The organism is Agromyces sp. GXS1127, assembly GCF_050565425.1.
Classification (GTDB): Bacteria; Actinomycetota; Actinomycetes; order Actinomycetales; family Microbacteriaceae; genus Agromyces.
In genome coordinates this window covers 1-42,281 of the sequence record NZ_JBOCIG010000011.1, presented here as the reverse complement: position 1 = coordinate 42,281, position 42,281 = coordinate 1, and the positions used below count along the sequence as shown (strand labels likewise).

Genomic DNA, 42,281 nt, shown 5'->3' with positions numbered 1-42,281 from the left:
TAACTCGCCGAACGCCCGACCACGTTCTTCACATGACCGGGGGCCACACAAGGATACCCGCGGTCGGCCGATGGGAGAAATCGAGGCGGATGGCGCGGCCGCGCGCCTCAGAGTCGCTGGATCGGGACGGTGTCGTTGGGCCCGAGGCCGTCGGGCCGGTCGCTGCTCGCGGAGCCGCCGGAACCGCCGGAACCGACGCGCGGCGCCGAACCGGACGCCGCGCCGGCGGCCGAGGCGCCAGCCGAGGCGCCCGGCGAGCCACCCATGGGCGCGCCCGTCGCCCGGTTCAACGGACCGCGGAGGCCCGCCCGCGCGATGACGCGCTGGATCGTCAGGTCGCGCTCGTTCGGTGCGCCGACGTACCGGATCTCGTTCAGGCCCTGGTTCTGCGCGGCCGACTCGAACACGAAGTGCCCGAAGCCGAAGATGCGCCCCACGACCGGCCGGTGCACCGAGATGTCGAGGATTCGCGCGAGCGGCATCGTCGCGATGTTCTGCGTCAGGATGCCGTGCACCCGGAACACGCGCATGTTCGTGATGACGAACCGGTCCATCTGCGCCTGCAGGATGCGCCACAGGCACCAGCAGGCGAGTCCGATGGCGAGCACCGCGGGCAGCCACCACGCCTGCGACGGCACGACGAACATGAGCAGCAGCAGGGGCACGGATGCCACGAGCCCGAGCACCGGCTTGACGATCGCCGCCCAGTGCTTGGCGACCTCGTCCACCACGACCTCGCCCTCGTCGGCGATGAGGAACCGCTCGACGTGGGGGTCGAAGATGCTGCGGGCGTCGGTGCTCACGGGTGCTCCGTCAGGAAGCGAGCGACGTGAAGAAGGTGCCGACGGCCTCGACGGCGCCCCAGACGGCGGCGAACGCGCCCTGGACGGCGTTCGCGGCATCCTCGGGCCTGGTGATCGTGTAGAACAGGGCGAATCCGACGACCAGCCCGATGGCGATGCGCTTGACCCACTTCACGGCGGTGATCCCTTCGGGTAACGGTGGGTGTGGGCAAGCCGGCCCCCAGAAGGCCCGCCCCGGACCCGCCCCTTTCTACCGCACGCCGAGGGGTTCGCGCATTCGCCACTCCGCGCGGCGATAGGATCGGCAGGCCCGCTCCGCGCCCAGGCGGACGGCGTCGAACGAGGGTTCCATGGTCGGCATCGATGAGGTGGCCAAGCTCGCGGGGGTCTCCACCGCGACGGTCTCGCGCGCCCTGAGCGGCCGCGGCCACGTCTCCCCCGCCTCCAAGGCCAAGGTCGTGGATGCCGCGGCTCAGCTGGGCTACGTGGTGTCGTCGAACGCGTCGAGCCTGGCGTCCGGTCGCACGCGCAACGTCGGCGTCGTGATCCCGTTCCTCAACCGCTGGTTCTTCTCCTCGGTGCTCGAGGGCGCGCAGCAGGCGCTGCTCCGGCACGGCTACGACGTCACGTTGTACAACCTGTCGGGCGACGGCCGCGAACGGTCGAGCGTGTTCGAGCACTTCCTGCTGCGGCAGCGGGTCGACGCCGTCGTCGCCGTGTCGCTCGAGCTGACCGAGCACGAGGTGCAACGCCTGCACGACCTGCGCAAGCCGCTCGTCGGCGTCGGCGGTCCGATCCCGGGCGTCCGCACGCTCACGATCGACGACGCCGCGGTCGCCCGGCTCGCGACCGAGCACCTCATCGCGCTCGGGCACCGGCGCATCGCCCACATCGGCGGCGACCTCGAGTTCGACCTCGACTTCCACCTGCCCACGAACCGCCGCCTCGGCTACGAGGCCGCGCTGCGCGACGCGGGCGTCGAGCCCGATCCGCGCATCTTCGCGCCCGCCGACTTCACGATCCAGGGCGGCTACCACGCCGCGAAGCAGCTGCTCGGCGTGCCGCACGACCGCCCGACGGCGATCTTCGCGGCGTCCGACGAGATGGCGATCGGCTCGATCCTCGCCGCGCGCGACCTCGGCATGGTCGTGCCGCGCGACGTCTCGATCATCGGCATCGACGACTACGACCTGTCCGACTTCTTCGGCCTCTCGACGGTGGCGCAGTTCCCGCGCGGCCAGGGCGAGCAGGCGGTCGAGATCCTCATGGAACAGCTCGAACCCGGTCCGGATGCCGCGCCGCCGGCCGCGACTCCCCTGCCGTTCGAGCTGCGCGTCCGCTCCTCCACGGCGGTCCCGCCGGAGCGCTGACGCACCGCCGCGCGCGGCGCCGAGCTGGGCGCGACTGGCGACGCCGGCGCGAGCCGTGGCATCCGCTCACCCCCTCGCTAGACTGGCCCGCATGGCTGATTCGACGTTCGACATCGTGAGCAAGGTCGACAAGATGGAGGCGGAGAACGCCGTCAACCAGGCCCGGAAGGAGGTCGAGCAGCGCTACGACTTCAAGGGCGTGGGGGCGTCGGTCGAGTGGTCGGGCGAGAAGATCCTGCTGAAGGCCTCGACCGACGAGCGCGTCAAGGCGGTGCTCGACGTGGTGCAGTCGAAGTTCATCAAGCGCGGCATCTCGCTGAAATCGCTCGACTCGGGCGAGCCCTACCCGTCGGGCAAGGAGTTCCGCATCGAGATCGCCCTGAAGAACGGCATCGACCAGGAGCACGCGAAGAAGATCGGCAAGCTCATCCGCGACGAGGCGCCGAAGACGGTCAAGTCGCAGATCCAGGGCGACGAGCTCCGCGTCTCGTCGAAGAGCCGCGACGACCTGCAGGAGACCATCCGCCTGCTGAAGGCCGCCGACCTCGACGTCGACCTCCAGTTCGTCAACTTCCGCTGACGCGCGCTTCCCGGTTCGAGGGCGAGCGGATGTCGCGCTACGGCGTCTTCACGCGCTGGCGACGAGCGGCGTGATCGCGTCCAGTTCGCTCTGATGCGCCGCTCGCTCGACGTCGAGGTCGTATCGATTCTGAAGGTTGAGCCAGAACCGTTCGCTCGTCCCGAGCGCGCGCGAGAGCCTCAGCGCTGTGTCGGGCGTGATGGCCCGCTTGCCGTGGACGATCTCGTTGATCCGACGCGGCGGAACTCCGACGGTGAGCGCGAGACGGTACTGGCTGATCCCGAGCGGCTCGAGGAACTCCTCGAGCAGGATCTCTCCTGGGTGGATGGGGTCGTGTGCGGTCGTCATCACATCACCTCCTCAGTGGTAGTCGACGATCTCGACGTCCTCGGCTCCCGTCGAGGTCCAACGGAAGCAGATCCGGTATTGGTCGTTCACTCGTATGCTGTGTTGTCCGGCACGATCTCCGCGGAGCGCCTCAAGGCGATTTCCCGGTGGCACGCGGAGGTCATTCAGTTCATCGGCTGCCTCGATCAGGAGGAGTTTCCGATGTGCCATCCGCTGCAGATCGTGGCCGAACCTCGCCACTCGCTCGCGGTCGAACACCTTCCGGGTCGCGTCATCTGCGAACGAACGGATCACACCACCAATAGTAACGCGCCGCGCTAATATCGCCAAGCGTTATTACTCCGTCAGCGTGACAGCGGGTCTGCCTCATTCATGACCGAGGCCCGTACCCCTCCAGCCACCGCGTCACCGCCGCGTACGCGGCCGCCCGCGCCGGCTCCCGCGACAGGAACACGTCGTGCAGCGCCCCGTCGATGCGCGCGACCGTGACGTTCGGCCCGAGCTTCAGCGACTGGCGCGCGATCTCGTCGACGACGAGCACGATGTCCGACGTGAGCATCGCGTCATCCCACGTCGCCTGCAGCACCGACCGCCCGGAGATGAGGGTCAGCACGGGCGCTCCCACGTCGATGCCGGCGGCGACGGTCGCGTGCCCGGCGAGGATCGCGGTCAGCCAGGCCGGATGCGTGCGGAACCCGCGGTCGGGCCGCCACGCGTGGTCGTACTCCCACTCCCCGTCGAGCTCCTTCGCGACCGACCGCGTGTAGAACCCGAGGTCGACGTTCGGCAGCGGCCCCATGGGGTCGAGCCGCGCGCGGAACCCGATGACCGGCTGGATCGCCTGCCGCCCGATCCCGCTCAGCTGGAACTCCAGCCACGGACTGTTCAGCACGAGCGCCGCGGCCCGCCCGGGGTTGCGCGCCGCCCACAGGCTGAGCGTCAGCCCGCCCGTCGAGTGCCCGACGAGAATCAACGGCCGAGCGGATGCCTCCGGCCCGCCCTCGCGCGCGATGACGCCGAGCGCGGCCTCGATGTCCTCGTCGTACACGGCAAGGTCGGTCATGTACCCGGGCGTCTGCCACTCCCGCAGGCTCCGCCCGTACTTCCGCAGGTCGAGCGCGTAGAACCGCGCCCCCGCATCGCTCCAGAACCGCGCCAGCTCCCGATTGAAGAAGTAGTCGCTCCACCCGTGCACGAACAGCACATCGCACCCGGATGCCGCCGGCCGCCGCGGCAGCTCGGTGTCGCGTTCCCACGGCCAGCGCCACCGGCGCCGAGCGGATGCCGCGCGCTCGCCGCTCGTGTCGACGGCGTGCCGCACGAGCGTCGCGACAACCTCGCCTTCGTCGTCAGCCTCGAGCGGCAGGTCGAGCTGCTCGAACCCGGGCCCGAGCACGTCGGGCCGCCACTCGGCTGCATCCCCCATGCGGACCCCCTCGGGGCCAGCCTACGGAACGAAGTGGACTGGTCAGGAGAAGGCCTTGATGAGACCTAGGACCGCCGGGAACAGCAGAACGATGAACAGGACCGGGAGGATCGCGAACACGAGGGGGAAGACGACCTTGATCGGCACCTTCATGGCTGATTCTTCGGCGCGCTGGCGTCGCCGGATCCGCATCTCGCCAGCCTGCACGCGAAGGACGTCCGCGATCGCAATACCGTAGCGATCGGCCTGCTGTACCGCACGGATGAACCGCTTGAGGTCGTCGCAATCCGTGCGCGCCAGGAGAGCGGAATATGCGTCCGTGCGTGAACGCCCGATCGACATGTCTTGGAGAGTCCGGATGAGTTCCTCCGCGAGCGGACCGCGGCCACCCTGAGCCGCTCTGGCCATCGCTCCCTCGAATCCCAAACCGGCCTCGACCGCGATAGTCATCTGGTCGAGCGTGTCAGGGAGCGCAAGCAGGATGGCCTTCTGTCGGTCGTCGGCGCGGCTCGTCAGGATGACTTCCGGCAGCAAGAAGAACAGCACCGCGAAAAGCAGCCCGATGATCTTTCCGACCATGTTGGGTGCTGCGAGAAAGCTCATCAACCCGATGAGAAACGCGAGAGCGGTGACAACCACGCGGATCACCAGAAAGCCTCCGACAGACCATCGGCCGGCCATCCCGGCGTGGATGATCTTCCGCTGGACCCAGCCGACATAACCGGCAGGCATGACTGCCCGCAGCGTCTCGGCGAACGTCCTGCGTTCGACGCGCTGGAGCTCGGCCTCGGTTGTGGGTGCCACCACCGCTACAACATCTGACTTGACGGGTATCGCGCGAACAATGAGGTAGACGAGTACGCCGATGCCGAGCGAGACCGCAGTGATGGCGAGGATGGGAAGTAGTGTCATCGCGTTGCCTCAGAACTTCACGCGGACGGCGAAGACCATCCATACGGTGCCGACGATCATGAGCAGTACGGCGACTGCCAATGCAAGCCACCCGAGCAACGTCTCGAAGAATGGCGCAAGATACTCAGGGCGCACCACAACCACGAACGCGAAGACAACGATCGGCAGCGCGATGAGGATGATCGCCGAGAGCCGGCCCTCTGCACTTAGAGCCTTGACCTGTCGTCGAATCTGATTGCGTTCCCGGATGGTCGCGGCGGTTCGCTGGAGCGTCTCGGCGAGATTTCCACCGGTCTCACGGTTCACGGCTATCGCCTGCGCCGCCCAATCGAAGTCCGCTGATTCCATGCGCGCGGCCGTGTTCGCGAGCGCGACATCAAGATCACGTCCGATTCGCACCTCATTCACGATCCGTGAGAACTCCTCGGACGTAGGCGGGTCGGCGTACCGTGCAACCGAGTCGATCGCTTGAGTGAGGCCATGGCCGGCCCGGAGGTTACCGGACACCAGTGTCAGTGTGTCATCGAGTTGATCCGCAAACTTCGCGCGGCGGCCCGCCGTTCGAACGGTCAGGTACAAGTGCGCGATGAGCGGAGCGAGCAGAGCGAAAACGACACCCCAGAACACCGCAGCCCAACTGCCGAACCCAACAATGACACCCAGCAGGGCGAGGACCGATGCCATGGAAAAGACGACGAGGACAAACGCAGAGGGCGTCATCCGGATGCCGGCGAGTTCGAGACGCTCTTCTCCGAAAAGGGTTCGGTCACGTCGCGACATGACGGCCTCGATCGTCTCAACCGTCTTGTCCGTCGCCTTGGTCAGCGGAGACACATACTCCTCGCCGGGCGCAAGCCTGCGCTGGACCGCAACGCGCCGCGCCGGTGGCACGATGACGAGGAACACCAACGCGAGTAGCGCAATCAGGCCGAGCAGAACGCCCGCGATCAGCAGGGCGTTCATCCAACCTCTCCCAATATGGCGCGGTCGCGAGGTTCGTAGCGGAAGATGCTCGCGGGCACCTCGATCCCAAGATCATTGAAGTGGTCGACGAATCGCGGCCTCACGCCTGTAGAGACCGCGTGGCCCCTGAATCGACCCTCCTCATCGACACCAGCGGCATAGTCGAACGCGAAGGCATCCTGGAGGGTAATGACATCGCCCTCCATTCCCTGAACCTCGGTGATGCTCGTCACACGTCGGGTTCCATCGCGGAGCCGTGTGATTTGAACGATGATGTCGATCGCCGAGGAGATCTGCTCACGGATAGCCCGGAGAGGCAGATCCATTCCTGCCATGAGAACAAGCGTCTCAAGCCGCGCAAGGGCGTCGCGCGGCGAGTTGGCGTGAATCGTCGAGATCGAACCCTCATGACCGGTGTTCATCGCCTGGAGCATGTCGAGGCTCTCACCACCACGAACCTCACCGATGACGATCCGGTCGGGTCGCATGCGAAGCGAGTTGCGGACGAGGTCGCGGATAGTTATCTCGCCCCGGCCCTCGATGTTCGCCGGGCGAGACTCGAGTCGGACCACATGCTCTTGTTGCAGTTGGAGCTCGACGGCGTCCTCGATGGTGATAATGCGCTCGTCCCCAGGGATGAAGGCAGAGAGCACGTTCAGCAGCGTCGTCTTGCCGGTGCCCGTTCCGCCGGAGACGAGGATATTGAGCTTGGCACGCACGGACGCGTCGAGAAGGGTCGCCATTTCGCGAGTCAGCGTGTCGAACCCGACGAGGTCATCGACGCCGAAGGGTGTGCGCGAGAACTTCCTGATCGTCAGCGACGAACCGTCGACCGCCAATGGCGGGATGATCGCGTTGACGCGGGAGCCATCCGCGAGCCGCGCGTCGACCAGAGGCGAGGACTCGTCGATGCGGCGGCCGACACGCGACACGATACGCTCAATGACGCGCCGGAGTTGAGCCTCGCTCGTGAATCGGCTTCGCGATTCGTACAGGCGACCCGCCCGCTCGACGAAGATCTGGTTGAAGCGATTGACCATGATCTCTGTCACGGCAGCGTCGTCGAGAAGCGGCTCCAGAGGACCGAACCCGAGCACGTCCGCACCGATTTCGGTGATGAGACGGTTGCGTTCGCCGCTGGTCAGTGCGACCTGCTCGGACTCGACAATCCGACCGAGCTCCTCGCGCGCGAGCGCATGAAGCCGTTCCTCGGTCAGCGACGGATCATTCAATCGGGCGCCGATCCGGCGGAAGAGCTCCTCCGCCGCTCGCTCCTTCAGCTCGACCAGCGCGTCCGTCGGCCCGTCTGGCTCGACCGGGCCGGCGAGAGCGTTCCAGGTACTGGTGTGCTCCTCAGCATGCACATCGGCTGGCATGTCGGAAATCTCTTCGGCACCATCGGACGTGGGGACCACATCGCTTGCGGCAGACTCAGAGATCGAACCGTCATCGAGGGTGAGGGGATTGGCAGATATGCCTGCGGCTGCTCGATGTGCACCGCGTGCACGCTCGAGGCGATCACTCAGACTCATTGGGTCCTCGCTTTCCTGTGGATGCGTCGGCGAGTGGGGACAGCTGAGGGATCGATGCGTTGCACGACCGCGCGGAACGCCTTGGCGGCCGGGTCGCGAACGTCGTGGTGAATGAGCGGAGCGCCCTCGTTGGACGCCAGCACGACCGCAGTGGAGCGCGGCACCAGCACGTCGATCGGTGTGCCGATGATTGCCTGGACGTCCTTGGTGACAAGCCCCGTGTTCTTCTCCACGAAGTTGACTACGACATGCCGGTTGTTCGGCACGAGGCTGAGCGCGAGGAGCAACTCGAATTCCTTACGCAGTGCACGAAGGCTCGGAACGGTCATGTTCGAGACGAATACGCCGTCGGTGGCGTGCTCGAGCGCCGTCAGCGTGTGGTCTGGTAGGCCGGGTGTTGTGTCGACGATCACATACCGGAACATTCTCGCCAGGCGATCGAGAAGTGCACCAAGGGCGTCAGTGGCGATCGCGTCGGCGAGCTCGGGCGAGGGCGGCGCGGCGATGACGAAGAAGTCATCATCGTGGTGAGTCAGAAGCGCCTTGAGTCCGACTTCGTCAGCTCCCGTTCGCACGACGTCCGCGAGGGAGTACTGCGGATGCAAATCGAGCGCGTTTGCGATGTCGCCGAACTGCACATCGGCGTCGACGAGTACGACAGAGTTCGGCTCAACTTCGGCGAGCCCCGCAGCGAGGTTGATCGCCGTCGTGGTTTTCCCCTGACCGCCCTTTGGCGCCGCAACGACGATGACCTCGCTTCGCACGTTCTCGGCCATCGGAGGCAGGACCCACTCCGACTCAGCGGGCTCGGGCTCGGGCTCAGGCGCGGCCGCCAACTCTGATTCGACATCGATCGCGGCCACGCCGTGCGCTGCATCCAGATCCTCGTTACCACTAGATGTGTTGGCGTAGGGCGTGCTCGGCTCGAAGTCGGCTCGACGAATCTCCGGGCCGAGCAGCGCGAACACCCCGGCGATGTCAGCCTGCTCGGCTTCGACTGCCTGCTCCGCCTCGGTTACCGGCTGCAGTCGCCCCGAGGACACGAGCCAGCCGTCGAGCCGCGCGAGCAGGGCCTCGGTCGTCGCATCGGACGCCTCCGGGCTGAGGACCGCGTGAATCTCCATGCCGTCGACCCAATCTTCGAGGTCGGAGCGTTGCTCGCGCACCACGATGACCCCGATGCCCGGCCACCGTGCGGCGAGCTTCTCGCTCAGGTGCTTGGTCTCTTCGAAGCTCAGGAGCGGCCCGAGCAGCGCGATTCGTGGTGCCGAGGCGAGCCGGCGCATCGCTGACTCGACGCCAAAGGTCAGGTACTCGCCGGGCACGGTCTGGAGGCGGCCGCGAAGAAGCCGGCGGAGTCGAGTCTCATACTCCGCGCTGCGACTGACCAGCAGATACCGCGTCACTGGAATGCGGCGTTTCCATCGACCGGGGAGGTGCCACTGTTGTCGGTCGCCTCGTTCTCCAATGTGAGCCACATCTGGGCATAGTCGGCGGCCTCACCTTCGGTGAACCACACCCAGCGTTCGATGTCGTGCGCAGAGAGTGCAATCGTCAGCATGATCGCCGAGTCCGAACTCTGGTCTGTCTCCTCGCCTGTCTCCGGGTCAACGCCTACCACGCCCTGCACTCTCGTAACGAGGACGCCGTGGAACGCGAAGCTCGAGATCGGGTTGACTACGTCTTCCTGATCTCCAACCTCGTCAGGGTCGATCGTGCCGACGAGGCCAATCTTGTCACCGGGAGCGACTTGGCCACCTACGACCCGGTCGGCGGGGAGCGTGAACGACATGAGCTGCATGCCCTCAGGAACAGCAACGCCGCCGGCAACCGCATCGGCGGGATCGACGAATCGCGCCTGCCGCAGCACATCGCCCGGCAGCAAGTCGGCCGATGTGACGAGCCCGTCCAGGTCGCCCAGGTCGGTCACTGCATCTTCCGGCACCGCATTTCGTGGCAGTTCATCGACCGCGAGCGACTCTCGCACTGTCTCACTCGGCGTCCCCTGCGGGACTGGCTCAGTCACGACGTAGGCCTCGACAAGCTCCGCTCCGCGGGACGCCCGCGCATCTGCGCCAGCGACGTACAGGTAGATCGCGACACCTCCCGCGACGGCGAGCACGATGGCAAGGATCGCACCGATGATTCGGGTCTTCATGTGCTGCTTTCTGTAGGGTGCTTGGCGTTCAGCCGATCAGGGCAGTTCGCTCGTTGTCGGTCAGGATCATTCGCACGACGCTGAGGCTGCTGGAGTCGCCGTCCCCGAGCTCGAAACTGTCGTCAATGGCCACATACTTCACAAACTCGCCCTGCAGGCATCCGGCCTTGCACGCCGGCGCAGACTTGTCGATATGCGTGAATGATGTGAGCTTGCCTCCGGTCAGGCGAAAGGCCGCGAACTTGGCAATGCGGTAGCACTCCTTCGTGGGCGTGGCGATCGGAGCCTCAGTGCAGCTCTTCTTGACGTACTTGAACGAATCGAAGATTGGGATCAGGATGACGCTGTCGAGGAGCGGCGTGAAGTCGTCCTTCGGATTGCATCCTGACGAACCGCCACCCATTCCGCTCTCGCCCAGATGCCAGAGTTCCCCATCACTGAGGTCGAAGTGGACGAAGCAGTCCGCGGCATCCAACCACCCGAATCCGCCGGGATTGTCCGTGACGTTCGGACAATCGGCGCGTGCCTTAACCCCGAGCTCGATTGCGAGCATCTCGCCGGGCTCAGCGCCCTCAAACTCGCAGCTACCGAACCCGACAGGGAGCACCCCGCCGGCAATCGGGGTGCCCCACTCCGCGGAGCCAGAAGCGAATACGTTGCTGGCGTCGTCGCCGACGATCAGCTGAGCGAGCATGTGGTCGACCCCGGTATTCGCGGTCACGGTGACCGTGTTGTCCGACGTGCTGATGCTCGGAGCATCAGCAGCTGGCTCGCGGAAGATCGCCGCGTTGTCGTCAACGTACTGCTGGGCGAGCACTGTGGACCCAGCCCCGCAGGCGGACTCATCTCGAGCGCAGGAGGCAGCAACGGCCAGTGCCGCAGCGTCGACGCCGTTCTGCAACTGAGCACGCTCGGCATAAAGCGCTCCGACGTCGATCGCGATCGCGCCAGCACCGAGGAGCGGGATTATTGCAAAGGCGACGACGGTCGCGGTCGCGCCCCGCTCGGCGCGCAGTCCACGAATCAACCTCCGCATGGTGTCACTCCTCTTCCAGTGAGGCTGATGGCCTCGAGGCCGGGCACCCAAGTCTCGAGGCCGGTGATCGTGTCGAGCGCAAGCGTAACCACGACGGTGGCGTCGCCGGGCCCAGTCTCCGGGCAGACGGTGGGTGTTGTGATAACGGGCGTACCAACCAGGGTCGATGCGGCATTCGTCGCGGCGCTCACTGCGTCGCCGGTGTCGCGTGTGATCGCCAGCACCCGTGAACCTTCGCGGGCAGCATTTGTGACGGTGAGTTGCTGATTGAAGATGTAACCGAACTCGATGATTCCGAGCAGGATCAAGATAAGCGGGAGGAGCACCAGCGCGAACTCGACCGCCGAAGCACCCCGCTCGTTGCGTCCATCGGACCTGCGCCTGTCACGCATCCGCACTCGCTCTCCCATCGATACTTGGGTGCGCGACCGCGGTAGCGGTCGCGCACCCAGAGCACTTCAGCAGCTGCTATCCAGTCGCGCCGCCGAGCCCGGTCGTCACGTCGTCGAAGACGCCCGCAATCGCAGCGCCAAGGAACCCGAGAGCCGTAATGATACCGAGGGCGACGAGCGCGAGGATAAGACCGTACTCGGCCGCGTTGCCATCCTCGTCGGTGCGGAGCTGCGCGAGGCGAGCCTGAGCCTTCGTGTAGAGCTTGAGCATGAGTGACACCCTTCGGGTCGATCAGAATCTTTGGGGGTGCCGCCCACGGTCGCAAGCGGCCCGACGAAGGTATCGATACAAACGAATCGGCCGCTATGCCCCACTTCGGGGCACCCTCTGATTGGGGACAGGCAGGGGTACAAACGTGACCTTCGCGTAACGCAATGTCTGCCATCCGAGTGCTACAGTCCGCTTTTCGGGGGACACGGCGCGTCACGTCAGGGGACAGAGGGAAACCGTCCGCGATCGAGCGATCCTCAGCGCACGAGAATCAGCAGCGCCAGCACGGCTCCGGCCAGCATCGACGGTCCGAATGGAATCGATCCGCGCAACGTCACCCGCCGCAGCGCCAGCGCCACGATCGCCACGATTCCGCCGACGAGGAACGCGCCCATCAGCCCCGCGGCCCACATCACCCAACCGAACCATCCGAGCGCCAACCCGAGCGGCAGCGCGAACTTCACGTCGCCCATGCCCATCGCCTTCGGCGAGATCAACGCGAGCACGAAGTAGAAGAGGAACATGCCGGCGGAGCCGGCGGCCGCCCAAGCGAGCGCGAGCCACTCCCCCGTGAGGGCGGATGCGGGGACGAGCAGCACCGCGACCGCGAGCAGGGTCGGGAAGACCATAGCGTTCGGGAGGCGCTTCTCGGTGAGGTCGACGATCGAGAGGGCGACGCCGGCGGCGGCGAGCGCGAGGAGGGCCGGCAGCACGGGGTCGAGGCCGTAGCGCCAGGCGAGCAGTCCGAACAGCAGGGCGGTCGTGCCCGCCGACCAGGCGCGCAGGGCGCGCAGCGGCATCCGCTCGGTTGGATCGCGACGGATGTTGCGGTCGGCCCAGGCGGCGAGCGGCCACCAGCCGAGCACGGCGCCGAGGAGGGCGGCCCCGACGACGAGGGCGACGGGGGCGAGGGGCATGGAGTGCAGCGTAGCGCGGCGCGCGCCGCGCGCGCGGCGTAGGCTCCCTCGCGAAGGCAGCGACCGCGCCGACAGGGGGATGACATGGATGACGTGCAGGCGACCTACGACGCCGTGGCGAACGAACTGCTCCAAGACGCCGACTACGACGTGGATGCCACGCCCGACGGGCTGCTCGTGAAGGGCAGGCTGTTCGCGTTCCTCGACGGCGGGCAGCTCGTGGTCGACCTGCCGGCGGCGCGGTCGTCCGACTTGCAGCAGCGCGGCATCGCGGAGCCGTTCCACTCAACGCGGGGCGGCGACAGCCGAACCTGGGTGCGCGTCAGCGACCGCGAACTCTGGTCGGAGCTGGCGCGCGAGGCGCACGAGTTCGTCGGTGAGCCGCCGGTCGGGCGGCAGTCGTAGGCCTGCTGCCCGAACCCCTCAGCGATCGATCGGGTCAGCCGCCGAACTCGACCACGTCGGGCAGCGTGTACTCACGGGCGAGCACGCTCTCCGCCGGCCGGTAGATGCGGAACAGGAAGTTCCAGCCCTCGGTGATGTCGAGCCGGTTCGGCTTGTCGCCGACGATCTCCTCCGAACTGAAGTAGACGGTGAACGTGCCATCGTCGTTGAGCTGCGTCGTCGCCGGGCTGAGCGTCGCGTTGTCCGAGTGGAAGAACGCGTCGTCACCGTAGACGGCGATCGACCAGAACGCGTCGCACGGCGGCACCGAGTAGGTGGCGGTGTAGGCCTTCGTCGCGTCGACCGGACCGGTGTAGTTGATGTAGACGGCCTCGTTCTCGGGGAACAGGCCCCACGCGCCGGCGACGGCGAGGTGGCGGGTCGCCTCGTCGACCTCGCCGCGGCGGCCCATCCATCCCGACGGGTACTGGGTGTAGGTGCGGAACTCCTGCTCGTATTGGGCCCGGAGCGCGAACATCGAGTCGTAGTCCCAGTCGGCCGGCACGAAGTCCTCCGCACTCGCCGCGTCGATCTCGAAGCGGTGCAGCACCTCGACGACGTGCGCGATCTCCTCCTCATCGCGCATGTCGTGCAGTTCGACGCGCGGCACGGCGACGCAGTACCTGGTGGGCGAGTCGATCTCGTGCCACCCCGGCTCGTGGAAGACATCGACGGTGTAGTGATCGTTGTCGATCACCATCAGCGAGACGTAGCGTCCGTCGGTGACCTCGGGCACGAAGACCCTGGCTCCCTCGGCGGTGTCGATCACGCCGCCGCCGTAGAGCGTGTCGCGGTTCATCCGCACGACTGGCTGCTCGTCGGTCGGCACCGGCCGCGAGATCAGGTAGAACTCGTTCACCTTCCCGCCGGCGCGCTGCTGGAACACCGCGAAGCGGCCGTCCACCTCCGCGCGGATGTAGGTCTCGGGCGTCACGGTCGTTGCCATCGGATCTCCCCCTCGTCGGCGATGCTCCCCCATCGTAGAACGGAGAGGTGTCTACGAATCGAGCGGGTCCGGCCGTCGGTTGGGACGAGTTCCGGCCCGATGTCGATTTCCGCCCGTGCCGTTCGACGTACGAGATGAAGGCGACATCCGTCTCGACACGAAAGGCAGATCATGAGCACCTCGACCTCCGACACCCCGACCACCTTCGACCGGTCGGCCGCGATCACCCGCAGCATGCTCGGCTGGGGCGTGGTCGCGGGCCCGTTCTACCTCGTCGTCGGCCTCGCGCTCGCGCTCACGCGGCCCGGGTTCGACCTCGGCCGGCACGCGCTCTCGCTCCTGATGCTCGGCGAGTGGGGATGGCTGCAGCGCGCGAACCTCGCAATCGCGGGCGTCATGACGATCGTCGCCGCGCTCGGGATGATCCGAGCCATCCGAAATGGGCGCGGCCTCGCGCTCGGCGTGCTCACGTCGGTGTACGGCGGGGCGCTCGTGCTCAGCGCGGTCTTCGCACCCGACCCGATGGGCGGCTTCCCCGCGGGCGAAGCGGATGGCACGGCCAGCCTCAGCGGCATCCTGCACCTGGTGTTCGGGGCCGTCGGGTTCGCGGCCGTCGCAGCGGCGGCGTTCGCGTATGCCGGGTGGAGCCGGCGCGTCCGGGCCCCGAAGCGCGCGGCGCTCGGGATCGTGCTCGGCGTCGTCGTCCTCGCCGGGTTCTTCGGCGGAGCGGCGCTGTCGACGAGCGCGGCCGGCGTGGGGCTGCTGTGGCTGGCGGTCGTCGCGGCGTGGACGTGGCTCGCGGTCGCGTCGGCGCACGTGTACACGAAGGCGCCGCATCCGCTCGGGTCGTCACGTGCAGCGCGGTGAGCGTTCAGGCATCCAGTTGGTGGCGTCACGCAGCGATCCCGTCGGCGACATCGCCGACGGGGTCGTCCCTCTCGATCCCTCCTGCAGGCGGTTCTCCCTGAAGCGAGTGGGCTCGCCCCGCCGATCCGACCTCACGCATACGTCGCTTCGGCGACCCAGCCGGCGGGTGCGAGGCGCAGGTCGAAGACGAGCACGTCGTGCGACTCGGTTCGACCCGTGACACGCCAACCCGGTGGGAGCATCCCTACCGGCGGATGACTGATACCCGACGGCCATTCGGGGTTCCGGGCGAGCGCTGTCGGCGTGTCGATCACCCGATATCGCACGCCTCGGAAGACGAGCCTGGCCGGCCGGTCGGCATCGTCGAGCCAGACCGTGACGGGTTCGGCGTCACTCAGCGCGAGCATGACGACCTCCTCGACTCGAACTGATGTTCGAGAGTCTAGGCACGGATGTCGCGACACGCCAAGACGCGCTGCGTCTGGATGCACGGGGCTGAATCCGTAGTGATTCTCCGTTTCTGGCTGTGATCTGCATCGCGACGGAATCGTACATAACTTCGATTCTCAATGTCGGTGGGTGCTGCAAGGATCGACCCATGACCGATGGACGAGCGAACAGCCGGGCGGATGCCGCGGCCACGCGCGACTCGGTCGTCAACGAGTCATCACTGACCCGTGTGCGCGCCGCGGCCACGCGTGGCTCGGTCGTGCCCGCGTCGGCTCGGGCCGTCTTGTCGGGCGACGGTCCGCTCGCGTCGATCGGCGATGCGATTCGTTCGCTCGCCGTCGCGTGGGCGTGTACGGGCGGGCCTTCCGCGGGGTCGGGCGGTGAGGGCGGTGCTGGCGCAGGCGATGGTTCTGGCGCGGGCTCCGATTCCGGCGCAGGCTCCGACTCCGGCGCGAGCCCTGGCTCCGACGCGATCCCTGGCTCCGACTCCGACGCGAGGCACGTCGCCGCCGAGGCGCTCGACGACGATCGGCTCGTCGCCGTGCTGAAGGCGCTCTCGCAGGTCGAGCGCGCCGTCGAGGTCCTCAAACTGCAGTGCTCTTCGGTGGTCGCCCGACGCTCGGCCGGCGACTCCCGACACGATGGGCTCGCCGGTCGCCACGGGTTCTCGACGCCAGAACGCTTCATCGCCGCGACCACGGGATCGACCACGTCCGAAGCGGCGAAACTCGTCGCCGTCGCGTCGGCGACGACCGCGCCCGCCACGTTCGGCGACCGGGTGCGTGCGCCGCGCTACGCGCACGTCGCGTCGGCGATCGCCGACGGTCGCATCACCGTCGAGGCCGCGAACCGCATCATCGGGTTCCTCGACTCGGTGCGGATCGGAGCCGACCCCGACGCACTCGCCGATGCCGAGCTCACGCTGCTCGACCGCGTCGCCGCCGCCGGCATCGACCAGCTCGGCCGGTACACGAAGCTGCTGCGCGCCCGATTCGATCCCCACGGAGTGCAGGCGAGAGAAGAGGCACAGTGGCGCGGGCGATCGCTGCGCATCTGGCAGGACCGGCACGGCTTCACCAATCTCCACGCCCGCTTCGACGCGGCGACGGGCTCGCCGATCAGAACCGCGATCGACGCGCTCGTCTCCGCCGACCTCCACGCCGCCCGCGATGCGAAGAGCCGCCTTGCGGCACGCGAGACCGCGGCGCGGTCCGCGGCGCGCATCGCAGGCGCCGGCACCGTCGCCGCATCTGTGGCCGTCGGCGCCCCGGCGTCCGACGAACTGCCCGATGCGGCCGACCGAGCCATGATCGACGACCGCACCGTCGAGCAGATGGCGGCAGACGCGCTCGCCGACCTCGTACGCCTGGCGGGCTCAGCGGTCGACGCGCCGCCCGCGCTCGTGAACGCGTCGATCGTCGCGCGGATCGACCTCGAGTTCCTCGAATCCGAGATCGGTTACGCGACGATCGACGGGATCGACCAGCCCATCTCCCCCGCGACCGTGCGCGGGTGGGCAGCGAGCGCCGGCATCATCCCGATGGTGCTCGGCGGCGCGAGCGAAGTCCTCGACCTCGGGCGCAGCCGACGGCTCTTCACCAAGGCGCAACGCATCGCCCTCGCCGAACGCGACGCCGGGTGCGCGCACCCCGATTGCTCGAGACCACCCGCCCACACCCAGGCCCACCACCTCGCCTGGTGGGACGCCGACGACGGCCCGACCGACCTCGCCAACGGAGTACTGCTCTGCGCGTTCCATCACTGGTGCGTCCACCACGACGGGTGGCGGGTGTTCGTCGACGGCGACGGACTCGTCTGGTTCACACCACCGCCGCATCTCGACCCCGGGCAACGCCCGCGGCCCGGGCGACGCGCCGCCCGGCTCGAGCTCGACCAGGCGGCATGACGCGCGGTCGCGCGGGCGAGTCGCGCGGTCCATCTCCCGCGGCGCCTCACCGCGTCTCGATAGCGGTCTTCGCGCCCGACCCGATGGGCGGCTCGTAACGCACGCCTGGCCCCGCCGAGCTCGACTACACCTCGCCGCGGGAGATGCCCACCATCTCGTCGCGCGGCACGACCTTGATGCGCGGGCGCTCCTCGGCGGAGCCGAGGGCTTGCTCGTGCTCGTCGAGGCGGTGCCATCCGTCGAGGTCGGTCCACTGGATGCCGCGGGCCTCGAGCATCTCGACGACGGACTCCTCCGACGGCGACTCGGGCCGCCACCAGTTGCCGAGGTCGTTGATGAGGTGCTTGATGGTCTCCATGGCGTCGGACTTCGTGTGGCCGATGAGGCCGACCGGGCCGCGCTTGATCCAGCCGGTCGCGTACACGCCGTACATCTGGCGCGACTGTCCGGTCTCCTTGTCGCGGATCAGCACCTGGCCCTCGTGGTTGGGGATGACGCCGAACTTCTTGTCGAACGGAATGTGGGGCAGCGGCGAGCCGAAGTAGCCGACGGCCCGGTACAGCGCCTGGATCGGGATCTCGCGGATCTCGCCGGTGCCGACGACGCCGCCCTCGCCGTCGGGCGCGGTGCGCTCGTAGCGCAGCGCGCCCACCCGCCCGCTGCCGTCGTCGACGACCTCGAGCGGCTTGGCGAAGAAGTGCAGGTGCAGGCGACGTGAGGCCTGTCCGGTTTCGCGCTGGCGCCACTGCTGGAGCACCTTGTCGATCACGAAGACCTGCTTGTTGCCGGCGACGGCCGCGCGCGCGGCGTCGTCGTAGTCGAAGTCCTCGTCGTAGACGATCATGTCGACGTCGCGCAGCTCGCCGAGCTCGCGCAGCTCGAGCGGCGTGAACTTCACCGAAGTCGGGCCGCGCCGGCCGAACACGTGCACGTCGGTCACGGGCGACGACTTCAGCCCCTCGTAGACGTTCGCCGGGATCTCGGTCGGCAGCAGGTCCTCCGCGTGCTTCGCGAGCATGCGGGCCGCGTCGAGCGCGACGTTGCCGTTGCCGATCACGCCGACCGACTCCGCCTCGAGCGGCCACTCGCGCGGGTAGTCGGGGTGCCCGTCGTACCAGCTCACGAAGTCGGCCGCGCCGTACGAGCCCTCGAGGTCGATGCCCGGGATGTTGAGGTCGGCGTCCTTCACGGCACCCGTGGCGAAGATCACCGCGTTGTAGTGCTTCTTCAGGTCGGCGAGCGTGACGTCCTCGCCGAAGCGCACGTTGCCGAAGATGCGGATGTCGCCGCGGTCGAGCACCTCGCGGAGCGCCGTGATGATGCCCTTGATGCGCGGATGGTCGGGGGCGACGCCGTAGCGGACGAGCCCGTACGGCGCAGGGAGATGATCGAACAGGTCGATCGAGACGTCGAAGTTCCGCTCCGACTTCAGCAGGATGTCGGCGGCGTAGATGCCGGCGGGGCCGGCGCCGACGATGGCCAGTCGCAACTTGTTCCTCGTCACCGGCGGTGACCTCCTGTCGTCGATGAAGGAGCCGGGCTCAACTCGAGCGCTCCACGATGGTGTCGGCGAAGCGCGTCAGCGCCTTCTTCACGCTGCCCTCGGGCACCGGCGCGAGCGCCGCGACGGCCTCGCGCGCCCAGCGGTGCGCCTCGGCGAGCGTCGCGCGCGTCGCCTCGTGCTCGCGCAGCTCGTCGACGATCGCGTCGACGGTGGCCCGCGACGGCACGATGCGGGCCGCGAGCGTGTTGGTGTCGAACGGGTCGCCCGCCTCGTCGGCCGGTGCGGGGAGCACGTCGCGACGGATCCGGTCGAGCAGGTCGGCCGACGAGGCATCCGTCTTCGCCAGCTCTTCGAGCCGCAGCAGCGGCAGCGTCACGACGCCCGCGCGCAGGTCGGTGCCCGGAACCTTGCCGGTCTCCTCCGGCTGCGGCGACAGGTCGATCACGTCGTCGATGAGCTGGAACGCGACGCCGATCTTCTCGCCGAACTCGATGATGGGCGCCTCGAGCGCCGGGTCGGCGTTGCCGAAGATGATGCCCGACTGCGCGGCCGCCGCGATGAGCGAACCGGTCTTGTCGGCGAGCACCTGGATGTAGTGCTCGATCGGATCCTCGTCGGGGTCGGGCCCGACGGTCTCGTTCAGCTGGCCGAGCACGAGGCGCTCGAACGTGTCGGCCTGCATGCGGATGGCGCGCTCCCCGAGCTTCGCCATGAGCTGGCTCGCCCGGGCGAACAGCAGGTCGCCGGTGAGGATCGCGACCGAGTTGCCCCACACCGTCTGCGCGCTCGGCACGCCCCGACGGCGCTCGGATTCGTCCATGACGTCGTCGTGGTACAGCGAGCCCAGGTGCGTGATCTCGATCGCCATCGCCGCCGTGATCACGTCGTCGACGGTGCCGTCGCCGAGCTGCGCGGTGAGCAGCGTCAGCATGGGTCGCACGCGCTTGCCGCCCGCCTCGAGCAGGTAGCGGCTCGTGACATCCGCCACCGTGTCCGCGAAGCGGACCTGCTCGGCGAGCCCCGACTCGACGCGCTCGAGCCCGTCGTCGATGGCCCGGGCCATGGCGCGATCGGCCGCGGAGGCGAACACCCGCTCGCTGAGGCCGAGGTTGGCCGCGAGCGAGGAGGCGCGACGGACCGTGTGGCTCGGATTCACGAGCCCCAGCCTACCGAGAGGCAGCCGAGCGGATGCTGCGAGCTCGTCGAACGCGCCGGGCCCGAGTGTCCATGGCGTCGAGTGCGGCTCCGGGGCGCTCCGGCGCGCAGCGACGCCGTCGTCGACCCTTGACGAGGTGGTGAACGCGTGTTTACCATAGTGAACATGCGTTCACCGCTGTCGCAGGACACCGCCGACCTCACCTCCCGGGCGAGGGTGCGGGACGCGGCGATCCTCCGCTTCGCGAGCGACGGATTCGACGTCGGCCTTCGCGCCATCGCGAACGACGCCGGCGTCAGCGCGGCCATGATCGTGAAGCTCTTCGGCTCGAAGGGCGGGCTGCGCGAGGCGTGCGACGAGCACGTGTTCGCCGTCGTCCGCGAGAGCAAGACCGAGGTGCTCGGCGGCCAGGGCGCACCCGGTGCGTTCATCGGCCAGCTCGCCCGCATGGAGGCCTACCGGCCGATGATCGCGTACACCCTGCGCAGCATCCAGGCCGGGGGCGAGCACGCGCGCGAGTTCATCGAGCACATGGTGGCCGACGCACTGGCGTACGTCGCCGCGGGCGTCGAGGCCGGCAGCATCGTGCCGAGTCGCGACGAGGAGGCGCGCGTGCGGTTCCTGCTGGGCGCGACGCTCGGCACCCTGCTCATCGAGCTGTCGATGAACCCCGACCCGAAGGCGATCGAGACCGGCGAGTTCTGGGACCGGGCGCTGAGCCGGCTCACCCTGCCCGCGCTCGAGATCTACACCGAGGGCTTCCTCATGGACCGCACGCTCCTCGAGACCTACCTCCTCTACATCCCCGACCCCCCGGAGCGGGCAGCGGGCACCGTCGCCTGACACGACCCGGTCCATCGCGACCGTTCGCCTCGCGCCCATCACGCACCCCCGCATCCGTGCGCCTCGCGCGACGCCGTTCGCACCGCACCCGCGCGTGTCGCACCGCAGTCGCGCACCGCGCACTCGTGCACCGCGCACCGGCTCCATCCACCGCACCGCGCCATCCATCGATCGGAAAGCAGACCATCATGTCCACCCTCATCCAGCACATCGACCGCGCCGACCAGGCCGGTCCCGCCATCCGCACCGCCGGGCTGCGCAAGCGCTTCGGCTCGGTCACCGCGCTCGACGGCCTCGACCTCGAGGTCGCCCGCGGCGAGGTGCACGGCTTCCTCGGGCCGAACGGCGCGGGCAAGTCGACCACCATCCGCATCCTCCTCGGGCTCCTCCGCTCCGACGGCGGCGAGGCCGAACTGCTCGGCGGCGACCCCTGGGCCGACGCCGTCGAACTGCACCGTCGCCTCGCGTACGTGCCCGGCGACGTCGAGCTCTGGCCGAACCTCACCGGCGGCGAGGCCATCGACCTCCTCGGCCGCCTGCGCGGCGGCGTCGACCGGAAGCGGCGCGACGAGCTCTGCGACCGGTTCGACCTCGACCCGCGCAAGAAGGGCCGCACCTACTCCAAGGGCAACCGCCAGAAGGTCGCCCTCATCGCGGCGCTCGCGAGCGACGTCGAGCTGCTGCTCCTCGACGAGCCCACGTCGGGGCTCGACCCGCTCATGGAGGCGGTGTTCCAGGCCTGCATCCGAGAGGCGAAGGATGCCGGTCGGACCGTGCTGCTCTCGAGCCACATCCTCGCCCAGGTCGAGGTCCTCGCGGACCGCATCTCGATCGTCCGGCAGGGACGCATCGTCGAGACCGGCAGCCTCCGCGACCTCCGGCACCTGACCCGCACGAGCGTGTCGGCGATCGTCGACCGGCCGGCCGATGCGATCGCCGCGCTGCCCGGCGTGCACGAGCTGCGGAGCGAGGGCGGGCAGGTCGTGTTCGAGGTCGACGGCGAGGCGATGCCCGCGGTCGTCCGAGAGCTCGCCGCGCTCGGCGTGACCGGCCTCACGGCCACGCCGCCGACGCTCGAGCAGCTCCTGCTGCGGCACTACGGCGACCGGATCGACGACGACGCCGCCGGCGCGGCCGGCACGGATGCCGCGGGCACGGCCGGCACGGCCGCCGGCGGCGCGGCCGCGGCATCCTCGATGGAGGTGGCACGATGACCACCGACCGACTCGCGACCGTGACCGACGGCGCGACCACGACGGGCCGGCTCGGCAGCGGCGACACCGGGGCGCCGAGCACACGGCGAGCGCGAGGCATCCGTCCCACGGCCCGGGAGCCGCGACCGGTCGCCGACCGCGGCACGCTCACCGGCACCGGCCGACTGCTCCGCTTCATGCTGCGGCGCGACCGGATCCGGCTCCCGTCCTGGACGCTGGGCCTCACCGCTCTGCTCGCCTACTTCGCCAACGCGCTGCAGCTCGTCTTCCCGACGGCCGCCGACCTCGAGGCGTTCAGCGCGTTCTCGTCGAACCCGGCCGCGGCCCTGCTCATGGGCCCGGGATTCGGCGACGCCGAGCCGACGCTCGCCGTGTTCCTCACCAGCACGTACGGGCTGTACCTCATCATCGGCGCGGCGCTCATGAGCATCCTCACCGTGGTGCGGCACACCCGGCTCGAGGAGCAGTCGGGGCGCGCCGAGCTCGTGCGCGCGAACGTGATCGGGCGCCACGCGCCGCTCACGGCCGCCCTCGTCATGGCCGCGCTCATGAACGTGGTCGTCGCGATGCTCATGACGCTGCTGCTCATCGGACTCGGGTTCGACCCGGCCGGGTCGGCGGTGTTCGGCGCGAGCGTCGGTGCCGCGGGCCTCGCGTTCGCGGGCATCACGGCCACGACCGTGCAGCTGACCTCGTTCCCGCGCACCGCCTCGGGGATCGCGGGCGCCGTCCTCGGCGCGGCGTTCCTCGTCCGCGGGCTCGGCGACATGTCGACCGCGCAGGGGGGCGACCTGGGCTGGCTGACCTGGCTCAGCCCGATCGGCTGGTCGCAGCAGGCAGCGCCGTTCATCGACGACGCCTGGTGGGCGCTCGCGATCTCGATCGGATGCTTCGCGCTCTTCGCCGCACTCGGATACGCGCTCGCCGCGCGCCGCGACCTCGCCGCCGGGCTCGTCGCCCCGCGCCGCGGGCACGCCTCGGCACCCGCGTGGCTCTCGAGCCCGTTCGCTCTTGCCGTGCGGCTGCAGCGGGCGAGCCTCATCGGATGGACGGCGTCGCTGTTCGCGGGCGGCATCGTCTACGGCGCCTTCACGCAGGCGATGCTCGAGGGCTTCGCCGACGCGCCGCCCGAGCTGCTCGTGCTGTTCGGCGGCGAGGAGGACCTCCTCACCGGCTACCTCGGCATGATGGGGCTGCTGTTCGCGCTGACGTCGACGATCTACGCCATCCTCGCGATGCAGTCGGTCAAGTCGGAGGAGACCGACGGTCGCACGGAGGCCGTGCTCGCGGCATCCGTCGGCCGACCCGGCTGGCTCGGGTCGTGGCTCGCGGCGACCGCGCTCGGCGTGGTGCTGCTGCTCGTCTCGGCCGGACTCGGCACCGCGATCGGCGCGGCCGTCAGCACGGGCGAGGGCGAGCTCTTCGGCGACGTGTTCCTCGGGCACGTCGCCCACGCCCCCGCCGTGTGGGTGACGCTCGCGATCGCGGCCGCGCTCTACGGCGCGGTGCCGCGACTCGTGGCGCTCACGTGGTTCGTGTTCGGGTACGCGTTCCTGCTCGGCTTCTTCGGCCCGCTGCTCGACGCGCCCGACTGGGCGGTCGACCTCTCGCCGTTCGAGCACATCGGCGAGTACCCGGGCGAGGAGCTGTCTGGCGTGGCGATCATGGTCCTCACGGGGATCGCGGCGGCGCTGGGCGCGGCGTCCCTCGCGCTCTTCCGGCGGCGGGACCTGATCACGGCGTGACGCCGCTGCGCGCGGCCGGGCGGCTTCGGCCGGCCGGCCGCGTCGGCGCGCGGCGCGCGGCGCGCGGCGCGGGCCCCGAGCGCTCAGGCGTCGACGGCCTCGAGCGGCTTCCGCGCGCGGTGCAACGCGACGATGCCCGCCGTGAGGTTGCGCCACGCGACATCCGCCCACCCGGCCTCGCGGATCCAGCCGGCGAGCGTCGGCTGGTCGGGCCACGCGTTGATCGACTCGTTGAGGTAGTCGTAGGCGTCGTCGTTCGAGCTCGACAGCTTCACGAGCGGCGGCATGACGACCTTCTGGTAGAGGTCGTAGCCCGCGCGCACGACGCCCGCCGGAGGGTGCGAGAACTCGCACACCACGAGGCGCCCGCCGGGCTTCGTCACCCGCAGGAACTCGGCCAGCGCGACCCTCGGCTCCTTCACGTTGCGCAGGCCGAACGAGATCGTCACGGCGTCGAACTCGGCGTCGCCGAACGGCAGCCGCATCGCGTCGGCCTCGACGAACACGAGGTTCGCCACGTGCGCCTGGCGGCGGCGCCCGACCTCGATCATGCCCGGCGAGAAGTCGGCGGCGACGACGCTCGCACCCGACTTCGCGAGGCTCGCGCTGGAGGTGCCGGTGCCCGCCGCGACATCCAGGATGCGCTCGCCCGGCTTCGGCGCGACCGCCTTCGTCGTGGCGACGCGCCACAGCGCGGCGTTGCCGACCGAGAGCACCGCATTGGTGCGGTCGTAGCGCGCCGCGACCCGGTCGAACATCGCCGAGACGTCACGGGGGTCCTTGCCGAGGTCTGCGCGCGTCATGCCCCGAGTCTACGGTCGGGCGGCTGGGCGGCCCCGGTGAGGTGTGGCCGGCGGCCGCGCCACCGGCGGACCGGGAACCTGAGAGTTTCCATGCATCGGGATGGAACTGCCGCCGGACGGCGTTGAATCGTGGTGGACGGCGCGGATGCGCCATCCGCTCGGAGCTGAAGCTCGAGACGCTCGTAGGAAGGAACAGCTGGGCATGAAGGCGATCTGGAACGGCACGGTCATCGCGGAGTCCGACGACACGGTCGTGGTGGAGGGCAACCACTACTTCCCGCGTGAGGCGATCCGCCCCGAGTTCTTCGTCGCGAGCGACAACCGCACCGTGTGCCACTGGAAGGGCACCGCGAACTACTTCCACGTCGAGGTCGACGGCCAGCGCAACCCGAACGCCGCCTGGACCTACAACACCCCGTCCGACGCCGCCGCGGAGATCCGCGAGCACGTCGCCTTCTGGCACGGCGTCGACGTGGTCCCGGCCTGAGGCCGCGAACCTGGCCGTCCGCGTCCGACCGCGAGGCGCGGCCCGCGGGCGGCCGCCCCGACACACGTGCGTGAATCGCCCCGGCACCCTCCGGCGTAGGCTGGTCCGGTGACGCGAACGGATGCCGCGGCGCCTCCCGCCGCCGACACGAGCTTGCGCGTCCGCACCGTCGCGGTCGACGAGACCGCGCCACTCGTGCCCCGGCTCGACCCGCGGCATCCGCTGCTGTGGATGCGCCGAGCGGAGGGCATCATCGGCCTCGGCGAAGTGCTGCGCATCGAGACGCACGGGCCCGATCGGGTCGCCGATGCGGCGCGCGAGTGGCGACGGGTGACGGCCGCCGCGGACGTCGACGATCGCGTCGGCCTCCCCGGCAGCGGGCTCGTCGCCTTCGGCGCGATCGCCTTCGCGGACGAGTCGGCGGCGACGAGCGTGCTCGTCGTGCCCGAGATCGTGCTCGGCCGCCGCGACGGACGGGCATGGGTCACCCGGATCGAACTCGTCGACGAGGCATCCGCTGCGCCGCCCGCCCCGGTCGAGCTGCCCGCGCCCGCGCCGAAGCGCGACGTGCCGCGCGTGCGGTTCACGCCCGGCGCCATGCCTCCCGAGGCATACACCGAAGCCGTCGCCGAGGCGGTCCGCCGCATCGACCGCGGGCGCTTCGAGAAGGTCGTCCTCGCACGCGAGGTCGTCGGCACCCTCCATGAGGACGCCGGCCTGCGCGCCGCGCTCGCGAAGCTCGCCGACGACTACCCCGACACGTGGGTGTTCGCCGTCGACGGGCTCATCGGCGCCAGCCCGGAGACGCTCGTGCGCGTCGACCACGGAACGGTCTCGGCACGCGTGCTCGCCGGCACCGCCTCGCGCGGAGCGGACGCGGCATCCGATCGGGACCAGGCCGCGCGCCTCGCGGCCTCGCCCAAGGACCTCGCCGAGCACGCGCTCGCGGTCGAGAGCGCGGTCGCGACGCTCGCGCCGCACACCGCGCGGCTCGACGCGAGCCCGGAGCCGTTCACGCTGCAGCTGCCGAACCTCTGGCACCTCGCGACCGACCTCAAGGGCACGCTCGGCGACGGCTCGAGTGCGCTCGACCTCGTGCGCGCGGTACATCCGACCGCCGCGGTCGCGGGCACGCCGCGCGGCGTCGCGCTCGCGGCGATCGCCGAGCTCGAGGGCTTCGACCGGGGCCGGTACGCCGGGCCGGTCGGCTGGGTCGACGCCGACGGCGACGGCGAGTGGGCGATCGCGCTGCGCTGCGCGCAGGTGTCGACGGATGGAACGGTGCGCGCGTATGCCGGCTGCGGCATCGTCCACGATTCGGTACCGGCCGACGAACTCGCCGAGACCGACATGAAGTTCCGGCCGATCGTCGAGGCGTTCGGCGCCCCGCCGCCGTCGCCTCCGGTGCCGTAGGCGCGGGTCGCGGCGACGTCCGCCCGCCGCCGCGCGCCCGCCGGCCCGCCGCCGCGGGCCCGCCGGCCCGCCGCCGCGCGCCCGCTCAGCCCGCCGCGAGCCGCGCCTTCTGCTGCTCGATGTCGTAGTCGGCGACCGGCCAGTCGAGCTTCATCCCTTCGAGCGCGTCGATCAGCAGGTGCTGCACCGCGAGCCGCGCGTACCACTTGTGGTCGGCGGGCACGACGTACCAGGGCGCGTGGGGCGTCGTCGTCCGGTCGAACACCGTCTGGTACGCCTCGCGGTACTTCGGCGCGAGCATCCGCTCGTCGATGTCGCCCGGGTTGAACTTCCAGTGCTTGTCGCGCCGCTCGAGCCGCTTGAGGAGGCGGTCCCGCTGCTCGTCCATCGAGATGTGCAGCATGACCTTGATGATGACGGTGCCGGATGCCGCGAGCTCGGCCTCGAACTCGTTGATCGCGTCGTACCGCCGCTCGATCTCCTCCGGCGGGGCGAGCTCGCGGACGCGTGCGATGAGCACGTCCTCGTAGTGCGACCGGTCGAACACGCCGACCATTCCGGCCTCCGGAACCTCCTTGCGGATGCGCCACAGGAAGTCGTGCGCCAGCTCCTCCTCGGTGGGCTTCTTGAAGGTCGCCAGCTGCACGCCCTGCGGGTCGACCGCGCTCATCACGTGCTTGACGATGCCGCCCTTGCCCGCGGTGTCCATCGCCTGCAGCACCAGCAGGATGCGGCGCGGGTCGTCGCCCATCTGATGGCCGGCGAACAGCTGCTCCTGCAGTTCGGCGAAGATGCCGGCGCCGACGTCGAGCGACTTCTCCGCCTCCTTCTTCTTCCCCTCGAACCCCGGCGTACTGCCCGTGTCGACGTCGGCGAGCACGAAGTCCTGCCGCACGCGCAGCACGTCCATCGGGTCGCTCGCCCAGTACTTCTCCAGCCCCACGGCGCTCCCTTCGCGGCCGCGTCCGCCGCGGCGCTCCCCCATCATCGGGGCCGAGCGGATGCCACGGCAAGGGGTCGCCGTCCCTCCTGCTCCCAGGCACCCTTACCTTTCTCAGGAACGACACGCCGCGGGCCGCGGTTCGCGGTTCGCCCGGCGTGTATTCCTGAGAAACGAGCGGAACGGCCGATCCGTTCCCGAGGACAGTACTGGGCCGGGTCAGCGTGGGAGGCGGACCTCGAGGAGCGTCGGGCCCGTGACCGCCGTGCCGAGGGCCTCGTCGAGCTCGCCGCGCGTCGCGGCGCGACGGTACTCCCAGCCGTACGCGGTCGCGAGCGCCGCGAAGTCGACCGACTGCGGCGTGTACTGCACGCGGTCGAAGGCATCGGCCGGGGCGGATGTCGCGACCTCGAGCGCATCGAAGATCGTGCCGCCGCCGTCGTTGCCGACGATCACCAGCACGCGCGGGCGGGTCTCGCCGGCGCCGATGAGCAGCGAGCCGGCGTCGTGCAGGAGCGTGAGGTCGCCGATCAGCGCGCGCGTGGTGCCACTCGCGGAGCGATGGACCGATGGCGCCGTGCCAACCGATGCGGTCGCCTCGTCCTCCCTCGCCACGGAGCCCGGCTCCGCCGCGCCCGCCGCGGTCGTGCCCGGCGGCGGGGACTGGCTCGCGACCGCGATGCCGATCGCGGTCGCCACCGTCCCGTCGATGCCCGCGAGCCCGCGATTGGCGTGCACGGGGATGCGCCGCCCCGGCACGTTGCGGTCGGCATCGCGGATCAACCGCGAGGCGCCGAGCACGAGCCGGTCGTGCGGCCAGGTCGCCGCCCACAGCGACTCGACGAGCATGCGCCGATCGATCGGCTGCCGGATGCGCGCGAGCTGATCCTTCAGGTACGCCCGCTGCGCGGCGTAGTCGCTCACGTGCCCGGTCTCGTCCACGCCGTCGCGCAGCCCGCCGGCGCGGCCGACGCCTCCGTCGCCGACGCCGGCGCCGTCGCCGACCGCGCCCGCGCCCGCCGCCTCGTCCCGCCGATCGAGCAGGATCCGGCTGGCCCGCACCCACCGCCCGGTCCACGCGCGCTCGTCGGCCGTCGGCTCGTGCGGCTCGACGGTCACGGCGCGCTCGAACCGGTCGACCGCGTGTCCCGGGTCGAACCACTCGATGCCCCAGGGCGCCACCGCGATCGTCTCGACGCCGTCGCGCTGCACGAGCCCCGGCACCTCGCGCGACAGCGTCGGATGCCCGAACACGATCGCCCGCTCGACCTGATCGCCGAACCCCGGCTCGCGCAGCAGCTCGCGATACGCGACCACGAGGTTCGGCCCGAACCGCGCCCCGCTCGTCACCTCGGCGAGCAGCGGCCACCCGCCCGCACGGGCGACCCCCTCGGCCTCCGGTCCCGCGCCGGCGCCCGCGATCACCACGGTGCGCGGTCCGTGCGCGACGCGCGCGGCGCCGAACTCAGACCTGCCCGACCGGCCCGCGCCCCGCGCGGCCGCGGCGATCGAGACCACGGATGCCGCGGCCTCCGCTCGCACCGACGGCGCCGCGTCGAGCGACTCGGCCGACGAGAGCGGCTCCCGGTACTGCAGGTTCAGGTGCACCGGGCCGGGCCCGGGATGCGGCACGAGCACGCCGTCGCCGTCGACGCCGAGCGCGGCGCGGACGGCCTCGCGTGCGAGGTGCGCCGCGGCATCCGCCTCACCCGCCCGCCCCGCGGGCGGCGCGACGTCGCGCTCGAGGCGCACCGCCCCGGCGAAGATGCCGGGCTGCACCGTGGTCTGGTTCGAGCGGATGCCGCGGAGCTCGGCCGGGCGGTCGGCGGTCGCGACGATGAGCGGCACGCCCGCGTGGTGCGCCTCGAGCACCGCGGGGTGCAGGTTGGCGACGGCGGTGCCCGAGGTCGTGACGACGACGGCCGGCCGGCCGGTCTCGACGGCCAGCCCGAGTGCCAGGAACCCGGCACCGCGCTCGTCGATGCGCACGTGCAGGCGGATGCCGCCGACGCGTTCGAGCTCCGCCGCGGCGAGCGCGAGCGCCTGCGACCGCGACCCGGGCGCGACGACCACGTCGGTCACGCCCGCGCGCACGAATTCGGAGAGCAGCGCGAGGGCGGCTGCGGTGGCGGGACTCGCGACCGTGCGGGCGGCCTCAGCCATTCGGCAGACCCGAGGGTCCGGCATCGCCGGGGCCGTCGGTGCCGTCCTTGCGACGGCGGTCGGTGCCGAGCGCGTCGTCGGGACGCGGACCCGACTCGTCGCCGCCGAGCTCCTGGTCGAGCTGCTCGAGCTCCTGCTCGAGGCGGCGGATGCGCTCCTCGTGCTCGGCATCGGCGCGCAGCCGTCGGAGGAAGTCGGGGTCGTCGTCGGGCGCGTTGCTGTGCGGGTTCGTCCGGCCGACGCGGATGGCGCGGCCGCGACCCACGATGAACCACAGCGCCGCACCGATGACGGGCACGAGCAGGATCACCACGATCCACCAGCCGCGCGGAAGACCACGGATGCGGGTGCGATCGAAGAGCGCGCAGTCCACCGCCGCGTAGATCGTGAAGACCACGGCGGCGACACCGGCGATCAACCAGAGGCGGACCATGCACCGATTCTAGGCGTGTCGCATCACGTTCGGCTGGGAGCGAGCACCCAGACGGCGCCGCCTACACTGATCGGGTGAACGCCCTCCCCGTCTGGCTCCGCTACACGCTGCTGCGCGTGCTCCTCTTCGCCGCACCGCTCGTCGTGCTCCTGGTCGCGGGCGTCACGCCGTGGATCGCCGTGCTCGTCGCCGCGCTCTTCGGGTTCAGCGCGTCGCTCATCTTCCTCCGCAAGCAGCGCGAGGCGCTCGCGCAGGACCTCTACGCCGCGCGCCACCGCGAGCAGCCGGTCGTCATGGCCGACGACGAGGCCGAGGACGCCGCGGTCGACGAGGCGGAGCAGCGCCGGGCCGAGTAGGCGCGCCGGCGGCGTCGATCGCCGAGGGGGCGACGTGCAGCCCCGCGGCATCCGTCACCGGTTCGAGCGCACGCCGCCCCGCGGCATCCGTCACCGGTTCGAGCGCACGCCGCCCCGCGGCATCCGTCACCGGTTCGAGCGCACGCCGCCCCGCGGCATCCGTCACCGGTTCGAGCGCACGCCGCCCCGCGGCATCCGTCACCGGTTCGAGCGCACGCCGCCCCGCGGCATCCGTCACCGGTTCGAGCGCACGCCGCCCCGCGGCATCCGTCACTAGTACGCGAACGCGAGCCCCATGCCGATGCCGTAGGCGAGGGCCGTCAGGCTCGCGAGCTGCAGGCCGATGATGAGCTCGCGCGGCGTGCGCGCCCAGCCGACGATGACGCACGCCGGGATCGCGGCGAGCAGCGCGAACAGCACGAGCCAGGCCGGCGGGTAGAGCAGCGCCCAGACGACGGTGATGCCGAACGGCACGAGCATGAAGACCGCGAACAGGATGCGTCCGACGAGCGGGCCGACGAGTACGGCGAGGGTGCGCTTGCGCGCGAGGCGGTCCTGCTCGACGTCGCGGAGGTTGTTCGCCATGAGCACGGCGCACGCGATGAGGCCGACGCCGACGCCGCCCGTCCACGACTCGAGGTTGACGTCGAGCGCCTGCACGTAGGTCGATCCGGCCGTCGCGACGAGCCCGAAGAACACGAAGACGAACAGCTCGCCGAGACCGAAGTACCCGTAGGGCCGCCTGCCGCCCGTGTAGAACCAGGCCGCGACGATCGCGGCGGCGCCGACCGCGAGCAGCCACCACTGCTGCGTGATCACGACGAGCGCGAGGCCGGCGACCGCCGCGACGCCGAAGAACGCGAGCGCGACCGCGAGCACCCGCTTCGGTGACGCGGCGCCCGAGCCGACCAGCCGCGCCGGGCCGACCCGGTGCTCGTCGGTACCGCGCACGCCGTCGGAGTAGTCGTTCGCGAAGTTCACGCCGACCTGCAGCGCGAGCGCGACGACGAGCGCGAGGACCGCGCGCCACGGATGGAACGGCTCGTCGAGGTAGCCGAGCAGCACGACCGCGGCGCCCGTGCCGAGCGCGACCGGCGCGATCGCGAGCGGAAGGGTGCGCAGGCGCGCGCCGCCCACCCAGTCGCGGAACGTCGCCGGCCCGCGCTGCGCGCGGGGGGCTCCCGCGGCGACCTTCGCCGGGTTGCCGGAGCGCCCGTTCGTGCGGGACTTCGACGGCTTGGCGGCCTGGTCGGGTCGAGCGGACTCGGCTGACTGCGTGCGCTGGGTCTTCGGGCGTGCCACCCCGACATGCTATTCCGCGCGCCTATGCACCGGCTCCGCCGGCCGCGCCGCCGACGGCGGCTCGGGCGAGGGCGGATGCCGCGACCCGGTCGGGCTTGCCCGAGGCGAGTCGCGGCAGCTCGTCGACCACCACGACGCGCACGGGTCGGCCGGCGGGCGGCAGCCCCGCGGCATCCGTCGCCGCACGCAGCGCGTCGAGCGCGCCCGGCGCAGGCGCGCCCGCACCGGCGCCGACGACCGCGGCCCGCTCGCCCCACTCGGCATCGGGTACCGCCACCACGACGGCGTCGGCGAATCCGTCGACGCCGTGCACCGCGCGCTCGACCTCTCCGAGCACGACCTTGACGCCCCCCGAGTTCATCACGTCGTCGGCGCGACCGGTGATGCGCAGCCGGCCGTCGTCGCGGATCGAGCCGAGGTCGCCGGTGCGGTACCAGCGACGCCCGTCGGCGTCGAGGGCGAAGGCGCGCGCCGTGCGTTCGGGGTCGTCGAGGTAGCCCTCGGCGAGCATCCGTCCGGCCAGCTGAACCTCGCCGTCGACGATGCGCACGTCGACGCCGGGCAGCGGGGTGCCGTCGTAGACGCATCCGCCCGCGGTCTCGCTGGCCCCGTAGGTGCGATGCACGCACGCGCCGAGGGCGGCGGAACGCTCGACGAGACCCGTCGGGGCGGCCTGGCCGCCGAGCAGGATCGCCTCGAACGAGCCCAGCGCCGCGCGAACCGAGCGGTCGGCATCTGCCGCCTCGACGAGGCGCGCGAGCTGCACGGGCACGAGCGAGGTGAACCACGGCCGGTCCGGGTCGAGGGTGCGGGCCGCCGCGACGAACGCCTCCGGCGTGAACCCGCCCGCGGGCATGACCGCCGGTTCGGTGCCGGCGACGAGCGAGCGCACGAGCACCTGGATCCCCGCGATGTACGTCCCCGGGAGCGCGAGCAACCACTGTCCGTGCACGCCGCCGAACCACGCCGAGGTCGCCCCTGCGCTCGCGCGGAGCGCGGCACCCGAGAGCGCCACGCGCTTCGGCCGGTCGGTCGATCCGCTGGTCTCGACGACCACGGCGACCTCGTCGTCGACGAGCGTCTCGATCGGATCCGTCGGTTCGACCTCCCCGTGGATCGGCAGCACGGCGAGCCCATCGAGGAGCACCGCCTCGCGCAGCTGCGCCACCAACCGCGGCACATCACCGGCCGGAACCCGGATGAGGGGTTTCATCGCGACCCGTGTAACCGGGAGATGCGGTTGCGCACCGCCGAGGCACCGGGGCCGCCCGGCCAGTGCAGGTCGCCCGACCCCCCGCTCAGTAGTGCCACGGGAACGCACCCCAGTCGGCGTCGCGCTTCTCGAGGAACGAGTCGCGTCCCTCGACCGCCTCGTCGGTGCCGTACGCGAGCCGGGTCGCCTCCCCCGCGAACACCTGCTGGCCGACGAGCCCGTCATCGACCGCGTTGAACGCGAACTTCAGCATGCGGATCGCCGTCGGCGACTTCGTGAGGATCGTGCGCGCCATCGCGATCGCCTCGCGCTCGAGGTCGGCGTGCGGCACGACCCGGTTCACGGCGCCCATCTCGTACGCACGGTCGGCCGAGTACTCCTCGGCGAGGAAGAACACCTCGCGCGCGAACTTCTGCCCGACCTGGCGGGCCATGTACGCCGACCCGTATCCGGCGTCGAAGCTGCCGACGTCGGCATCCGTCTGTTTGAACCGCCCGTGCTCGCGGCTGGCGATCGTGAGGTCGCAGACGACGTGCAGCGAGTGGCCGCCGCCGGCCGCCCAGCCCGGCACGACCGCGATGACGACCTTCGGCATGAACCGGATGAGCCGCTGCACCTCGAGGATGTGCAGGCGCCCGGTGGATGCCGCGGCCGCGGGATCGCGGACGACCTCGCCCTCGGCGGCCGAGTACTGGTAGCCGTCACGGCCGCGGATGCGCTGGTCGCCGCCGGAGCAGAACGCCCAGCCGCCGTCCTTCGGGCTCGGCCCGTTGCCGGTGAGCAGCACCACGCCGATGCGCGGGTTCGTGCGGGCGTCCTCGAGCGCGCGGTACAGCTCATCGACCGAGTGCGGGCGGAACGCGTTGCGCACCTCCGGCCGGTCGAACGCGATGCGCGCGATGCGGCCGTCGATCGAGTGGTGATAGGTGAGGTCGGTGAAACCGGCTCCGCCGGTGACGGATGCCGCGGCATCCGTCCACTCGCTCGGATCGAACAGCTCCGACACCTCGACTGCCATGGCGTCCAGCCTACTTCCGGCCGACCGGGTGGCAGACTCGTCGCATGAGCGCCGTCGCCCTGCCGCCCCTGCACGACCTGCTCGCGACCGCACGCGTCGTCGCGCTCCCGCTCGTCACTCGATTCCGGGGCATCGACGTTCGCGAGGCGCTGCTGCTCGAGGGCCCGGAAGGATGGACCGAGTTCTCGCCCTTCGCGGAGTACGACGACGACGAGGCCGCCACCTGGCTCGCCGCCGCGATCGACTTCGGCTGGAATCCGACCCCGGCCGCGCACCGCGACCGTATCCCGGTGAACGCGACCGTGCCCGCCGTCGACGCCGACGAGGTGCCGGCCGTGCTCGAGCGGTTCCCGGGGTGCCGCACCGCGAAGGTCAAGGTCGCGGCATCCGACCGGCCCCTCGAGCAGGATGTCGCGCGCGTGCGCGCCGTGCGGGCGGCGATGGGCCCCGAGGGGCGCATCCGCGTCGACGCGAACGGCGGGTGGAACATCGACGAGGCCGAGCACGCGATCCACGCGCTCGCGCCCTTCGACCTCGAGTACGTCGAGCAGCCGTGCGCGAGTGTCGGCGAGCTCGCCGAGATCCGCACGCGCACGAAGTACATGGGCATCCCGATCGCGGCCGACGAGAGCGTGCGCCGCGCCGGCGACCCGCTCGCGGTCGCCGCGGCCGGCGCCGCCGACCTCCTCGTCGTGAAGGCCGCGCCGCTCGGCGGCATCCGTCGCGCCCTGGACATCGTCGAGCGTGCCGGCCTGCCCATCGTCGTCTCCAGCGCGCTCGACACGAGCGTCGGGCTCGCGATGGGGGCGCACCTGGCCGCCGCCGTTCCCGTGCTCGTGTACGACTGCGGCCTCGGCACGGCCTCGCTGCTCGCGGCGGATGTCGCGGGGGAACCGCTGCGGCCGAGCGGCGGCGCGATCGAGGTCCGGCGCGTCGAGCCCCACTCCGAGCTGCTCGACCGGTACGCCGCCGACGGCGACCGCACGGCGTGGTGGATCGCACGGCTCGAGCGCTGCCACGGCGTGCTCGCCGGCGAAACCGCCTGATCAACAGTCGGATCGGATGAACCAGGGAAGCTGAGGAATGCCCCCGATTCTGGGGGTGTCGGGCCGGCGAACTCGGGGAGGACCCTGAGTCCATCAGCGTCGATCGGGTGCATCCTCGGATGCGGCGGACGGTCGACGGCCGTTCCAACCCGAATCGAAGTGGAGTGACCATGATCTCGAGGACCATGACCAACATCGGCGCCGGCATCGGCCTGGCCGCCGCGATCACGCTCGGCAGCGGCATGGCCGCGTACGCGCACGACTGCTACATCCCCAACCGTTCGGCCCAGGGCAATGCCGGCGTCTCGCACTCGAAGGCCTGGTTCACGCTGTACATTCCGGACGCCCTCGCGGGAGACGTCGAGAACGGCGTGATCACGTCCGAGCAGGCGGAGTGCATCTTCGAGCTGTACACCGCGGGCGGCGGGCCCGAGGTCGTCTCGATCATGGGCAAGGGGGCCGTGGGCCAGGACGGCCTCATCGGCGCGAGCAACCCGAACGAGTGGCTGATGTCGAACGGCAAGGGCGTCGACCACTTCTTCGACACCTTCGGCGGCCTGATCTTCGGCAGCTACGAGGAGTGCGGCGCGTCCTTCCCGGCGTGACCGCCTCCGCAGGTGTGAGGCGGTGTCCGGCGGCGGGGGAACCCGCCGGACACCGCGCACGGCCCGCAGTCCCGATTTCGGGGCTGCGGGCCGCGGAGTTCGAGCGGAGCAGCGCACACCGACTCCGCCCGAACGAGCTCAGTCGATGCCCGAGTCGCCGCGAGCGACGACGGCCCCTGGGCGCCGCAGGCGGGGTGCGGTGATGATCACCGCGGCCGCCAGGGCAGCCAGCGCGAGCAGCCCGACGAGCACGGCCTGCGTGCCCGTGAGCCCCAGCGCGCCCACCACAGTGAGCGGGGTCGCCACCTCGACACCGGATGCCACGCCGACGAGCCGGACGTGGTGCCCCTCGAGCTCGGTGCCCTCGGGGACGGCCACGTCGAACGCGACCGTCCCGTCGGCTCCGGCCGACTGCGCCTGGAGGAGCTGCGGAGTCGAGTGCAGCCAGACCTGCACGAGTTCGCCCGGCTCGAAGCCGGAGCCCGCCACCCCGAGCGTCGAGCCCGCCTGAACCGAGCCGGCGCTGAGGCGAACGATCGGCGCGGTGGCCGCCGCGGTGCGCTCGGCGCCGTCGGCGGGAGCCGCGGCATCCGGCGTCGTGGCGGCGGTCGACCCGGAGGTCGCGCGGGGCTTGCCCTTCCCGGCGCCGGGGCCCGTGACCTTCTGGTCGTCGACGAGCACGGCGGCCGTGCGCGCCGGGATCGTCAGCGTCCCGGTCTTCGCCTTCCACTTCGTCTCCTTGACCACCTCGTCGACACCGGTCTGCAGCGGCTTGGCGAGCGTGAAGTCACGGCCGGCGAGCCCGTCGATCGCCTCGGTGATCGGCTCGCCCGAGGCATTGAACACGACGAGCGCACCCTCGAGTGCCTGGTCGACGTCCTCGCCGACCAGGTCGTCGATGAGCATCACGATGAGGCCGTCCGTGGCATCCGCCCCACTGTTCGGGAACGACACCTTCTGCTCGATGAGCTCGGCCGAGCCCAGCTGCAGCAGGTCGACGCTCGAGCGCACGCGCAGGAGGTCGAGCGCGGACGCCTCGGCCGCGGCGATGTCCTCGGCGGTCGGCTTCAGCGCCGGGTCGGCCAGCAGCTCCGCCATGACCGGCCAGTGGTCCTCGTTGTCGGCCTGCATCGGCAGGCCCGACCCGAAGGTCGACTCCTGGCCGGTCCAGTCGATCCGGTTGAACCAGTCGCCCGAGTTGTAGCTGTTGCGGTCGAGCGACTTCGAGCGGAGCAGCTCGGTGCCGGCGTGCCAGAACGACGGGCTCTGCGAGAACGTCACGGTCGCGAGCGACAGCGTGTTCATGCGGATCCGGTCGGCCATCGACGTCTCCTGCGGGAGCTTCAGCACCCCGAGGTCGAAGAGCGTCTCGTTGTCGTGCGCATCGACGTAGTTGATGACCTCGTCGGGCTCGTCGGCGTACCCGGCGGGCGCGCCGTTGTAGTCGACCTCGGCGCCGGTCTTCACCACGCCGTCGTACCCGGTGAACTCGAAGTCGCGCAGGTTGCCCGCGAGGCCGATCTTCACGAGGTCGGTCTGCTGGCCCAGGTTCCGAACCTGATCGGCGGACCGCGTCGGCAGGCCGTTCGGCTCGCCCGCGAGGCCGGTGCCGAAGCCCTGCTCGTACTTCGAGTCGCCCGCGACCGGGCTGCCGCCGTGCACGCCGTCGCGCAGCCGGTCGTTGAACGTCGCGATGCCGGTGCCGCCGAGCTGACCCTGCGTGGCCTGCACGAACCTGGCGTTGTCCGCGACCTCGCCGAAGTTCCAGCCCTCCCCGTAGAGGAACACCGCCGAGCCGTCGACGCCGTCCTCGGCGAGCGTGAGCTCGTCGAGCGCGGCGCGCACCGCCAGCAGGTTGTCCTTCGAGTGGTGGCCCATCAGGTCGAACCGGAAGCCGTCGACCTTGTACTCCGTGACCCAGAGCACGGTCGAGTCGACCATGAGCTTCTCGGCGACGGCGTGCTCGGTCGCGACGTTCTGGCAGCACGTCGAGGTCTCGACGCCGCCGGTGGCGTTCAGGCGGTGGTAGTACCCGGGCACGACCCTGTCGAGCACCGACTTCTCCCCCTGGCCCGACTGCGCCGTGTGGTTGTAGACCTCGTCGAGCACGACCTGGAGACCCGTGGCGTGCAGCGCACCGACCATCTCGCGGAACTCGGCGACGCGAGCGCCGCCCTCGGGGTCGACCGCATAGGAGCCCTCGGGCGCCTGGAAGTGGTACGGGTCGTAGCCCCAGTTGAATCCGTCGAGGTCGCGGATCCCCTCGATGCAGGCCTGCTGCTCCGCCGACGCCGGACCGAACGACTCGAGGTCGCAGTCGGGGGTCGCCTGCTGGTCGCGGCGCTCCTCGATCGTCGCGATGTCGAAGGTGGGCAGCAGGTGCACCGTGTTGATGCCGGCCGCGGCGAGCTCGCGCAGCTGCGCGGTGCCCGCGCTGTCGCGCGTGAAGGCCCGGTAGGTGCCGCGCTCCGCCTCGGGCACCGTCTCATCGGTGATCGAGAAGTCGCGCACGTGCAGCTCGGTGATCGCCCGGTCGACCTGTCGGTCGACGACGGGTGCGGGCGTCTCGGCCCACAGCTCGGGCGCGAGCGACTCGTCGTCCAGGTCGACGACGACGGTGCGTGCCGAGTTCACGGTGAGCGCGACCGAGTACGGGTCGGTCACCGAGTTCAGCTCGACCTGCCCGGTCGAGGTTGCGTAGACCTCGACGAGCCAGCGGTACTCGTCGCCGGCGTCGACGCCGTCGGCCACCGACCAGGCACCGGATGCCGCGTCGAACGTCGCGGGCAGCACCTGCGGGTCGCCCGTCGAGCCCGCGTCCCAGACCTGCGCGGAGACCGACTTCGCGGTCGGGGCCCACACCGTCAGGGTGGGCGCGCCGTCGTCGAACGAGGCACCGAGCGCAGCGGATGCCACGCCCTCGGCGTAGAGGTCGTCGAGCACGCCCGGTAGCTGCACGCCGGTCATCGCGGTCAGGGCGTCGCCCTGCCGCTGCGCGACCTGCAGCTCACCGGTGACGAGCTCGGCCACCGCAGCCCGGTCCAGGCCGACGGGACGCAGGGCGACGTAGCTCGCGAGGTGCGGGAACTTCGCCGTGAGCGCCTCGCCGATGCCGGCGGTGTCGACGGCGAGCTCGACCGACTCGTCTGCGCCGGTCACGGCGCCGTCGGCGCTGCCGAGCCCGCCGGTCCCCGCGAACTCGAGCGTGTACGCGAGATCGGCCGCGTTCGCACCGCCGAGGAGCGACGCCGGCCAGGCGAGCGTCTCGGCATCGAGCCAGTAGGCCCGCTGCTGACCGGTGCCGGCGAGCGGCGGGTCGGCGACGACGACCTCGAGCACGTGGGTCTCGAGCGTGTACCGGAAGGTGACGAACTCGCCGTCCTTCGCGACGACGAACGAGATGTTGCCGCCGTTGCGGACGCCGTCGGCGCCGTAGTTCTCATCCCACGAACGGCCGTGCGCGACCTTCACCTCGTACGCGCCGGCCGGCAGGCCGTCGGTCGAGAACTCGTACACGCCGTCCTTGTCGCCGTCCTGGGCGAACGTCGCCATGCAGTCGGGCTGCCAGTCGCCGGGGCATCCGAGCTCGGACTGCAGGTTGCCCGGAAGGGTCACGATCGGACCTTCGGCGGTCGACGAGAACACCTTGGTGCGCGGGTCCCAGTAGAAGGTGACGGGGCCGCCGGCGGTCGTGTACGTCACGTTCGCGCCGCCCTCGGCGCCGTTCGCGCCGTAGTTGAGGTCCCAGCTCCCGTTGATCGCGACCTTGTACTCCCAGGTGCCGGCGGGGATGTCGAACGTGCCCTCGTAGATCCCGTCGGCGCGCTCGGTGAGCTTCGCCGCCTCGCAGCCGGGTGCCCAGTCGCCCGCGCAGCCCATCTCCGAGTTGTGGCTGCCGGGAATCGTCACGAGGTCGATCTCGGTCTCCGGCTGCTCCTCGACGACGAGGTTCACCGCGTTGCCGATCGAGGCGTAGGTGGATGCCGCGGCACGCTGCCCCGCGGCATCCGTCGAGATCGCGCGGTACTCGACGAGCGTGCCCGGGGCGAGCCCGGTCGTGTCGTGGAACACGCGCGGCGTGGTGTCCTCGGCGGTGCCGAGCGACGTCCAGTCGGCGGAGCCGGCGACGCGCCAGGCGAAGCTCGTCTCCTGCCAGGTGGCGTCGTCGACGTCGGCCGAGACCGGCGTGATGCCGGTGACGCCGGCGCCCGCTGCGGGCATATCGACCGTGATGGCGGATGCCGCCTCGGGGGCGGTCACCTGCCGGTCGGCCTTCAGCACCACGGCGCCGAGCGCCGGCACGGTGACGGATGCCACGCCCTCGCCGTTCGCGGTGACGGCGTCGCCACCGCCGTACAGCACCTCGAACGCGCCATCCGCCGTCAGCGTGGGCACGTCGACGGCCTTCGCCTCGGTCGCGTTGTTCACCGCGACCAGGTACTCGACCTTCTCGTCACGGTCGACGCGGCTGAACGCGTACACGCCCGCGCCGTCGGCGACGTAGCGCTCGATCTGCGCGCCCTGCTCGAGCGCCGGGTGCGCCTCGCGCAGCTCGGCGAGGGCCGCGATGTGCGTGTAGAGCGGCGCGTCGGTGCCGTAGCGGTCGACGCTGCCGGCGTTCTCGCCCGTGACGAGCGGCTGGTTCACGTACTCATCGACCTGGCTCGCGAAGAGCGTCTGCCGGGCGTCCTTGTCGCCGCCCGTGCCGGCGAAGCCCTGCTCGTCGCCGTAGTAGACGACCGGCTGGCCGCGCGTGAGGTACATGAGCTCGTGCGCGAGCTCGTCTCGCTGCAGCGCGGTGTCGCCGGAGTTCGCGAGGAAGTAGCCGATGCGGCCCATGTCGTGGTTGCCGAGGAAGGTCGGCAGCGCCGTCGCCGAGGAGTCCGGCGTCGTGTACCAGTCGTCACCCGCGAACAGCGACTGCAGGTTCTTCGCCGAGTTGCCGGCGGCGAACGAGACGGCCTGCGACTGGAAGGTGAAGTCGAGCACCGAGTTCATGTCGGTCTTGCGCACGTACGGCGAGAGCTTCACCGGGTCGGCGTCGTAGACCTCGCCGAACATGAAGAAGTCGGGCTTACCGGTGGCGTGGGCGTAGTCGAGGACCTCGGTCGACCACTTCTCCCAGAACTCGAAGTTCACGTGCTTGGCGGTGTCGATGCGGAAGCCGTCGATGCCGAGGTCGACCCAGTCCTGGTAGACCTGCACGAAGCCGTTCACGACGGTCGGGTCCTCGGTCATGAGGTCGTCGAGGCCGACGAAGTCGCCGAAGGTGACCGACTCGCCGGTCCAGGTCGAGTCGCCGCGGTTGTGGTAGACGGTCGGGTCGTTGAGCCACGCCGGGACCTTGACGTCCGCCTCCTCGGCCGCGATCGTCGGCGTGTACGGGAAGCTCGTCGCCGGGTCGAGGTCGGGGAAGTCGGGGCTTCCCGCGACCGTGCTCGGGTCGAACACGTTCCCGGCCGCGTCACGGTAGGGCGAGGTGGCCTTGTCGATGTACGAGTACTGGCCCTCCTCGTACGAGATCACGTCGGCCGTGTGGTTGGTGATGATGTCGAAGTAGACCTTGATGCCCTTGGCGTGCGCCTCGGCGATCAGCGCCTCGAGCTCGGCGTTCGTGCCGAGGTGGGGGTCGATCTGGGTGAAGTCGGTGATCCAGTAGCCGTGGTAGCCGGCCGACGCGTTCGCGCCCTCGCCCTGCACCGGCTTGTTCTTGAAGCTCGGCGTGAACCAGATCGCGCTGGTGCCGAGGCCCGCGATGTAGTCGAGGTTGTCGCGGATGCCCTGGATGTCGCCGCCGTGGTAGAAGCCCTTGTCGGTGGGGTCGAAGCCGTGGTCGAGACGGTCGCCGGCGATGCCCGCGGTGTCGTTCGACGCGTCGCCGTTGGCGAAGCGGTCGGTCATGACGAAGTAGAAGTTCTCGGTGCTGCCCGGCTGACGAACGGGTGCGGCCACGAGTGCGGCATCCGCCTGCTCGTCGTAGCCGCCGGCGGTGCTCAGCAGCTCGAGGCCGACGCGCTTCTGGGCGTCGTCGAACACGACGCGCACGTCGGTGTCGCCCGCGACGGTCAGCGGGATGTTGTCGCCGCCGCCGTTCAGGCCCCAGCTCGCGTCCCACGTGTCGTTCGCGGCCACCTTGTACTCGTACGAGCCCGCGGGAACCGTGAACTCGGCGGCGTACAGGTCCGGGGTGTCGGTCGGCAGCAGGTGCGTCGCCTCGCAGGCCGGCTGCCAGTCCTCCGAACAGCCGAGTTCGCTCTGCAGCGAACCGACGAGCGCGAACGTGTCGCCCTCCTCGGCCGCCGCCGCGAGGGGAACGACCGCGAGAACGGATGCCGCGACGGCGCCCGTGATCCCCGATGCCACCCATGTCCGAGCACGCGCCCGTTGCGTCATCCTTGACTCCCGATTCCGGCACGACGACGTGCCACTGACATTGGGAGCGAACGTACCAGCGGGAAGGACCTTAATGCAAGCGCTTACACTCGGTGCCTGGATCCGCGGACCAGGGCCGCATGAGGACGGGGCGCCGCAGGGTCGATGCGCCCCGATCGGGTGACGAAATCGCTTGCACTCTCGCCGTGCGCGACACGGCCGGTGAACGCAGAAGAGCCGCCCATCTCTGGGCGGCTCTTCTGGAATGGTTGTCCGGCGGTGTCCTACTCTCCCACAGGGTCGCCCCTGCAGTACCATCGGCGCTGCGAGTCTTAGCTTCCGGGTTC

40 protein-coding genes and 1 rRNA gene are annotated in these 42,281 nt (G+C 70.4%); 14 read left to right on the top strand and 27 right to left on the bottom strand.

Translation table 11 applies throughout. The features are described from left to right. Positions 1 to 107: 107 nt before the first annotated feature. Both ACQ393_RS17045 and ACQ393_RS17040 read right to left on the bottom strand, forming a co-directional pair. Entirely contained in the window at positions 108 to 803 is a 696-nt protein-coding gene (locus ACQ393_RS17045; RefSeq protein WP_430648056.1) for a PH domain-containing protein, read from the bottom strand. 10 nt (positions 804 to 813) lie between these two features. After that, positions 814 to 978 (bottom strand): hypothetical protein, encoded by a 165-nt coding sequence (locus tag ACQ393_RS17040; protein ID WP_430648055.1) that lies wholly within the window; start codon positions 976 to 978, stop codon positions 814 to 816. Positions 979 to 1,153: 175 nt separating this feature from the next. Between ACQ393_RS17040 and ACQ393_RS17035 the strand changes: the two genes are divergently transcribed. Both ACQ393_RS17035 and ACQ393_RS17030 read left to right on the top strand, forming a co-directional pair. Continuing rightward, the gene (locus tag ACQ393_RS17035) at positions 1,154 to 2,173 is read left to right on the top strand and encodes a LacI family DNA-binding transcriptional regulator (RefSeq protein WP_430648054.1); all 1,020 of its coding nucleotides are present in this window, start codon (positions 1,154 to 1,156) and stop codon (positions 2,171 to 2,173) included. A gap of 91 nt (positions 2,174 to 2,264) precedes the next feature. Continuing rightward, positions 2,265 to 2,753, top strand: coding sequence for a YajQ family cyclic di-GMP-binding protein (locus tag ACQ393_RS17030; RefSeq protein ID WP_155053383.1), 489 nt, complete (start codon positions 2,265 to 2,267; stop codon positions 2,751 to 2,753). A gap of 48 nt (positions 2,754 to 2,801) precedes the next feature. Here the strand turns inward: ACQ393_RS17030 and ACQ393_RS17025 are convergent, their stop codons facing one another. From ACQ393_RS17025 to ACQ393_RS16970, 12 genes are all read right to left on the bottom strand, one after another. Then, positions 2,802 to 3,101: a HigA family addiction module antitoxin gene (locus tag ACQ393_RS17025; protein WP_155053384.1), complete on the bottom strand. Its 300-nt coding sequence runs from the start codon at positions 3,099 to 3,101 to the stop codon at positions 2,802 to 2,804. A gap of 12 nt (positions 3,102 to 3,113) precedes the next feature. Beyond that, positions 3,114 to 3,395, bottom strand: a complete 282-nt coding sequence (locus ACQ393_RS17020; protein ID WP_328289341.1) for a type II toxin-antitoxin system RelE/ParE family toxin — start codon at positions 3,393 to 3,395, stop codon at positions 3,114 to 3,116. A 76-nt stretch (positions 3,396 to 3,471) separates the two neighbouring features. Further along, on the bottom strand, positions 3,472 to 4,527 hold the full coding sequence (locus ACQ393_RS17015) for an alpha/beta hydrolase (RefSeq protein WP_430648053.1): 1,056 nt from the start codon (positions 4,525 to 4,527) through the stop codon (positions 3,472 to 3,474). 42 nt (positions 4,528 to 4,569) lie between these two features. After that, a complete protein-coding gene (locus ACQ393_RS17010; protein ID WP_430648051.1) occupies positions 4,570 to 5,439 on the bottom strand; it encodes a type II secretion system F family protein in 870 nt (289 codons plus the stop codon). 9 nt (positions 5,440 to 5,448) lie between these two features. Beyond that, a complete protein-coding gene (locus ACQ393_RS17005) occupies positions 5,449 to 6,402 on the bottom strand; it encodes a type II secretion system F family protein (protein WP_430648049.1) in 954 nt (317 codons plus the stop codon). Beyond that, positions 6,399 to 7,934 carry a CpaF family protein gene (locus ACQ393_RS17000; RefSeq protein ID WP_430648048.1) on the bottom strand — a complete coding sequence of 512 codons (1,536 nt, stop codon included), beginning with the start codon at positions 7,932 to 7,934 and terminating at the stop codon, positions 6,399 to 6,401. Before ACQ393_RS17000 ends, ACQ393_RS17005 begins: the two co-directional genes overlap by 4 nt. Next, positions 7,931 to 9,259 carry an AAA family ATPase gene (locus tag ACQ393_RS16995; protein WP_430648047.1) on the bottom strand — a complete coding sequence of 443 codons (1,329 nt, stop codon included), beginning with the start codon at positions 9,257 to 9,259 and terminating at the stop codon, positions 7,931 to 7,933. Before ACQ393_RS16995 ends, ACQ393_RS17000 begins: the two co-directional genes overlap by 4 nt. 77 nt (positions 9,260 to 9,336) lie before the next feature. Next, on the bottom strand, positions 9,337 to 10,092 hold the full coding sequence (gene cpaB, locus ACQ393_RS16990) for a Flp pilus assembly protein CpaB (protein WP_430648046.1): 756 nt from the start codon (positions 10,090 to 10,092) through the stop codon (positions 9,337 to 9,339). A gap of 28 nt (positions 10,093 to 10,120) precedes the next feature. After that, on the bottom strand, positions 10,121 to 11,128 hold the full coding sequence (locus ACQ393_RS16985) for a pilus assembly protein TadG-related protein (protein WP_430648045.1): 1,008 nt from the start codon (positions 11,126 to 11,128) through the stop codon (positions 10,121 to 10,123). Further along, positions 11,116 to 11,520 carry a TadE/TadG family type IV pilus assembly protein gene (locus tag ACQ393_RS16980; RefSeq protein ID WP_430648078.1) on the bottom strand — a complete coding sequence of 135 codons (405 nt, stop codon included), beginning with the start codon at positions 11,518 to 11,520 and terminating at the stop codon, positions 11,116 to 11,118. Before ACQ393_RS16980 ends, ACQ393_RS16985 begins: the two co-directional genes overlap by 13 nt. Positions 11,521 to 11,596: 76 nt before the next feature. Then, positions 11,597 to 11,791, bottom strand: a complete 195-nt coding sequence (locus ACQ393_RS16975) for a Flp family type IVb pilin (RefSeq protein ID WP_430648044.1) — start codon at positions 11,789 to 11,791, stop codon at positions 11,597 to 11,599. A 257-nt stretch (positions 11,792 to 12,048) separates the two neighbouring features. Next, positions 12,049 to 12,708: a prepilin peptidase gene (locus ACQ393_RS16970; RefSeq protein ID WP_430648043.1), complete on the bottom strand. Its 660-nt coding sequence runs from the start codon at positions 12,706 to 12,708 to the stop codon at positions 12,049 to 12,051. 84 nt (positions 12,709 to 12,792) lie between these two features. On the opposite strand from ACQ393_RS16970, the gene ACQ393_RS16965 reads away from it, so the two are divergent. After that, entirely contained in the window at positions 12,793 to 13,113 is a 321-nt protein-coding gene (locus ACQ393_RS16965) for a hypothetical protein (protein ID WP_430648042.1), read from the top strand. Between the two features lie 34 nt (positions 13,114 to 13,147). Here ACQ393_RS16965 and ACQ393_RS16960 read toward each other — a convergent pair whose 3' ends face one another. Then, positions 13,148 to 14,098 carry a DUF1214 domain-containing protein gene (locus ACQ393_RS16960; protein WP_430648041.1) on the bottom strand — a complete coding sequence of 317 codons (951 nt, stop codon included), beginning with the start codon at positions 14,096 to 14,098 and terminating at the stop codon, positions 13,148 to 13,150. Between the two features lie 171 nt (positions 14,099 to 14,269). Here ACQ393_RS16960 and ACQ393_RS16955 point away from each other — a divergent pair, with 171 nt between their 5' ends. Then, complete coding sequence (locus tag ACQ393_RS16955) at positions 14,270 to 14,965, top strand: DUF998 domain-containing protein (protein WP_430648040.1); 696 nt, start codon at positions 14,270 to 14,272, stop codon at positions 14,963 to 14,965. 131 nt (positions 14,966 to 15,096) lie between these two features. Here ACQ393_RS16955 and ACQ393_RS16950 read toward each other — a convergent pair whose 3' ends face one another. Further along, positions 15,097 to 15,372 carry a DUF6504 family protein gene (locus ACQ393_RS16950; RefSeq protein ID WP_430648039.1) on the bottom strand — a complete coding sequence of 92 codons (276 nt, stop codon included), beginning with the start codon at positions 15,370 to 15,372 and terminating at the stop codon, positions 15,097 to 15,099. Between the two features lie 191 nt (positions 15,373 to 15,563). Here ACQ393_RS16950 and ACQ393_RS16945 point away from each other — a divergent pair, with 191 nt between their 5' ends. Next, positions 15,564 to 17,321 carry a DUF222 domain-containing protein gene (locus tag ACQ393_RS16945; protein WP_430648038.1) on the top strand — a complete coding sequence of 586 codons (1,758 nt, stop codon included), beginning with the start codon at positions 15,564 to 15,566 and terminating at the stop codon, positions 17,319 to 17,321. A 124-nt stretch (positions 17,322 to 17,445) separates the two neighbouring features. On the opposite strand, the gene ACQ393_RS16940 is transcribed toward ACQ393_RS16945, so the two are convergent. Both ACQ393_RS16940 and ACQ393_RS16935 read right to left on the bottom strand, forming a co-directional pair. Continuing rightward, complete coding sequence (locus ACQ393_RS16940; RefSeq protein WP_430648037.1) at positions 17,446 to 18,825, bottom strand: FAD-dependent oxidoreductase; 1,380 nt, start codon at positions 18,823 to 18,825, stop codon at positions 17,446 to 17,448. A gap of 37 nt (positions 18,826 to 18,862) precedes the next feature. Next, complete coding sequence (locus ACQ393_RS16935; RefSeq protein WP_430648036.1) at positions 18,863 to 19,981, bottom strand: polyprenyl synthetase family protein; 1,119 nt, start codon at positions 19,979 to 19,981, stop codon at positions 18,863 to 18,865. Positions 19,982 to 20,146: 165 nt separating this feature from the next. Here ACQ393_RS16935 and ACQ393_RS16930 point away from each other — a divergent pair, with 165 nt between their 5' ends. The 3 genes from ACQ393_RS16930 (at position 20,147) to ACQ393_RS16920 (ending at position 23,783) form a co-directional block, all read left to right on the top strand. Continuing rightward, complete coding sequence (locus ACQ393_RS16930; protein ID WP_430648035.1) at positions 20,147 to 20,824, top strand: TetR family transcriptional regulator; 678 nt, start codon at positions 20,147 to 20,149, stop codon at positions 20,822 to 20,824. Positions 20,825 to 21,012: 188 nt separating this feature from the next. Then, on the top strand, positions 21,013 to 22,038 hold the full coding sequence (locus tag ACQ393_RS16925) for an ATP-binding cassette domain-containing protein (protein WP_430648034.1): 1,026 nt from the start codon (positions 21,013 to 21,015) through the stop codon (positions 22,036 to 22,038). Continuing rightward, positions 22,035 to 23,783, top strand: coding sequence for an ABC transporter permease (locus tag ACQ393_RS16920; protein WP_430648033.1), 1,749 nt, complete (start codon positions 22,035 to 22,037; stop codon positions 23,781 to 23,783). The genes ACQ393_RS16925 and ACQ393_RS16920 overlap by 4 nt, the downstream gene beginning before the upstream one ends. Positions 23,784 to 23,866: 83 nt before the next feature. Here ACQ393_RS16920 and ACQ393_RS16915 read toward each other — a convergent pair whose 3' ends face one another. Further along, entirely contained in the window at positions 23,867 to 24,586 is a 720-nt protein-coding gene (locus ACQ393_RS16915) for a demethylmenaquinone methyltransferase (protein WP_430648032.1), read from the bottom strand. A 202-nt stretch (positions 24,587 to 24,788) separates the two neighbouring features. On the opposite strand from ACQ393_RS16915, the gene ACQ393_RS16910 reads away from it, so the two are divergent. Further along, positions 24,789 to 25,073 (top strand): DUF427 domain-containing protein, encoded by a 285-nt coding sequence (locus ACQ393_RS16910; protein ID WP_430648031.1) that lies wholly within the window; start codon positions 24,789 to 24,791, stop codon positions 25,071 to 25,073. 108 nt (positions 25,074 to 25,181) lie between these two features. Then, positions 25,182 to 26,486: an isochorismate synthase gene (locus ACQ393_RS16905; RefSeq protein WP_430648030.1), complete on the top strand. Its 1,305-nt coding sequence runs from the start codon at positions 25,182 to 25,184 to the stop codon at positions 26,484 to 26,486. A gap of 85 nt (positions 26,487 to 26,571) precedes the next feature. Here ACQ393_RS16905 and ACQ393_RS16900 read toward each other — a convergent pair whose 3' ends face one another. From ACQ393_RS16900 to ACQ393_RS16890, 3 genes are all read right to left on the bottom strand, one after another. Beyond that, positions 26,572 to 27,396: a PPK2 family polyphosphate kinase gene (locus ACQ393_RS16900; RefSeq protein ID WP_430648077.1), complete on the bottom strand. Its 825-nt coding sequence runs from the start codon at positions 27,394 to 27,396 to the stop codon at positions 26,572 to 26,574. 249 nt (positions 27,397 to 27,645) lie between these two features. Next, a complete protein-coding gene (menD, locus tag ACQ393_RS16895; protein ID WP_430648029.1) occupies positions 27,646 to 29,589 on the bottom strand; it encodes a 2-succinyl-5-enolpyruvyl-6-hydroxy-3-cyclohexene-1-carboxylic-acid synthase in 1,944 nt (647 codons plus the stop codon). Next, complete coding sequence (locus ACQ393_RS16890) at positions 29,582 to 30,022, bottom strand: PLDc N-terminal domain-containing protein (protein ID WP_430648028.1); 441 nt, start codon at positions 30,020 to 30,022, stop codon at positions 29,582 to 29,584. Before ACQ393_RS16890 ends, menD begins: the two co-directional genes overlap by 8 nt. A gap of 74 nt (positions 30,023 to 30,096) precedes the next feature. On the opposite strand from ACQ393_RS16890, the gene ACQ393_RS16885 reads away from it, so the two are divergent. After that, positions 30,097 to 30,378 (top strand): DUF4229 domain-containing protein, encoded by a 282-nt coding sequence (locus ACQ393_RS16885; RefSeq protein ID WP_430648027.1) that lies wholly within the window; start codon positions 30,097 to 30,099, stop codon positions 30,376 to 30,378. A 34-nt stretch (positions 30,379 to 30,412) separates the two neighbouring features. Beyond that, entirely contained in the window at positions 30,413 to 30,655 is a 243-nt protein-coding gene (locus tag ACQ393_RS16880) for a hypothetical protein (RefSeq protein ID WP_430648026.1), read from the top strand. Here the strand turns inward: ACQ393_RS16880 and ACQ393_RS16875 are convergent. From ACQ393_RS16875 to ACQ393_RS16865, 3 genes are all read right to left on the bottom strand, one after another. Then, a complete protein-coding gene (locus ACQ393_RS16875) occupies positions 30,652 to 31,680 on the bottom strand; it encodes a 1,4-dihydroxy-2-naphthoate polyprenyltransferase (protein ID WP_430648025.1) in 1,029 nt (342 codons plus the stop codon). The genes ACQ393_RS16880 and ACQ393_RS16875 overlap by 4 nt on opposite strands. 22 nt (positions 31,681 to 31,702) lie before the next feature. Continuing rightward, the gene (locus ACQ393_RS16870) at positions 31,703 to 32,893 is read right to left on the bottom strand and encodes an AMP-binding protein (RefSeq protein ID WP_430648024.1); all 1,191 of its coding nucleotides are present in this window, start codon (positions 32,891 to 32,893) and stop codon (positions 31,703 to 31,705) included. Between the two features lie 85 nt (positions 32,894 to 32,978). Continuing rightward, on the bottom strand, positions 32,979 to 33,911 hold the full coding sequence (locus ACQ393_RS16865) for a 1,4-dihydroxy-2-naphthoyl-CoA synthase (RefSeq protein WP_430648023.1): 933 nt from the start codon (positions 33,909 to 33,911) through the stop codon (positions 32,979 to 32,981). A gap of 44 nt (positions 33,912 to 33,955) precedes the next feature. Between ACQ393_RS16865 and ACQ393_RS16860 the strand changes: the two genes are divergently transcribed. Both ACQ393_RS16860 and ACQ393_RS16855 read left to right on the top strand, forming a co-directional pair. Further along, complete coding sequence (locus ACQ393_RS16860; protein ID WP_430648022.1) at positions 33,956 to 34,957, top strand: o-succinylbenzoate synthase; 1,002 nt, start codon at positions 33,956 to 33,958, stop codon at positions 34,955 to 34,957. 170 nt (positions 34,958 to 35,127) lie between these two features. Beyond that, positions 35,128 to 35,562 carry a hypothetical protein gene (locus ACQ393_RS16855; protein ID WP_430648021.1) on the top strand — a complete coding sequence of 145 codons (435 nt, stop codon included), beginning with the start codon at positions 35,128 to 35,130 and terminating at the stop codon, positions 35,560 to 35,562. Between the two features lie 138 nt (positions 35,563 to 35,700). Here the strand turns inward: ACQ393_RS16855 and pulA are convergent, their stop codons facing one another. Next, positions 35,701 to 41,955 carry a pullulanase-type alpha-1,6-glucosidase gene (pulA, locus tag ACQ393_RS16850; RefSeq protein WP_430648020.1) on the bottom strand — a complete coding sequence of 2,085 codons (6,255 nt, stop codon included), beginning with the start codon at positions 41,953 to 41,955 and terminating at the stop codon, positions 35,701 to 35,703. Between the two features lie 250 nt (positions 41,956 to 42,205). Then, a 5S ribosomal RNA gene (gene rrf, locus ACQ393_RS16845) occupies positions 42,206 to 42,281 on the bottom strand; the annotation flags it as partial.

Excerpts from the sequence above, each read along its gene's own strand:
- pulA (WP_430648020.1), bottom strand. The coding sequence starts at position 41,955 with ATGACGCAACGGGCGCGTGCTCGGACATGGGTGGCATCGGGGATCACG.
- ACQ393_RS16970 (WP_430648043.1), bottom strand. The coding sequence starts at position 12,708 with ATGCCCCTCGCCCCCGTCGCCCTCGTCGTCGGGGCCGCCCTCCTCGGC.
- ACQ393_RS16890 (WP_430648028.1), bottom strand. The coding sequence starts at position 30,022 with ATGGTCCGCCTCTGGTTGATCGCCGGTGTCGCCGCCGTGGTCTTCACG.
- ACQ393_RS17030 (WP_155053383.1), top strand. The coding sequence starts at position 2,265 with ATGGCTGATTCGACGTTCGACATCGTGAGCAAGGTCGACAAGATGGAG.
- ACQ393_RS16900 (WP_430648077.1), bottom strand. The coding sequence starts at position 27,396 with ATGGACGTGCTGCGCGTGCGGCAGGACTTCGTGCTCGCCGACGTCGAC.
- ACQ393_RS17010 (WP_430648051.1), bottom strand. The coding sequence starts at position 5,439 with ATGACACTACTTCCCATCCTCGCCATCACTGCGGTCTCGCTCGGCATC.
- ACQ393_RS16945 (WP_430648038.1), top strand. The coding sequence starts at position 15,564 with ATGACCGATGGACGAGCGAACAGCCGGGCGGATGCCGCGGCCACGCGC.
- ACQ393_RS16955 (WP_430648040.1), top strand. The coding sequence starts at position 14,270 with ATGAGCACCTCGACCTCCGACACCCCGACCACCTTCGACCGGTCGGCC.
- ACQ393_RS17025 (WP_155053384.1), bottom strand. The coding sequence starts at position 3,101 with ATGACGACCGCACACGACCCCATCCACCCAGGAGAGATCCTGCTCGAG.
- ACQ393_RS17000 (WP_430648048.1), bottom strand. The coding sequence starts at position 7,934 with ATGAGTCTGAGTGATCGCCTCGAGCGTGCACGCGGTGCACATCGAGCA.
- ACQ393_RS16965 (WP_430648042.1), top strand. The coding sequence starts at position 12,793 with ATGGATGACGTGCAGGCGACCTACGACGCCGTGGCGAACGAACTGCTC.
- ACQ393_RS16855 (WP_430648021.1), top strand. The coding sequence starts at position 35,128 with ATGATCTCGAGGACCATGACCAACATCGGCGCCGGCATCGGCCTGGCC.
- ACQ393_RS16950 (WP_430648039.1), bottom strand. The coding sequence starts at position 15,372 with ATGCTCGCGCTGAGTGACGCCGAACCCGTCACGGTCTGGCTCGACGAT.
- ACQ393_RS16930 (WP_430648035.1), top strand. The coding sequence starts at position 20,147 with ATGCGTTCACCGCTGTCGCAGGACACCGCCGACCTCACCTCCCGGGCG.
- ACQ393_RS16920 (WP_430648033.1), top strand. The coding sequence starts at position 22,035 with ATGACCACCGACCGACTCGCGACCGTGACCGACGGCGCGACCACGACG.
- ACQ393_RS16915 (WP_430648032.1), bottom strand. The coding sequence starts at position 24,586 with ATGACGCGCGCAGACCTCGGCAAGGACCCCCGTGACGTCTCGGCGATG.
- ACQ393_RS16980 (WP_430648078.1), bottom strand. The coding sequence starts at position 11,520 with ATGCGTGACAGGCGCAGGTCCGATGGACGCAACGAGCGGGGTGCTTCG.
- ACQ393_RS16960 (WP_430648041.1), bottom strand. The coding sequence starts at position 14,098 with ATGGCAACGACCGTGACGCCCGAGACCTACATCCGCGCGGAGGTGGAC.
- ACQ393_RS16985 (WP_430648045.1), bottom strand. The coding sequence starts at position 11,128 with ATGCGGAGGTTGATTCGTGGACTGCGCGCCGAGCGGGGCGCGACCGCG.
- menD (WP_430648029.1), bottom strand. The coding sequence starts at position 29,589 with ATGGCTGAGGCCGCCCGCACGGTCGCGAGTCCCGCCACCGCAGCCGCC.
- ACQ393_RS16870 (WP_430648024.1), bottom strand. The coding sequence starts at position 32,893 with ATGAAACCCCTCATCCGGGTTCCGGCCGGTGATGTGCCGCGGTTGGTG.
- cpaB (WP_430648046.1), bottom strand. The coding sequence starts at position 10,092 with ATGAAGACCCGAATCATCGGTGCGATCCTTGCCATCGTGCTCGCCGTC.
- ACQ393_RS16975 (WP_430648044.1), bottom strand. The coding sequence starts at position 11,791 with ATGCTCAAGCTCTACACGAAGGCTCAGGCTCGCCTCGCGCAGCTCCGC.
- ACQ393_RS16925 (WP_430648034.1), top strand. The coding sequence starts at position 21,013 with ATGTCCACCCTCATCCAGCACATCGACCGCGCCGACCAGGCCGGTCCC.
- ACQ393_RS17005 (WP_430648049.1), bottom strand. The coding sequence starts at position 6,402 with ATGAACGCCCTGCTGATCGCGGGCGTTCTGCTCGGCCTGATTGCGCTA.
- ACQ393_RS16910 (WP_430648031.1), top strand. The coding sequence starts at position 24,789 with ATGAAGGCGATCTGGAACGGCACGGTCATCGCGGAGTCCGACGACACG.
- ACQ393_RS17015 (WP_430648053.1), bottom strand. The coding sequence starts at position 4,527 with ATGGGGGATGCAGCCGAGTGGCGGCCCGACGTGCTCGGGCCCGGGTTC.
- ACQ393_RS16860 (WP_430648022.1), top strand. The coding sequence starts at position 33,956 with ATGAGCGCCGTCGCCCTGCCGCCCCTGCACGACCTGCTCGCGACCGCA.
- ACQ393_RS17035 (WP_430648054.1), top strand. The coding sequence starts at position 1,154 with ATGGTCGGCATCGATGAGGTGGCCAAGCTCGCGGGGGTCTCCACCGCG.
- ACQ393_RS16865 (WP_430648023.1), bottom strand. The coding sequence starts at position 33,911 with ATGGCAGTCGAGGTGTCGGAGCTGTTCGATCCGAGCGAGTGGACGGAT.